The sequence below is a fragment of the Sphingomonas hankookensis genome (genome assembly GCF_028551275.1).
GTDB classification, from domain to species: Bacteria; Pseudomonadota; Alphaproteobacteria; order Sphingomonadales; family Sphingomonadaceae; genus Sphingomonas; species Sphingomonas hankookensis_A.
On the sequence record NZ_CP117025.1, the window covers coordinates 2,689,740 to 2,742,685 of the forward strand.

66 protein-coding genes and 2 tRNA genes (2 of these 68 cut by a window edge) are annotated in these 52,946 nt (G+C 67.1%); 28 read left to right on the plus strand and 40 right to left on the minus strand.

Annotated features, from left to right (window positions below):
* Nucleotides 1-324: the 3' portion of a MaoC family dehydratase gene (locus PPZ50_RS12720; RefSeq protein WP_066688614.1), read on the plus strand. The gene continues 132 nt to the left of window position 1, outside the view; only the last 324 of its 456 coding nucleotides appear in the window; the start codon falls outside the window, past its left edge; its stop codon occupies nucleotides 322-324.
* Between the two features lie 17 nt (nucleotides 325-341).
* Complete coding sequence (locus PPZ50_RS12725) at nucleotides 342-1,520, plus strand: acetyl-CoA C-acyltransferase (RefSeq protein ID WP_066688612.1); 1,179 nt, start codon at nucleotides 342-344, stop codon at nucleotides 1,518-1,520.
* Nucleotides 1,521-1,877: 357 nt separating this feature from the next.
* Here PPZ50_RS12725 and PPZ50_RS12730 read toward each other — a convergent pair whose 3' ends face one another.
* A complete protein-coding gene (locus PPZ50_RS12730) occupies nucleotides 1,878-2,966 on the minus strand; it encodes a branched-chain amino acid aminotransferase (protein ID WP_066694098.1) in 1,089 nt (362 codons plus the stop codon).
* 85 nt (nucleotides 2,967-3,051) lie between these two features.
* Between PPZ50_RS12730 and PPZ50_RS12735 the strand changes: the two genes are divergently transcribed.
* Nucleotides 3,052-3,528, plus strand: coding sequence for a MarR family winged helix-turn-helix transcriptional regulator (locus tag PPZ50_RS12735; RefSeq protein ID WP_232308064.1), 477 nt, complete (start codon nucleotides 3,052-3,054; stop codon nucleotides 3,526-3,528).
* Between the two features lie 109 nt (nucleotides 3,529-3,637).
* Here PPZ50_RS12735 and proC read toward each other — a convergent pair whose 3' ends face one another.
* From proC to PPZ50_RS12760, 5 genes are all read right to left on the minus strand, one after another.
* Nucleotides 3,638-4,444 (minus strand): pyrroline-5-carboxylate reductase, encoded by an 807-nt coding sequence (proC, locus tag PPZ50_RS12740; RefSeq protein ID WP_066694104.1) that lies wholly within the window; start codon nucleotides 4,442-4,444, stop codon nucleotides 3,638-3,640.
* Entirely contained in the window at nucleotides 4,441-4,941 is a 501-nt protein-coding gene (locus tag PPZ50_RS12745) for a YbjN domain-containing protein (RefSeq protein WP_066694106.1), read from the minus strand. Before PPZ50_RS12745 ends, proC begins: the two co-directional genes overlap by 4 nt.
* Nucleotides 4,942-5,007: 66 nt before the next feature.
* The gene (locus tag PPZ50_RS12750) at nucleotides 5,008-5,307 is read right to left on the minus strand and encodes an accessory factor UbiK family protein (protein WP_066694108.1); all 300 of its coding nucleotides are present in this window, start codon (nucleotides 5,305-5,307) and stop codon (nucleotides 5,008-5,010) included.
* A gap of 46 nt (nucleotides 5,308-5,353) precedes the next feature.
* Entirely contained in the window at nucleotides 5,354-5,908 is a 555-nt protein-coding gene (locus tag PPZ50_RS12755) for a TspO/MBR family protein (RefSeq protein ID WP_066694110.1), read from the minus strand.
* Between the two features lie 39 nt (nucleotides 5,909-5,947).
* Complete coding sequence (locus PPZ50_RS12760; RefSeq protein ID WP_198158625.1) at nucleotides 5,948-6,736, minus strand: TlyA family RNA methyltransferase; 789 nt, start codon at nucleotides 6,734-6,736, stop codon at nucleotides 5,948-5,950.
* A 180-nt stretch (nucleotides 6,737-6,916) separates the two neighbouring features.
* Between PPZ50_RS12760 and PPZ50_RS12765 the strand changes: the two genes are divergently transcribed.
* Nucleotides 6,917-7,585 carry an RBBP9/YdeN family alpha/beta hydrolase gene (locus tag PPZ50_RS12765; RefSeq protein WP_066694544.1) on the plus strand — a complete coding sequence of 223 codons (669 nt, stop codon included), beginning with the start codon at nucleotides 6,917-6,919 and terminating at the stop codon, nucleotides 7,583-7,585.
* On the opposite strand, the gene PPZ50_RS12770 is transcribed toward PPZ50_RS12765, so the two are convergent.
* The 9 genes from PPZ50_RS12770 to PPZ50_RS12810 all read right to left on the minus strand — a co-directional run bounded on the left by PPZ50_RS12770 (nucleotide 7,582) and on the right by PPZ50_RS12810 (nucleotide 12,786).
* Nucleotides 7,582-7,980, minus strand: a complete 399-nt coding sequence (locus PPZ50_RS12770) for a PIN domain-containing protein (RefSeq protein WP_066694113.1) — start codon at nucleotides 7,978-7,980, stop codon at nucleotides 7,582-7,584. The two genes, PPZ50_RS12765 and PPZ50_RS12770, sit on opposite strands and share 4 nt — an antisense overlap.
* Entirely contained in the window at nucleotides 7,977-8,192 is a 216-nt protein-coding gene (locus PPZ50_RS12775) for an AbrB/MazE/SpoVT family DNA-binding domain-containing protein (protein ID WP_066694115.1), read from the minus strand. Before PPZ50_RS12775 ends, PPZ50_RS12770 begins: the two co-directional genes overlap by 4 nt.
* 24 nt (nucleotides 8,193-8,216) lie before the next feature.
* Entirely contained in the window at nucleotides 8,217-8,636 is a 420-nt protein-coding gene (locus tag PPZ50_RS12780; RefSeq protein ID WP_066694117.1) for a hypothetical protein, read from the minus strand.
* Nucleotides 8,633-10,555, minus strand: coding sequence for a 1-deoxy-D-xylulose-5-phosphate synthase (gene dxs / locus PPZ50_RS12785; protein WP_066694118.1), 1,923 nt, complete (start codon nucleotides 10,553-10,555; stop codon nucleotides 8,633-8,635). Before dxs ends, PPZ50_RS12780 begins: the two co-directional genes overlap by 4 nt.
* 86 nt (nucleotides 10,556-10,641) lie before the next feature.
* The gene (locus tag PPZ50_RS12790) at nucleotides 10,642-11,103 is read right to left on the minus strand and encodes a Fur family transcriptional regulator (RefSeq protein ID WP_066694123.1); all 462 of its coding nucleotides are present in this window, start codon (nucleotides 11,101-11,103) and stop codon (nucleotides 10,642-10,644) included.
* 40 nt (nucleotides 11,104-11,143) lie between these two features.
* On the minus strand, nucleotides 11,144-11,524 hold the full coding sequence (locus PPZ50_RS12795; RefSeq protein WP_066694550.1) for a MerC domain-containing protein: 381 nt from the start codon (nucleotides 11,522-11,524) through the stop codon (nucleotides 11,144-11,146).
* A 107-nt stretch (nucleotides 11,525-11,631) separates the two neighbouring features.
* On the minus strand, nucleotides 11,632-11,898 hold the full coding sequence (locus PPZ50_RS12800; protein ID WP_066694125.1) for a UvrB/UvrC motif-containing protein: 267 nt from the start codon (nucleotides 11,896-11,898) through the stop codon (nucleotides 11,632-11,634).
* Nucleotides 11,899-11,929: 31 nt separating this feature from the next.
* A complete protein-coding gene (locus PPZ50_RS12805; RefSeq protein ID WP_066694128.1) occupies nucleotides 11,930-12,247 on the minus strand; it encodes a DUF2218 domain-containing protein in 318 nt (105 codons plus the stop codon).
* Entirely contained in the window at nucleotides 12,244-12,786 is a 543-nt protein-coding gene (locus PPZ50_RS12810) for a PadR family transcriptional regulator (RefSeq protein ID WP_066694552.1), read from the minus strand. Before PPZ50_RS12810 ends, PPZ50_RS12805 begins: the two co-directional genes overlap by 4 nt.
* 96 nt (nucleotides 12,787-12,882) lie before the next feature.
* Here PPZ50_RS12810 and PPZ50_RS12815 point away from each other — a divergent pair, with 96 nt between their 5' ends.
* The 4 genes from PPZ50_RS12815 (at nucleotide 12,883) to PPZ50_RS12830 (ending at nucleotide 15,510) form a co-directional block, all read left to right on the plus strand.
* On the plus strand, nucleotides 12,883-14,190 hold the full coding sequence (locus PPZ50_RS12815; protein ID WP_066694131.1) for a replication-associated recombination protein A: 1,308 nt from the start codon (nucleotides 12,883-12,885) through the stop codon (nucleotides 14,188-14,190).
* On the plus strand, nucleotides 14,160-14,531 hold the full coding sequence (locus PPZ50_RS12820; protein WP_126013665.1) for a hypothetical protein: 372 nt from the start codon (nucleotides 14,160-14,162) through the stop codon (nucleotides 14,529-14,531). The genes PPZ50_RS12815 and PPZ50_RS12820 overlap by 31 nt, the downstream gene beginning before the upstream one ends.
* The gene (locus PPZ50_RS12825; protein WP_066694137.1) at nucleotides 14,477-15,394 is read left to right on the plus strand and encodes a hypothetical protein; all 918 of its coding nucleotides are present in this window, start codon (nucleotides 14,477-14,479) and stop codon (nucleotides 15,392-15,394) included. Before PPZ50_RS12820 ends, PPZ50_RS12825 begins: the two co-directional genes overlap by 55 nt.
* 42 nt (nucleotides 15,395-15,436) lie before the next feature.
* Nucleotides 15,437-15,510, plus strand: a tRNA-Thr gene (locus tag PPZ50_RS12830).
* A gap of 16 nt (nucleotides 15,511-15,526) precedes the next feature.
* Here PPZ50_RS12830 and PPZ50_RS12835 read toward each other — a convergent pair.
* Genes PPZ50_RS12835 through PPZ50_RS12880 form a run of 10 tightly spaced genes read right to left on the minus strand, consistent with a single transcriptional unit; the run spans nucleotide 15,527 to nucleotide 24,062 of the window.
* Nucleotides 15,527-15,805: a hypothetical protein gene (locus PPZ50_RS12835; protein WP_066694140.1), complete on the minus strand. Its 279-nt coding sequence runs from the start codon at nucleotides 15,803-15,805 to the stop codon at nucleotides 15,527-15,529.
* Nucleotides 15,802-16,803, minus strand: a complete 1,002-nt coding sequence (locus PPZ50_RS12840; protein WP_232308065.1) for a chemotaxis protein CheB — start codon at nucleotides 16,801-16,803, stop codon at nucleotides 15,802-15,804. The genes PPZ50_RS12835 and PPZ50_RS12840 overlap by 4 nt, the downstream gene beginning before the upstream one ends.
* 33 nt (nucleotides 16,804-16,836) lie before the next feature.
* On the minus strand, nucleotides 16,837-17,274 hold the full coding sequence (locus tag PPZ50_RS12845; protein WP_066694144.1) for a chemotaxis protein CheW: 438 nt from the start codon (nucleotides 17,272-17,274) through the stop codon (nucleotides 16,837-16,839).
* A gap of 27 nt (nucleotides 17,275-17,301) precedes the next feature.
* On the minus strand, nucleotides 17,302-17,664 hold the full coding sequence (locus tag PPZ50_RS12850) for a response regulator (protein ID WP_066694146.1): 363 nt from the start codon (nucleotides 17,662-17,664) through the stop codon (nucleotides 17,302-17,304).
* 32 nt (nucleotides 17,665-17,696) lie between these two features.
* On the minus strand, nucleotides 17,697-18,245 hold the full coding sequence (locus PPZ50_RS12855) for a chemotaxis protein CheD (protein ID WP_066694148.1): 549 nt from the start codon (nucleotides 18,243-18,245) through the stop codon (nucleotides 17,697-17,699).
* Entirely contained in the window at nucleotides 18,242-19,279 is a 1,038-nt protein-coding gene (locus tag PPZ50_RS12860) for a protein-glutamate methylesterase/protein-glutamine glutaminase (protein ID WP_066694151.1), read from the minus strand. Before PPZ50_RS12860 ends, PPZ50_RS12855 begins: the two co-directional genes overlap by 4 nt.
* On the minus strand, nucleotides 19,276-20,139 hold the full coding sequence (locus tag PPZ50_RS12865) for a CheR family methyltransferase (RefSeq protein ID WP_066694154.1): 864 nt from the start codon (nucleotides 20,137-20,139) through the stop codon (nucleotides 19,276-19,278). Before PPZ50_RS12865 ends, PPZ50_RS12860 begins: the two co-directional genes overlap by 4 nt.
* Complete coding sequence (locus PPZ50_RS12870; RefSeq protein WP_066694157.1) at nucleotides 20,136-22,322, minus strand: chemotaxis protein CheA; 2,187 nt, start codon at nucleotides 22,320-22,322, stop codon at nucleotides 20,136-20,138. The genes PPZ50_RS12865 and PPZ50_RS12870 overlap by 4 nt, the downstream gene beginning before the upstream one ends.
* 16 nt (nucleotides 22,323-22,338) lie before the next feature.
* Complete coding sequence (locus PPZ50_RS12875; protein ID WP_232308066.1) at nucleotides 22,339-22,602, minus strand: STAS domain-containing protein; 264 nt, start codon at nucleotides 22,600-22,602, stop codon at nucleotides 22,339-22,341.
* Nucleotides 22,603-22,643: 41 nt separating this feature from the next.
* A complete protein-coding gene (locus PPZ50_RS12880; RefSeq protein WP_272815312.1) occupies nucleotides 22,644-24,062 on the minus strand; it encodes a methyl-accepting chemotaxis protein in 1,419 nt (472 codons plus the stop codon).
* Between the two features lie 352 nt (nucleotides 24,063-24,414).
* Here PPZ50_RS12880 and PPZ50_RS12885 point away from each other — a divergent pair, with 352 nt between their 5' ends.
* From PPZ50_RS12885 to PPZ50_RS12900, 4 genes are all read left to right on the plus strand, one after another.
* On the plus strand, nucleotides 24,415-27,558 hold the full coding sequence (locus PPZ50_RS12885; RefSeq protein ID WP_084401832.1) for a TonB-dependent receptor: 3,144 nt from the start codon (nucleotides 24,415-24,417) through the stop codon (nucleotides 27,556-27,558).
* A gap of 123 nt (nucleotides 27,559-27,681) precedes the next feature.
* Entirely contained in the window at nucleotides 27,682-28,380 is a 699-nt protein-coding gene (locus PPZ50_RS12890; protein WP_066694560.1) for a SapC family protein, read from the plus strand.
* A 2-nt stretch (nucleotides 28,381-28,382) separates the two neighbouring features.
* Nucleotides 28,383-29,405: a cupin-like domain-containing protein gene (locus PPZ50_RS12895; RefSeq protein ID WP_066694161.1), complete on the plus strand. Its 1,023-nt coding sequence runs from the start codon at nucleotides 28,383-28,385 to the stop codon at nucleotides 29,403-29,405.
* Nucleotides 29,402-30,877 (plus strand): tryptophan halogenase family protein, encoded by a 1,476-nt coding sequence (locus tag PPZ50_RS12900; protein ID WP_066694163.1) that lies wholly within the window; start codon nucleotides 29,402-29,404, stop codon nucleotides 30,875-30,877. The genes PPZ50_RS12895 and PPZ50_RS12900 overlap by 4 nt, the downstream gene beginning before the upstream one ends.
* Before the next feature lie 7 nt (nucleotides 30,878-30,884).
* Here the strand turns inward: PPZ50_RS12900 and PPZ50_RS12905 are convergent, their stop codons facing one another.
* The 4 genes from PPZ50_RS12905 to PPZ50_RS12920 form a co-directional block, all read right to left on the minus strand.
* The gene (locus tag PPZ50_RS12905) at nucleotides 30,885-31,256 is read right to left on the minus strand and encodes a PilZ domain-containing protein (RefSeq protein WP_066694164.1); all 372 of its coding nucleotides are present in this window, start codon (nucleotides 31,254-31,256) and stop codon (nucleotides 30,885-30,887) included.
* A gap of 62 nt (nucleotides 31,257-31,318) precedes the next feature.
* A tRNA-Leu gene (locus tag PPZ50_RS12910) sits at nucleotides 31,319-31,403 on the minus strand.
* 41 nt (nucleotides 31,404-31,444) lie between these two features.
* Nucleotides 31,445-31,837, minus strand: coding sequence for a DUF805 domain-containing protein (locus tag PPZ50_RS12915; protein WP_066694166.1), 393 nt, complete (start codon nucleotides 31,835-31,837; stop codon nucleotides 31,445-31,447).
* Nucleotides 31,838-31,902: 65 nt separating this feature from the next.
* Complete coding sequence (locus PPZ50_RS12920) at nucleotides 31,903-33,408, minus strand: YifB family Mg chelatase-like AAA ATPase (RefSeq protein WP_066694185.1); 1,506 nt, start codon at nucleotides 33,406-33,408, stop codon at nucleotides 31,903-31,905.
* Between the two features lie 114 nt (nucleotides 33,409-33,522).
* Here PPZ50_RS12920 and PPZ50_RS12925 point away from each other — a divergent pair, with 114 nt between their 5' ends.
* The 6 genes from PPZ50_RS12925 (at nucleotide 33,523) to yihA (ending at nucleotide 36,980) form a co-directional block, all read left to right on the plus strand.
* Nucleotides 33,523-33,768, plus strand: coding sequence for a hypothetical protein (locus tag PPZ50_RS12925; RefSeq protein WP_066694187.1), 246 nt, complete (start codon nucleotides 33,523-33,525; stop codon nucleotides 33,766-33,768).
* Between the two features lie 109 nt (nucleotides 33,769-33,877).
* A complete protein-coding gene (rpmH, locus tag PPZ50_RS12930) occupies nucleotides 33,878-34,012 on the plus strand; it encodes a 50S ribosomal protein L34 (protein ID WP_055760664.1) in 135 nt (44 codons plus the stop codon).
* Between the two features lie 56 nt (nucleotides 34,013-34,068).
* Nucleotides 34,069-34,353 (plus strand): ribonuclease P protein component, encoded by a 285-nt coding sequence (gene rnpA, locus PPZ50_RS12935; protein WP_232308068.1) that lies wholly within the window; start codon nucleotides 34,069-34,071, stop codon nucleotides 34,351-34,353.
* A 29-nt stretch (nucleotides 34,354-34,382) separates the two neighbouring features.
* Complete coding sequence (gene yidD, locus PPZ50_RS12940; RefSeq protein ID WP_055818097.1) at nucleotides 34,383-34,595, plus strand: membrane protein insertion efficiency factor YidD; 213 nt, start codon at nucleotides 34,383-34,385, stop codon at nucleotides 34,593-34,595.
* Nucleotides 34,596-34,617: 22 nt separating this feature from the next.
* Nucleotides 34,618-36,315, plus strand: a complete 1,698-nt coding sequence (gene yidC / locus PPZ50_RS12945; protein WP_066694561.1) for a membrane protein insertase YidC — start codon at nucleotides 34,618-34,620, stop codon at nucleotides 36,313-36,315.
* Nucleotides 36,312-36,980 carry a ribosome biogenesis GTP-binding protein YihA/YsxC gene (gene yihA, locus PPZ50_RS12950; protein WP_066694191.1) on the plus strand — a complete coding sequence of 223 codons (669 nt, stop codon included), beginning with the start codon at nucleotides 36,312-36,314 and terminating at the stop codon, nucleotides 36,978-36,980. Before yidC ends, yihA begins: the two co-directional genes overlap by 4 nt.
* A gap of 113 nt (nucleotides 36,981-37,093) precedes the next feature.
* Here yihA and PPZ50_RS12955 read toward each other — a convergent pair whose 3' ends face one another.
* Nucleotides 37,094-37,711, minus strand: a complete 618-nt coding sequence (locus PPZ50_RS12955; RefSeq protein ID WP_066694193.1) for an exopolysaccharide biosynthesis protein — start codon at nucleotides 37,709-37,711, stop codon at nucleotides 37,094-37,096.
* Between the two features lie 77 nt (nucleotides 37,712-37,788).
* Between PPZ50_RS12955 and PPZ50_RS12960 the strand changes: the two genes are divergently transcribed.
* A complete protein-coding gene (locus PPZ50_RS12960) occupies nucleotides 37,789-38,457 on the plus strand; it encodes a glutathione S-transferase family protein (RefSeq protein ID WP_066694195.1) in 669 nt (222 codons plus the stop codon).
* A 26-nt stretch (nucleotides 38,458-38,483) separates the two neighbouring features.
* Here PPZ50_RS12960 and PPZ50_RS12965 read toward each other — a convergent pair whose 3' ends face one another.
* Nucleotides 38,484-39,242, minus strand: a complete 759-nt coding sequence (locus PPZ50_RS12965) for an alpha/beta fold hydrolase (RefSeq protein ID WP_232308069.1) — start codon at nucleotides 39,240-39,242, stop codon at nucleotides 38,484-38,486.
* Between the two features lie 145 nt (nucleotides 39,243-39,387).
* On the opposite strand from PPZ50_RS12965, the gene PPZ50_RS12970 reads away from it, so the two are divergent.
* Nucleotides 39,388-40,032, plus strand: coding sequence for a YitT family protein (locus PPZ50_RS12970; RefSeq protein WP_126013677.1), 645 nt, complete (start codon nucleotides 39,388-39,390; stop codon nucleotides 40,030-40,032).
* Nucleotides 40,033-40,036: 4 nt separating this feature from the next.
* On the opposite strand, the gene PPZ50_RS12975 is transcribed toward PPZ50_RS12970, so the two are convergent.
* Nucleotides 40,037-40,738, minus strand: a complete 702-nt coding sequence (locus PPZ50_RS12975; protein ID WP_066694202.1) for a methyl-accepting chemotaxis protein — start codon at nucleotides 40,736-40,738, stop codon at nucleotides 40,037-40,039.
* 116 nt (nucleotides 40,739-40,854) lie between these two features.
* The gene (locus PPZ50_RS12980; RefSeq protein WP_066694562.1) at nucleotides 40,855-41,880 is read right to left on the minus strand and encodes an aspartate-semialdehyde dehydrogenase; all 1,026 of its coding nucleotides are present in this window, start codon (nucleotides 41,878-41,880) and stop codon (nucleotides 40,855-40,857) included.
* Nucleotides 41,881-42,076: 196 nt separating this feature from the next.
* Here PPZ50_RS12980 and PPZ50_RS12985 point away from each other — a divergent pair, with 196 nt between their 5' ends.
* Genes PPZ50_RS12985 through PPZ50_RS13000 form a run of 4 tightly spaced genes read left to right on the plus strand, consistent with a single transcriptional unit; the run spans nucleotide 42,077 to nucleotide 43,208 of the window.
* A complete protein-coding gene (locus PPZ50_RS12985; RefSeq protein WP_420038520.1) occupies nucleotides 42,077-42,388 on the plus strand; it encodes a DUF6402 family protein in 312 nt (103 codons plus the stop codon).
* Nucleotides 42,337-42,546 (plus strand): hypothetical protein, encoded by a 210-nt coding sequence (locus PPZ50_RS12990; RefSeq protein ID WP_066694204.1) that lies wholly within the window; start codon nucleotides 42,337-42,339, stop codon nucleotides 42,544-42,546. Before PPZ50_RS12985 ends, PPZ50_RS12990 begins: the two co-directional genes overlap by 52 nt.
* Nucleotides 42,547-42,549: 3 nt before the next feature.
* Nucleotides 42,550-42,849 (plus strand): DUF6402 family protein, encoded by a 300-nt coding sequence (locus tag PPZ50_RS12995; RefSeq protein WP_066694206.1) that lies wholly within the window; start codon nucleotides 42,550-42,552, stop codon nucleotides 42,847-42,849.
* Complete coding sequence (locus PPZ50_RS13000; protein ID WP_066694209.1) at nucleotides 42,846-43,208, plus strand: hypothetical protein; 363 nt, start codon at nucleotides 42,846-42,848, stop codon at nucleotides 43,206-43,208. Before PPZ50_RS12995 ends, PPZ50_RS13000 begins: the two co-directional genes overlap by 4 nt.
* Before the next feature lies 1 nt (nucleotide 43,209).
* On the opposite strand, the gene PPZ50_RS13005 is transcribed toward PPZ50_RS13000, so the two are convergent.
* Together PPZ50_RS13005 and PPZ50_RS13010 are read right to left on the minus strand one after the other, a co-directional pair.
* The gene (locus PPZ50_RS13005) at nucleotides 43,210-45,444 is read right to left on the minus strand and encodes a S9 family peptidase (protein WP_420038522.1); all 2,235 of its coding nucleotides are present in this window, start codon (nucleotides 45,442-45,444) and stop codon (nucleotides 43,210-43,212) included.
* A gap of 225 nt (nucleotides 45,445-45,669) precedes the next feature.
* On the minus strand, nucleotides 45,670-46,251 hold the full coding sequence (locus PPZ50_RS13010) for an SH3 domain-containing protein (RefSeq protein ID WP_272815313.1): 582 nt from the start codon (nucleotides 46,249-46,251) through the stop codon (nucleotides 45,670-45,672).
* On the opposite strand from PPZ50_RS13010, the gene PPZ50_RS13015 reads away from it, so the two are divergent.
* Nucleotides 46,245-47,249 (plus strand): 2-hydroxyacid dehydrogenase, encoded by a 1,005-nt coding sequence (locus tag PPZ50_RS13015; protein WP_420794414.1) that lies wholly within the window; start codon nucleotides 46,245-46,247, stop codon nucleotides 47,247-47,249. The genes PPZ50_RS13010 and PPZ50_RS13015 overlap by 7 nt on opposite strands.
* A gap of 18 nt (nucleotides 47,250-47,267) precedes the next feature.
* On the plus strand, nucleotides 47,268-47,792 hold the full coding sequence (locus PPZ50_RS13020; RefSeq protein ID WP_066694218.1) for an HIT family protein: 525 nt from the start codon (nucleotides 47,268-47,270) through the stop codon (nucleotides 47,790-47,792).
* A gap of 7 nt (nucleotides 47,793-47,799) precedes the next feature.
* On the opposite strand, the gene PPZ50_RS13025 is transcribed toward PPZ50_RS13020, so the two are convergent.
* Both PPZ50_RS13025 and PPZ50_RS13030 read right to left on the minus strand, forming a co-directional pair.
* Nucleotides 47,800-48,294: a hypothetical protein gene (locus PPZ50_RS13025; protein ID WP_066694221.1), complete on the minus strand. Its 495-nt coding sequence runs from the start codon at nucleotides 48,292-48,294 to the stop codon at nucleotides 47,800-47,802.
* A gap of 364 nt (nucleotides 48,295-48,658) precedes the next feature.
* The gene (locus tag PPZ50_RS13030; RefSeq protein ID WP_066694230.1) at nucleotides 48,659-49,339 is read right to left on the minus strand and encodes a glutamine amidotransferase-related protein; all 681 of its coding nucleotides are present in this window, start codon (nucleotides 49,337-49,339) and stop codon (nucleotides 48,659-48,661) included.
* 127 nt (nucleotides 49,340-49,466) lie between these two features.
* Between PPZ50_RS13030 and PPZ50_RS13035 the strand changes: the two genes are divergently transcribed.
* A complete protein-coding gene (locus PPZ50_RS13035; RefSeq protein ID WP_066694232.1) occupies nucleotides 49,467-49,661 on the plus strand; it encodes a hypothetical protein in 195 nt (64 codons plus the stop codon).
* A gap of 73 nt (nucleotides 49,662-49,734) precedes the next feature.
* Here the strand turns inward: PPZ50_RS13035 and PPZ50_RS13040 are convergent, their stop codons facing one another.
* Nucleotides 49,735-51,138, minus strand: coding sequence for an NAD(P)H-dependent flavin oxidoreductase (locus PPZ50_RS13040; protein WP_066694568.1), 1,404 nt, complete (start codon nucleotides 51,136-51,138; stop codon nucleotides 49,735-49,737).
* Between the two features lie 23 nt (nucleotides 51,139-51,161).
* On the opposite strand from PPZ50_RS13040, the gene PPZ50_RS13045 reads away from it, so the two are divergent.
* The gene (locus PPZ50_RS13045) at nucleotides 51,162-51,746 is read left to right on the plus strand and encodes a hypothetical protein (RefSeq protein ID WP_164523882.1); all 585 of its coding nucleotides are present in this window, start codon (nucleotides 51,162-51,164) and stop codon (nucleotides 51,744-51,746) included.
* 4 nt (nucleotides 51,747-51,750) lie between these two features.
* Here PPZ50_RS13045 and PPZ50_RS13050 read toward each other — a convergent pair whose 3' ends face one another.
* On the minus strand, nucleotides 51,751-52,887 hold the full coding sequence (locus PPZ50_RS13050; protein WP_066694236.1) for a glycosyltransferase family 4 protein: 1,137 nt from the start codon (nucleotides 52,885-52,887) through the stop codon (nucleotides 51,751-51,753).
* Nucleotides 52,884-52,946, minus strand: the 3' end of a protein-coding gene (locus PPZ50_RS13055; protein ID WP_066694241.1) for an alpha/beta fold hydrolase. Its footprint extends 828 nt past the window's final position; only the last 63 of its 891 coding nucleotides appear in the window; the start codon falls outside the window, past its right edge; the stop codon is at nucleotides 52,884-52,886. Before PPZ50_RS13055 ends, PPZ50_RS13050 begins: the two co-directional genes overlap by 4 nt.

Below are 52,946 nucleotides of genomic sequence, written 5' to 3' on the forward strand. Positions count from 1 at the left end.
GACCCGCAGGCCGCCGCCGCGACTCCGTTCGGCGGAACCATCGCCCATGGGTTCCTGCTGCTGTCGCTCATGCCGAGACTGGCGGAGGCGACCGATCTGCCCCGGATCGCCGGCGTGCGGATGGAAGTCAATTATGGCGGCAACCGCACCCGCTTTCTGGCGCCCGTCCGGTCCGGCTCCCGCATCCGCGGCCGTTTCACGCTGCTGGCGCTGGAGCAGAAACACCCCGGCCAATGGCAGCGGACCAGCGAATATGCCGTCGAGGTCGACGGCGCCGACTCCCCCGCGCTGATCGCCGAATGGATCAGCCAGTATTTCACCTGAACACCCGAGGAAATTCCATGCGCTCTGCCGTCATCGTATCGACCGCCCGCACGCCCATCGGCCGCGCCTATCGCGGGGCTTTCAACAACCTGCCCGCGCCGACGCTGGCCGCCCATTCGATCCGAGCTGCGGTCGAGCGCGCCGGGATCGACGGGGCGGAGGTCGACGACGTGCTGTTGGGCGCGGCGATGCAGCAGGGGCATCAGGCAAACAATATCGCCCGCAACGCCGCGCTGCGCGCCGGCCTGCCGATCAGCGTTTCGGGCATGTCGATCGACCGGCAATGCGCCAGCGGCCTGATGGCGATCGCCACCGCCGCCAAGCAGATCGTGCACGACCGGATGGATATCTGCGTCGCGGGCGGCGTCGAATCGATCAGCCTGGTGCAGACGCCGCAGATGCGCCTTGCACCCGACCCCGAACTGCTCGCGATGCATGGCGATATCTACATGCCGATGCTCCAGACCGCCGAGATCGTGGCTGCGCGTTACGGCATCTCGCGCGAGCGGCAGGACGCCTATGCGCTCCAATCGCAGCAGCGCACCGCCGCCGCGCAGACGGCGGGCCTGTTCGACGCCGAACTCATTCCCGTGACCGCCACGATGAACGTCGTCGACAAGGCGACGAAGGAAGTGTCGAGCCATGAAGTCACGCTGACCAAGGACGAGGGCAACCGCGCAGATACGACGATCGAGGGGCTGCAGGCGCTCAAGCCCGTGCTGGGCGAACAGGCGGTCATCACCGCCGGCAATGCCAGCCAGTTGTCGGACGGATCGTCGGCCTGCGTGGTGATGGAGGAATCGGTGGCGGCGGCCCGCGGGCTGCAGCCGCTCGGCCGCTATGTCGGGATGGCGGTGGCGGGCACCAAGCCGGACGAGATGGGGATCGGCCCGGTCTATGCGGTGCCGAAGCTGCTCGAACGCTTCGGGCTGAAAACGGACGATATCGGGCTGTGGGAGCTGAACGAGGCGTTCGCGGTGCAGGTGCTGCATTGCCAGGACGTGCTGGGCATTCCCAACGACCGGCTGAACGTCAATGGCGGCGCGATTGCGATTGGCCATCCGTATGGCATGTCGGGCGCGCGGATGACCGGCCATGCGCTGATCGAAGGCAAGCGGCGTGGCGTGAAATATGTCGTCATTACGATGTGCGTCGGCGGCGGCATGGGCGCCGCGGGGTTGTTCGAGGTGCTTTGAGAGGGCTCGCGGCATCCGACACGGTAGGGAGCCATTGTGTCGGGTGCTGGCGATGGAACCGCGACGGTGCCGCGTCCATGGATCCCGGCCTGCGCCGGGATGACGGTTTTGGTGAGACGGACGTCGTCTAAAACGTCGTAGAACGAACTACCCTCCCCCACCCCGTTCGGTTCGAGCAGCTTCGAGCTTGTCGAGAAGCGTCAGTCGAGAACTTGGTCGCTCGGGACACCCCCTTCTCGACTTCGGTTCTCGACAGGCTCTAACCTGCGCTCGAAGCAAACGGTGGGTTTGGATGGATAAGGTTGTGGCGATCGGGTAGCGCCCCCCCCCCCCCGCCGGGGAGAGGGCTTTTAGGCGTCACCCGATCCGCTGCATCCAGCCGTGCGGGTCGTTGCTCCGCCCCCGCTGGATGTCGGTCAGCTGCTTGAGCAGCGCCTGCGTCCGCTCGCCGGGCTGGCCGTCGCCGATCTGGAAGCTGAAATCCGCCGACGATACCTTGCCGATCGGCGTCACGACGGCCGCCGTGCCGCAAGCGAACGCCTCGACCAGGCGGCCGCTGGCGGCATCGGCCTGCCACTCCTCGATCGAATAGCGTTCCTCGCGCACCGTGATCTCCTGATCGCGGGCCAGCGTCAGGATCGAATCGCGGGTGATGCCGGGCAGGATCGTGCCGGTCAGCGGCGGGGTGAGCATCGTGCCGTCGTCGAACACGAAGAAGATGTTCATGCCGCCCAGTTCCTCGACCCAGCGGCGCTCGGTCGCGTCGAGGAACACGACCTGATCGCAGCCCTGCCGGATCGCTTCCGACTGGGCGAGCAGGCTGGCGGCATAGTTGCCGCCGCACTTGGCATCGCCGGTGCCGCCGGGCGCGGCGCGGGTAAATTCCTTCGACACCCAGAGCGACACGCTCTTGGCACCGCCCGGCCAGTAATTGCCGACCGCCGAGGCGATCACGCAATAGAGATATTCGGCCGAGGGCTTCACGCCGAGGAACGTCTCGGACGCGATCATGAACGGGCGGAGGTAGAGCGCGCTGCCCTCGCCGGCCGGAATCCACTCGCGCTCGGCCAGCGTCAGTTCGCGGCACGACGCGACGAACAGGTCCTCGGGCAGCTCGGCCATGGCGAGGCGCTTGGCCGACCGCCGGAACCGGGCGGCATTCTGTTCGGCGCGGAACAGCGCGACGCCGCCATCGGGCAGCGTGTAGGCCTTCAGTCCCTCGAAGATTTCCTGCGCATAGTGGAGCACGGCGGCGGCCGGGTCCATGACGATCGGCGCGCGCGCGGTGATCTTCGCGTCGTGCCAGCCCTTGTCCTCCGACCAGCGGATCGTCGCCATGTGATCGGTGAATACCCGGCCAAAGCCCGGATTGACGATCCGCGCCGCCCGCTCGCTCGCCTCGACCGGGGTCGCATGGGGTTCGAAGGCGAAGCTCGGCTGCGTCATGGCGTCCTCTTGGATGAATGCTTGCGGAGGGGTAGGCCGGATGGCACAAATGGTCAACATGACTGCCCCATCTTCCGCGCAACCGATGACCGCATCCGCCCTGTTCCTGCGCGAGGCCGAGGTGCGACGCGGGATCGAGCTACTCTATTTCGGCTACAGCCACCTGACGCGCAGCATCGACGAGGAACTGTCCGCGCAGAATCTGGGGCGGGCGCATCACCGCGCGCTCTATTTCATCGCACGGCGGCCTGATCTGTCGGTCAGCGAATTGTTGCGGTTGCTGGCGATCACCAAACAGTCGCTCGGGCGGGTGCTGAACGACCTGTCGGCACGCGAACTGGTCGAAAGCCGGGCGGGCGACCGCGATGCACGGCAGCGGTTGCTGAAGCTGACGCCCGAGGGGCAGGCGCTGGAGGCCCGGCTGTACGAGATGCTGAACGCGAAACTGTCGCGCGCCTATTCGGGGGCGGGACAGGATGCGGTCAGCGGTTTCTGGGCCGTGCTGGAGGGGCTGATCCCGGCAGGGGACAAGGCTGCGGTGGCGGCGTTGGGGCGACCATGACTGCTGCACCGTCACCCCGGACTTGATCCGGGGTCCCGCTTCCTTTGGCACGGTTAGAAGAAGAAGCGGGACCCCGGGTCAAGCCCGGGGTGACGGGATCGCAAGTGGCTTAGCCCCGCGCAGCTGCGGCTATTTCCGCGTTGCGACGTTCGGATGCGGCGAGCGTGGCGCTGAGCAGCTGCTTAAGCGCATCGCCTTCGTCGAGCACGTTCAAGCCTTGCCGCGTCGATCCGCCGGGGCTGGCGACACGGTCGGCGAGCGTCGCAGGCGATACGTCCGACCCGGCGGCCATGGTCGCCGATCCCTGTACCGTGGCAATGGCGAGGCGTTGCGCCTGATCGGCAGGCAGGCCGAGAGCGGCACCGGCTGCTGCCAACGCGTCGATGAAGCGGAACACGAAACCCGGCCCGCAGCCCGACAGCGCCGTAACCGCGTCGAACAGCGCGGCGTCGTCGATCCATTCGACCAGCCCGAGCGGGGCCATCAGCGCGGCGGCGGTATCGCGGGCAGCCCGATCCTCCCCGTGCGAATGCAACGCCACGACCCCCTCCCCAATCGCGACCGGCAGGTTCGGCATGGCGCGGACGACGGTGGCGGCGTCGAACCGCCGCGCCAGCGCCGCCTCCTCGACCCCGGCAAGGATCGAGATCAGCAGCGGCACGCCGGCGATATGCGGCGCAAGGTCGGGCGCGACCTGATCGAGTTGTTGCGGCTTGATCGCCAGCACGACGACCGCCGGCGGCCCGTCCTGCGGGATCGCCGTACCATGGGTCACGCCCGCCGGCACCTCGCGCGGCGAGCGGGTGACGACGGTGATCGCCCTCGGATCGACGCCATCGGCGATCCACCGCTCCAGCATCGCCCCGCCCATATTGCCGCAGCCGATCAGCCACAGCGGTCCGGGCAGCGCGGTCATGCCTCGCCCTGCGTCTCGATCATCGACGCGGCGATCGCTTCCTTCGGCGACTTGCCGCCCCACAGCACGAACTGGAACACCGGGTAGAAGCGCTCGCATTCGTCGATCGCGGCGTCGATCATCATTTCCGCCTGATCGATGGTCAGCACCGGCTCCTCCGGCAGCATCGCGGCGTGGCGATACAGCAGGATGCCGCTCGACGACCACAGCTCGAAATGGCCGATCCACAGCTGTTCGTTGATCAGGCCGATCGTTTCATAGATCGCCCCGCGCCGTTCGTCGGCGACGCGGATGTCGGGCAGCGCGAGGAACTGCAGCACGCCGTCCTCGCCCCGCCAGATGGCGCGCAGCTCGAACTCGGTCCAGCTGCCCTTCACATGCGCGACGATCTCGTCGCCGTCGCGCTCATGCTTCCAGCCGTGCGCCGCGAAATAGCGCTCCAGCGTATCGATCGGCACGGCGTCGTCGCCGTCCTCTTCCACTTCGTCCAACATCATCCCCAAATCTTTAGCCGCTCGCGTGCCCGGCGTCACGCGTTACGGCGTGGGACCCGGGACGGCGGATCAGAGCGCGCCTTCGCCCGCCCCCGGCGCGTCGGGCGTGATCGGCTGCGCGGCCGGCGCGGTCTTGCCCTCCAGCGCGTCGAGCCGGGCGCGCAGCGCGTCGGCCTCGTCGCGGGCGGCGACGGCCATCGCCTTCACCACTTCGAATTCGTCGCGGCTGACGAAATCCATGCCGCCCAGGAAGGTCTTGGCACGTTCGCGCGCCGCAGCCTCGCCCTCGCGGGCCATGCCGGCAAGGGTCCCGGCGGCGCCGTTCACGAACTTGGCGAAATCGTCGAACAGGCGATTGTCGGACTGCATGGAAAATCCTTCCGGTTGGTCGGGCGCGACACGGCCCGCCCTTTCTCTAGAGCTTGATTTGGGTGGAATGGGCCGGCGGCACAAGGGTTTCCGCATCCGGATTGCGCCGGTCGATCTGCCAATTGAGCGCCGATGCGATCACCAGCCAGACCAGATAGGGCACCAGCAGCCACGCCGCGATCGGCCGAATGCGGCCGAAGGCGAAGGTGGTGGCAAGCGCGGTCAGGAACAGGGCGACGATCAGGTATAGCGCCAGTGTCACCTGATGCGCGCCGAAGAACAGCGGCGACCATATGAGGTTCATCGCCAGCTGCAGGGTGAACAGCGCGATCGCGATGCCGCGCCCCCGCGCCCCGCGTGCGTTGAGAACGACCGCCAGCGCGAAGCCCATCAGCAGGTACAGGATCGTCCAGACGACCGGGAATGCCCATTGCGGCGGGCGGATCGCCGGCAGGTCCAGCATCCGGTACCAGCCATTCGCATCCCCCGCGACGACCAGCTGTCCCGACGTGAACCCCAGCAAAAGGATTAACGGCACGCACACCACCGCGCGCCGCAGAAATCCTGATCGCAACTGCCACTTCGACGCGATCTCGTTCATCCCGTACCCCAGCCCCCACTGCGCACGCTGCGCTGCCGTTCAGGGCGCATTGCTTGCTGTGTGCGGTGCATCATTGCAAGCCAAAGCGGTCGATTCGGGGGCGTACGCACCGATCAGGAACTCGATATTGCCCTCGGGACCGGTAATTGGGCTGGGATCGACGCCCGCAACGCGCCAGCCAAGGCCGGTCAGCCAGTCGGCGACCGCGTCGCAGACCCGCGCATGGATCGCGGGGTCGCGCACCACCCCACCCTTGCCGACCTCGTCGCGGCCCGCCTCGAACTGCGGCTTGATCAGCGCCAGCAGCCGCCCGCCGGGCTTCACGAAGCCGAGCGGCACCGCCAGCACCTTGGCCAGCGCGATGAAGCTGGCATCGCACACCACCAGGTCGATCGGCTCGGGGATATGGGCGGGCGTCAGCAAGCGTGCGCTGAGCTGTTCATGGACGATCACTCGCGGGTCCTGTCGCAGCTTCCACGCCAGCTGGTTGGTGCCGCTGTCGACCGCATAGACCCGCGCCGCGCCGCGCGACAGCAGCACATCGGTAAAGCCCCCGGTCGACGACCCGACATCGATCGCCACCGCACCACCCACGTCCCAGCCGAAATGGTCGAGGCCGTGCGCCAGCTTGATCCCGCCGCGCGACACCCAGGGATGATCGCGTCCGCGCACGTCGAGCGTCGCGTCGGGCGGCAGTTGCTGGCCGGGCTTGTCCACCTTGCGGTCGCCGACGAACACCAGCCCCGCCATGATGAGCGCCTGCGCCCGCGTCCGGCTTTCGGCCAGACCGCGATCGACGAGCATCTGGTCCGCACGTTGCTTTGCCATGGCCCCGCATGGCGCGGCTTTCCGCCCGTCGCAACCCTTGATCGACTGGTCGATTGGCCATTGCCTATCGTTTAAGTAGGAATACATTGGCTGCAGGAAGTCGCCCGGACCCGATCCCTGTCCCTAAGCGTGGCCGGCGGCTTCCACCCTGTTGGAACACCCAAGAGCAGGAGCGCGATGATGGCACAGCTTTCGACTCCCCAGACCGGCCTGCCGACGGTGTTGACCGTGCCGGGCCTCAACGGTTCCGGCCCGTCGCACTGGCAGACATTGTGGGAGCAATCGCGGCCCGATACCGCGCGGGTCGAACTGGGCCTGTGGTCGCGGCCCTTGCGCAATGCATGGGTGACGAAGCTGGACCAGGCGATCCGGCAGGCGCAGGCGCCGGTGGTCCTCGCCGCGCACTCGCTCGGCTGCCTCGCGGTCGCATGGTGGGCGCAGCTGTCGGGCCAGCCCTATGGCTGGCCTGTGGCGGGCGCGTTGCTCGTGGCGCCGGCGGATGTCGATCGCCCCGGCGCGCCGGTCGAGTTGCAGGGGTTCGCCCCGACGCCGCGCTTCGCCCTGCCCTTTCCGTCGCTGGTCGTCGCATCGACCGACGACCCGTGGGTGTCGATCGAGCGGGCGCATTCGATGGCGGTCGATTGGGGCAGCCATTTCGTCGATGCCGGCGCGCAGGGCCACCTCAACGCCGCCAGCGGCATCGGCTGGTGGGAGGAAGGACAGGAACTGCTCGACCGGGTCATCGCTGCGTCGGGAGATGGCCATGGCCATGTCCGGTTGCCCTCCGAAGCGCGCTCTGTGCTGGCGGTGAACGCCACCGACGCAGCGCAGGGGCAGTTCCTGCGCTAGAGGAACGGGTTGCGGACCTCCAGCCGAGCATCGATGACCAGCCCGTGATGGAGGTCCTCGCTCCATAGCCGATCGCAACCCGCGGACAGCGCGGCGGCGGAGATCATGCTGTCGTAGATCGACAGGCGATAGCGTTCGGCGATGCGCAGGCCATCGCGGTGGATGGCATCGGTCAGGGGAACAATGTGCGGACACAGGACGCGCAACGCGGCAAGGGCGTCGTGGATTGCCGGCCATTCGTAGCGCAGCTTGCGCCGGGTAACGGTCGCAAACTCGTTGAGCGACTGCACGCTGATGATACCGCCGTCCGCCAGAAGCGACTGCGCGCGTATCGCCCTGTCATCGACGCCCAGCGCATAGACGAGAATGTTCGTGTCGAAGAACGCGACGCTCAACGCGCGTTCGCCTCCTCTCGATCGAATTTGTATCCGGGCGGGAGTGGCCGTGCCAACGCGCGCATCGCGGCAATTGCTTCGTCACGAGTCATTGGCGCAGGATCGCTGCTCCGCCGCACTTCGACGCTATCCCCTTCATGCAGCCCCAGCGTTTCGGCCACATCCTGCGGAATGACGATAGCGAGCTGGTCACCGATCTTTTCGACCTTCACCGCGCTTCTCCTTCGTCGGGCAAATTACGTCGATGCGGGGCGGCTGACAACCGACTGAAGATAGACCGCAAGGTCGCGAACGTCCTTCATCGGCGGCAGTTCGACCGGATTGGCTGGCGTCGGCATCACCAGCCCCAATCGCCACCAACTCGCCTCGACCAGATCCGCAACCTCTTCGTCATCGATCATCAGGAAGCGGGCGAAATCGTCGTCGGGATGGGGCACGACGCCCTGCCCATAATAAGGCGCGACCAGTTCGCGGGTCAGCGCGGCGATGGCCGGCGACACGCCGTTATCGGCGACCATCGCGTCGAAATCCGCCTCGCTCCACCCGGCGCGATACGCCCTGGCCGCGCGAAACTGCCGCCACATCCGCCAGTTGAACCAGGCGAGCGCGACCACCGCCAGCGCGATGATCGCCGCCGCCTTCTGTCCGCCGGTCATGCGCGGGCTTCGGCGGCTCCGCTCTCGTTCCAGCGCAGCGCCTGCAACACGGTGTCGACGATCTGCGGCGCGTTCAGGCCGGCCTCGTCATACTGTTTCTGCGGGCTGTCCTGATCCTGGAACGTATCGGGCAGGCGCATCGTGCGCAGCTTCAACCCGGCGTCGATCAGGCCGGAATCGCTGGCGAAGGTCAGGACATGGGCGCCTAGTCCACCAACCGCGCCTTCCTCGACGGTCACCGCGACCTCGTGCGTCGTCAGCAGGCGACGGATCAGCGCCTCGTCGAGCGGCTTGGCGAAGCGCAGGTCGGCGACCGTAGTCGACAGCCCCTTCGCCTCCAGCGCATCGGCGGCCTTCAGCGCCTCTTCCAACCGGGTGCCGAGCGACAGGATCGCGATCTTGCTGCCTTCGCGGACCAGCCGGCCCTTGCCGATCTCCACCTTTTGCGGAACCTCCGGCAGCGCGACGCCGACGCCGTTGCCGCGCGGATAGCGCACCGCGATTGGCCCGGCATCATATTCGGCGGCGGTATAGGTCATGTGGACCAGTTCCGCCTCGTCCGCCGCGGCCATCACCACCATGTTAGGCAGGGTAGCGAGATAGGTCACGTCGAAGCTGCCGGCATGGGTAGCACCATCCGCCCCGACCAGCCCGGCGCGATCGATCGCGAAGCGGACCGGCAGGTTCTGGATACAGACATCGTGCACGACCTGGTCGTAGGCGCGCTGCAGGAAGGTCGAATAGATGGCGCAGAACGGCCGCATCCCCTGCGCGGCGAGGCCGGCGGCGAAGGTGACGGCATGTTGTTCGGCGATACCGACGTCGAAGAACCGGTCGGGATGTTCCTTGCTGAACCGGTCGAGCCCGGTGCCCGAGGGCATCGCGGCGGTAATCGCGCAGATGCGGGTGTCGCTGTCCGCCAGCTTGCTCAGCGTATGGCCGAACACATTCTGGTACTGCGGCGGGCCGGCCGGCGCCTTGACCTGCGTGCCGGTGATGACGTCGAACTTCTGGACGCCATGATATTTGTCGGCTGCCGCCTCGGCCGGGGCATAGCCCTTGCCCTTCTTGGTCACGACATGGACCAGGATCGGGCCTTCCGCCGCGTCGCGGACATTTTCGAGGACGGGGATCAGATGGTCGAGATTGTGACCGTCGATCGGACCGACATAATAGAAGCCCAGTTCCTCGAACAGGGTGCCGCCGGTCGCCATGCCGCGGGCGAATTCGTCGGTCTTGCGCGCGGCGGTGTGCAGCGGGCGGGGCAGCTTGCGCGCCAGTTTCTTCAACGCATCGCGGATGCCGAGGAATTCGCGGCTCGACACGATGCGCGACAGATAGGCGGACAGGCCACCGACCGGCGGCGCGATCGACATGTCATTGTCGTTGAGAATGACGACCAAACGGTTGCCCGCCTGTTCGGCGTTGTTCATCGCCTCATAGGCCATGCCCGCCGACATCGCGCCGTCGCCGATCACGGCGATGCCCTTGCCCGGCGTGCCGGCGATCTTGTTGGCAACCGCAAAGCCCAACGCCGCCGAGATCGAGGTCGAGCTGTGCGCCGCACCGAACGGGTCGTATTCGCTCTCCGACCGCTTGGTGAAGCCCGACAGCCCGCCGCCCTGGCGCAGCGTGCGGATGCGATCGCGGCGGCCGGTCAGGATCTTGTGCGGATAGCATTGGTGACCGACGTCCCACACCAGCCGGTCGGCGGGCGTGTCGAACACATAATGGATCGCGACGGTCAGTTCGACAACGCCGAGGCCCGATCCGAGATGCCCGCCGGTCGTACCGACCGCGCTGATCGTTTCCTGTCGCAGTTCGTCGGCGAGTTGCCGCAAATCTTCCGGAGCCAGCTTGCGAAGGTCGGCGGGCGTCTGAACGGTGTCGAGCAGCGGGGTGCTAAGTGGATCGGCCATCGGGCCTGCCTAGCGCAGGCGGAACCCACTGTCGATTGCCGGTACGCGCAAGGTCCGACAAACTCGGCACGTCCTTCAGTTCAGGTTCAATTCTGCGCGCAATCTGCACAGGTTCCGCGCACTTCGATGACCGGACGTACCGGCTTGAACCCGGCACCCGATGCGGCGGCGCGGACGGTCCCGGTGATCTTGTCGTCATCGATATGCGTCGTCTGTCCGCATTGGTCGCAGACCAGGAAGATGCAGTCGTGGACGCAGTCGGGATGGGTGTTCGCTAGATAGGCGTTGGCGCTTTCGACCCGGCGGGCAAGGTTGGCGTTCACGAACAGGTCGAGGATGCGGTAGACGCTGTTCGGCGCGACCCGGCGACCCTGCGCCTTCGACACCGCATCGGCGATGTCATAGGCCGAGGCGGGTTTGTCGAACGAGGCGAGCACATCGAAGATGCTGGCACGCATCGCCGTCCATTGTTCACCGGCGCGAATCAGCGCGGCTTCCGCCGCCTTGTTCCATGCGGTCCCGTGATGTTCGTGATGTTCGTGCGCCATGCCAGCGAGATAAGCGTGCGCGGGGCCAGCGGCAAGCCGGTCAGCAACCCGCCCGGCGGTTGAGGTGATGGCCGAGCGCCAGCAGGCCGACACCGCTCAGCGTCGCCAACGCCTCCGGCACGCCATGCGGCAGGGTCAGCGCCATCGCCATGATCGCCAGCCCCGCCCCGCCGATCAACGTCGGCAGCTTGTGGCCGTGGCGCCAATAGCCCGCGCCCAGCGCGACAGTGCCGAGCAGCACGGCGAGCAACAGCCCGACTTCATGGATCGCGGGATGCAGCAAGGTGCCGCCGACCGAGGCGAGCAGCGCCATGACCGCGATGGTCGTGACGCAATGCACCGCGCACAGCCCGGACAACAGGATGCCGAACCGATCGAGTCGGCCTTCGTGCAACCAGGAGCGGGCGGCGGTGCTGCGCATCGCCACCCTATGCCCCGGATTGCGCGAAGTTACAACATATCGTTTCATGGGACCGATAACGCGGTTCGGACGATCGGGTTCGATCGCCGGACGAAATCGCTGATATTTCAGCGTTTGCGCTTCACCATCAGGTCCGGCTTCGCAGGCGGCGTCCAGCCGGCCGGCGGCTCGACCCGCTGCCGGCTGGTGCCCAGCCCCATCGCGCCGGGCTGCTGCCGCGTCAGCCCGGCGGTGTCCGCCGCCTGCGCCGCATCCGGTTCGGCACCGCCGCGCAACAAGGTGATCCGGTCGCGCAGCCGCGACGCGGTTTCGAAGTCCATCGCCGCGGCGGCGGCTTCCATCTGCGCGCGCAGGGTTTCGATCGTGTCGGTCATCCGGCATCAACGCACGACGCCGGTCGACGGATCATTGCCAGTCGAACGCCAGCGGCGCTTCACGAAAGGCGAAGCGGTCGAGATGCCGGGCGACGGCCCCCTTCAACCCATCCAGCTGTTCGGCGGACGTCGCGTCGATCCGGACGTTCAGCGCGTCGGCCCGGGCATCGAACGTCACCAGCGCGTCACCGGGATGGCTGGCGCCGCGCGCATCCTTCGGAAAGACGACGGTGCCATGATCGGCGTCGAACTCGACCGTCAGATTATGTTGCCAGTGCTTGCACAGCTGCTGGAGGTAGCGGCTGGCATGCGCGGTCGGCACCGCCGCCTGGGTCGTGCAATCATTCATAGACGTTCTACCTTCTGGGCCGCCTCGTCGAGGATCGCGGCGATGGCGTGGAGCGTGTCGGTGTCAACTTCCGGCCCGGCGAGGCGATGATGCAGCGCGGCGCGCAGATTGGCCCGGGCGCGGTGGATCGGCCCGGCGTCGGTCCGGGCGCGATGTTCGCCCAGCGCCGTCAGCCGCGCGAACAGGTCACCGACCTGCTCGGCATCCTGCGCCAGTTGCGTGGTGCCGGCCTCGGTCACCGCGAACAGCTTGCGCGTACCCTCGCTCGCCTGTTCCTCGATCAGCCCCATGTCGGTCAGCAGCGTCAGCGTCGGATAGACGACACCGGGGCTGGGCGCATAGGCACCGCCGGTACGCGCTTCGACCGCACGGATCAGGTCATAGCCGTGGCGCGGCGCCTCGGCGATCAGCGCCAGCAGCACCAGCTTCAGCTCGTCCCCGCCCAGCACCCGTCCGCGCGGTCCGCCGCCATGGCGACCGCCGCGACCGCCATGCCCCGGTCCGCCGGTCCATGACGCATATCCCATTCCAAATCGCATATTCATTCTCCGATATATCTTGTCCTTTAAGATATATCTCGAAATAGCTTTTGCAAGGGCGTTTCGCGTAACTTTCGCAACCCCTATATTCCGCTCATGTCCGACCTGTTCGCCGACTTCGCTCCCCCTACGCCCCAGGCCCCGGTCGACGGACCGCTTGCCGACCGACTGCGCCCGACCACCCTGGCCGAAGTCGTCGGACAGGATCACCTGACCGGCCCCGAAGGCGCGATCGGGCGGATGGTCGCGGCGGGCAAATTGTCGTCGATGATCCTGTGGGGACCGCCCGGCACCGGCAAGACGACCATCGCCCGCCTGCTCGCCGACGCGGTCGGCCTGCGCTATGCCCAGATTTCCGCCGTCTTTTCCGGCGTCGCAGACCTGAAAAAGGTCTTCGCCGAAGCGCGCGAACATGGCCGGCTGGGCCGCAAGACACTGCTGTTCGTGGACGAAATCCACCGCTTCAACCGCGCGCAGCAGGACGGTTTCCTCCCCTATGTCGAGGACGGCACGGTCACGCTGGTCGGCGCCACGACCGAAAATCCGTCCTTCGAACTGAACGCGGCATTGCTCAGTCGGTCGCAGGTGCTGATCCTGCACCGGTTGGGCGCCGATGCGCTGAACGAATTGCTGGCGCGCGGCGAGGCACTCGAAGGGCGCCCCCTCCCCCTCGACGACGCGGCCCGCGCGGCGCTGGTGGCGAGCGCCGATGGCGACGGGCGCTTCCTGCTCAACCAGGCGGAGACGCTGTTCTCGATCGAACTGCCCGAACCGCTCGATCCCGCCGGGCTGTCGGCGCTGCTGCAACGCCGCGTCGCGGTGTACGACAAGGACCGCGAGGGGCATTACAACCTGATCTCCGCGCTCCACAAATCGCTGCGCGGATCGGACCCTCAGGCGGCGCTCTATTACATGGCGCGGATGCTGACCGCGGGCGAGGAACCGCTCTACGTCCTGCGCCGGCTGACCCGCTTTGCCAGCGAAGACATTGGTCTCGCCGACCCGCAGGCGCTGGTGCAATGCCTCGCCGCCAAGGACGCGTACGAGTTTCTCGGCAGCCCCGAAGGCGAACTGGCGATCGTGCAGGCGTGCCTCTACCTCGCCACCGCGCCCAAATCGAACGCCGCGTACAAGGCGCAGAAGGCCGCGTTCAAATCGGCGCGCGAGACGGGATCGCTGATGCCGCCGCCCTCGATCCTGAACGCACCGACGCGGCTGATGAAGGATATCGGCTATGGCAAGGGCTATGCCTATGACCACGACCATCAGGACGGCTTTTCCGGTGCAAATTACTGGCCCGAGGAGATGACGCCGGCGCGCTTCTACGAACCGACCGGGCGCGGGTTCGAACAGCGGATCGCCGAGCGGATGGCATGGTGGGACGAACGGCGGCAGACGTCGTGAAGGACTGGGCGGAGGTCGTCGCCGCCGGGCTGGCGCTGCCCGGCGTGGAACTGGGCACCAGCTATGGCCAGCCGGCGCTGCGCTTCCGGAACGGCACGCTCGCCGGCACCACCGCGCCCGATCCGGGCAGTTTCGTGCTGCATGTCGCGCTGGCGGAAAAGGACGTGCTGCTCGATACCGATCCGGCGATCTTCTGGCAGACCGATCATTATCGCGACTGGCCGGCGATCCTCGTGCGTTACGGCACCGATGCGCGCGACCGTATCGCACTGCTGCTGGAACGGGCATGGTGGGACCGGGCGACGCTGCGCCAGCGGCGCGACCGGGGCGAGCGACCCTGACGCGGCGCTTTACCTGGTTCGCCGCGATCGACTGGTCGGGACAGGCGGTCGCGCGCCCGGCGGGGCTGGCGGTGGCGGAGGTGGGCGACGGCGGCCCGGCGCTCGTCGCACGCGACGGAGGATGGTCGCGGGAAGGAATCCTCGACTGGCTGACCATGCTCGCCGACACCCAAGCGGACATGCTGATCGGGCTGGACCTGTCGCCCGCCCTGCCCTTTGTCGATGCCGACAGCTATTTCCCCGGCTGGACGGAATCGCCGACCGATGCACGCGCCTTGTGGGCGATGGTCGAGCGACGCGCGGCGGACGATCCGCATCTGGCGGCGACGTCGGCGGTCAACGATGCCGAGCTGTCGCGCCATTTCCGCCGCCATCGCGCCTGCGGCGACCTGTTCGGGCAGGGCCGCGGACGATTGCGGCTGTGCGAGGAACGGCAACGCGCCGCCGGCTTTTCGCCGACCAGCTGCTTCAACCTGGTCGGCGCGGCGCAGGTCGGCAAATCGAGCCTGACGGGCATGCGGGTGCTGCACCGATTGGACGGGCGGATACCGGTCTGGCCGTTCGATCCGGTGCCGGAGACCGGACCGGTCCTCGTCGAAATCTACACGACCATCGCCGCACGGGCCGCCGGGGTGCGTGCCGGGCGGAGCAAGCTGCGCGATGCGGAACAGCTGGATGCAGCGCTGGCGGTACTGGGCAGTCCGCCGCATGTACCCTCGCCACGCTATGACGATCATGCCACCGATGCGCTGCTCGGCGCCGCATGGCTGCGGGCGGTGGCGCACGATCCGGCGCTCTGGTCGCCACCGGCATTGTCGGCGCAGGTCGCGCGGACCGAAGGCTGGACCTTCGGTGTGGTTTGAGATTGTGGTTCGACCCGCCGCTTGGTAGACGGCACGCGGCGTGCCCCGTTACGTTAATGGTAAACGGCTTCCTTTGTAACGAAGAGACGCGGGTTCGATTCCTGCACGGGGCACCAGCCGCCGCTTCGCTGCCTAGTTCAGACTCGCGCGCAGCCTTCCCGCCACATCCTCCAGCGTGACGCCGGCCAGCTGGTCCTGTCCCTCGCCTGCGCGCAGGACGGTCGCGATGTTCAGCATGATCTGCGTCACATGGTCGATCGACTGCAGCCCGGTCAGGTGCCGGCGTAGCGTGGCTTCGTCGCTGCCCAGTTCGAACGCCAGCTCGCCGAGCAGGCGCGAGGCCCGCTCCAGCTCGCCGGCCAGCGCCTCGCCCAGCGCGGGCGAGGCCGGGGGAAAGGCGACCCCGCTCATTTCGAACACAGCTTCAGCACGCCGGCGGCCAGCCCATCGGCCGGAACCGGCTGGGTCACCATGCCTCGCGACAGGGTATGGCCGCCGCCGCTTTCCGCCGGGGCAAAGGCATAGCCGCCCGCGCCCAGCATCGCCTTCAGCCCGCCGCCGCCATCTTCGCTGCTGTCGAGGAACAGGACGCCGGCCGCGTTCGACCCGGCAGCCTTGGCGGCGGCGGCGAACAGCAGCGAGATCGACGGACGCTCGCCCGCCACCGGATCGCGCGCCAGCAGGCGCAGCTTGCCCGAGGGCCAGGCATCGACGACGAGGTGATGGTCGCCCTGCGGCGCGAAATAGATCGTGCCCTGTTCGATCGCCATGCCGTCCTGCGCGACCACGACCTTGGGCGCGACCTGCGATCCGAGCTTCTCGACCATCCCCTCGACCAGCCCCGGCCCCAAATGCTGCACGACGATCGTCGGCGGGCAGTTGGGCGGGAATTGCCCGAACAGGTTGAACAGCGACGCCGTGCTCGACGCATCGCCGCCCACCACCAGCAGGCGACCGTTCCAGTCGATCGGCCGCGCGGCCGATGCGACCTTGGGCACCTTGACCGGCGCGTTGCGCGCCGACTTGATGCGCTTGCCCAGCTTCGCGATGATCGCGTTCAGTTCGGCCGGCGCCGCGACGCGCGGCTTGGGCAGGCAGTCGATCGCGCCCAGGCGCAGCGCCTCGATCGTCTCGCCCGCGCCATCGGTGGTGCGGGTGGAGAACATGATGACCGGCATGGGCTTCGATTCCATGATCTCGGCCAGATATTCGATGCCGCTCATCCCCGGCATTTCGACGTCGAGCGTCATCACGTGCGGCTTGAGCGACGCGACCATCGAGCGCGCCTCCTCGGCGCCATCGGCCAGTCCGACGACCTCCACGCCCGGAATCCGTTCGAGCGCCCCGGAAATGAGCGCGCGCATGGTCAGGGAGTCGTCGACGACAAGGACCTTCGTGCTAGCAGCCATGATGTGATTGTCCCAAAAAGATTACGCGGTACGTCAGGCGGCTTCGGCGACCGGCTGGTCGACCAGTCGGTCGAGCGCCAGCACCAGGATCATGCGATTGTCGATCGTCGCCAGCCCTTCGAGGAAGCGCGACGCTTCGGTATCGCCCATGTCGGGCACCGGCTGCATCGCATCGGGGTGGATCGACACGATGTCGTTCACCGCATCGACGATGATGCCCTGCAGCTGTTCGCCGATCCGCACGACGATGATGACGTGGCGGGCCGACGGATCGGTCACGCCCCAGTTCAGCCGGTGGCGCAGGTCGAACACCGGCAGCACGACGCCGCGCAGGTTCACGACGCCGCGGACATAGGGCGGCACGTTGGGCAGCGGCGTGGCCGGCGACCATGCGCGGATCTCGCGGATCGCCATGATGTCGACGCCCAGGATCTGGTCGCCCAGCTGAAAGGTGATGAGTTGGCGGGACATGGGTGGTTCCTTGATCGCGCTATAGGGTCAGTGCATGACGCGCCGGATCGCGGCGGCCAGCTTTTCGGGGTGGAACGGCTTCACGATCCAACCGGTAGCACCGGCATCGCGCGCGCGCTGCTTCTTTTCGTCCGAACTCTCGGTCGTCAGCACCAGGATCGGCAGGCTGCGACGCCCCTGCCCGCGGACTTCGGCGATCAGGCCGAACCCGTCCATGCGCGGCATGTTGATGTCGGTAATCAGCAGGTCGGGCTGGAACCCGTCCAGCTTTTCCAGCGCATGGACGCCGTCCTCGGCCTCCACGACGCTGTATCCCAGATCGGTCAGCGCGACCCGCAGCAACATCCGCATGCTGGGCGAATCGTCGACGGTCATGATCGTCTTGGCCACGGTAAGAGGCTCCCTCGGTGCAAATTCGGTCATCAGAAAAACTCCACGTCGCCGACGGCGGCGGGCGGCGGCGGGGATGCCCGCACGATAATGGGCGGGGCGGCGGAATCGACGACCGAGCGGCATCGTGCCAACCCGACCGCCGCCCGGAATTCGACCCGGCGCGCCTGCGTGCCGCCCACATCCTCACCCACCAGCGCGATGCGTTCGTCGCGCAGGAAGCTGCGGGCAAAGGCGATGTTGGCGCCGCCGATATCGCGAAAGCCGGCCCGCATCGTCGCTCCGCCAAAGATCCGCGCGCGCATCCGCGACCGCGCGGCGCCACGCGCCAGCATCGCGTTGATCAGGACTTCCATCGCATAGACGCCATAGCGCTGCATCGACGCTTCGTCGGACGCATTGCCCTCGGCCAGCAGGTAATGGTTGATCCCGCCGATCTGCGCGATCGGATCGAAGAAACAGGCCGCGACGCAGCTGCCGAGGACGGTGGTCAGCACGACGTCGCGTTCGTCGCTGACCTTCGTCTCGCCCTGCGCGACGGTCACCCGGCGCAGCCCGTCGCGGGTCGCCAGCGCACTCATGCGGCACATTCCGCAAGCAGGCGCGCGGCGATCCGGCGCAGCGGCAGCTGCTCGGCGACCGCACCGATCTGGTGCGCGATCGCGGGCATGCCATAGACGACGCTCGTCGCCTTGTCCTGGCCGAAGGTCATCGACCCGCAGCCACGCATCGCCTTCATCCCCTCCGCGCCGTCGCAGCCCATGCCGGTCAGGATCGCGGCGGTCGCATCGCGGCCGGCGAGCCGCGCGACCGAATGGAACAGCCGGTCGACCGACGGGCGATGACCGTTGACCTTGTCACCCTCGACCAGCCGGCAATGGCGCCGGTCGCCCGACCCGCCGATCTCCATGTGCCGTTCACCGCCCGGCGCCAGATAGACCTTGCCCACCGCCAGCGGCGCGCCGGCGCGGGCTTCCTCGACGGTCGGCGCGCACAGGCGGTTGAGCCGTGCGGCGAAGCTGGGGGTGAAGGTCGCCGGCATGTGCTGGACGATGACAGTCGGCGGGCAGTTCGCCGGAAAGCCCGACAGCAGTTCGATCAATGCCTCGACGCCGCCGGTCGACGCACCGATCGCGATCATCGCACCGGGTCGCGGCGTGTAGCTCGCGCGTTCCTGCACCGGCGGCGCGGTGCGGACCGCGGCAGGACGCGCCGCCGGCCGCGACGATGCCGCCGCGCGGACCAGTTCGGTCAGCTCCGACGTGCACGCCGGATCGGTTCCGGCCATCAGCCGCGTCTTGTCGAAACAGTCGAACGCGCCGCGTTCCAGCGCGGTCAGGCTGGCCTCCGCCCCTTGCGCGGTCAAGGTCGACAGCATCACCACCGGCGTCGGGCGCAGGCGCATTAGCCGTTCGAGGAAGTCGAGCCCGCTCATGCCCGGCATCTCGACGTCCAGCGTCACGACATCGGGGTCGAGCGCCTTGATCTGGGCGCGCGCCTCGTCGGCGCTGGCGGCGGTGCCGACGACCTCGATCGCCGGATCGGCCAGCAGCCGACGCCGGATGATCGCCTGCATCGCCATCGAATCATCGACGATGAGGGTGCGGACGCTCATGCGGCGATCTTCTGATAGGCGGTGCGGCCGATGCAGCGGAACTTGTCCTGTACCGCGCCGATCAACCGCTCCGAATGACCGATATAGAGCATCCCCCCAACCTCCAACCGCTCGCCGAGCCGCGCCAGCAGGCGTTCCTTGGTCGGCTCGTCGAAATAGATCATGACATTGCGACAGAAGATCGTGTCGAACCGCCCCTTCATCGGCCAGTCGCCGAGCAGGTTGAGCGGGCGAAACGCGATCGCGTCGCGAAGGACCGGATCGACGACCAGCTGGTCGCCGTCCCCCCCGGTCCACACGGAACGCAGCGACGCGGGTACGGTCCGCATCGTATCCTTCGAATAGCGACCCGCGCGTGCGGTGTTGAGCACGCTGGGCGACACGTCGGTCGCCAGCATGCGCAGATCGGTCTTCAGAAGTCGTTGGGCGGCGGCGCGGTCGTTGCCGAACATCGCCATCAGCCACGAATAGGGCTCTTCCCCGCTCGAACACGCCGCCGACCACAGCCGGACCCGGCCGCCCTTGGCCAGGCGGTCGGCGAGCGGCGGCCAGATCCGCTCCACGAAATCCTCGAAATGATGGTTTTCGCGAAAGAAGCTGGTGTGGTTCGTCGTCAGTGCGTCGATCGCCCGGCCGCGCTCTTCGGCATCGCGCCCGATATGCGCGACATAGTCGGCAAAGCTCGTCAGCCCGCACGCGCGGACGCGCGGCGCGATACGGCCATAGACCAGCTGCGCCTTGCCGTCGGGCAGCAGGATGCCGACCTCGTCATACACCAGTGCCGCGATGGCACGGTGGTCGCTCGCCTGGAATTCGAATTCCCGCGCGCGGCTGTCGGCAAGGGCGGCGGCCCGGGTCATGCGGCCAGCGCCGCCGACGGACGGTTGGCGAAACGGCCGCGCGTGGTAAGCGCATCGACATCGGCGATCAGCGCGACGCGCCCGTCGCCCAGGATCGTCGCCCCGGCCACGCCGTCGATCGCCTGATAATTGGCTTCCAGGCTCTTCACGACGACCTGCCGCTGATCCTGGATCGTGTCGACCAGCAGCGCGGCCTGGCCATGGTCGCCCTCGACCACGATCAGCACGGCGTCGGTCGGATTGCGCTCCGCGCCCTCGATGCCGAGATAGTCGGCGATGCGCAGTACGGGCACATAGGAGCCGCGCACGTCGAGCACCGTCCCGTCCGGCCCCAGCCGGCTGAGAGTCGTTTCGTCGGGCCGCAGGCTTTCGACAATATGGCCGAGCGGAATGACGAAAGTCTGCGCCCCCACCGTCACGATCATGCCGTCGAGCACCGCCAGCGTCAGCGGCAGGCTGAGCGAGAAGCTCGACCCGAAGCCTTCGCGCGACTGGATGCCGATGCGGCCGCCCAGCGCCTGGATGTTCTTGCGCACCACGTCCATGCCGACGCCGCGCCCCGACACGTTGGTGATCGCCGCCGCGGTCGAGAAACCGGGCGCGAAGATCAGGTTATCGATCTCTTCGTCGCTCAACACCGCGTCGGGCAGGATGATGCCCTTCTCGATCGCCTTGCCCTTGACCCGCGCCCGGTTGATCCCCTGCCCGTCATCGGCGACGGTGATGACGATGCGGCCCGACTGATGCGCGGCCGACAGGCGCACGACCCCTTCGGCCGGCTTGCCCGCCGCGACGCGGACGTCGGGCATTTCGAGGCCATGGTCGACCGCGTTACGGATCAGGTGGGTCAGCGGCTCGCCGATCCGCTCGACCACGGTCTTGTCGACCTCGGTCATCTCGCCATCGACCTCCAGGCGGACGCGCTTGCCGGTCTCGCCCTCCAGTTCGCGGACGATACGCGGGACGCGGCTGAACACCGTCTTCATCGGCTGCGCACGGATCGCCATCGTCGACTCCTGCAACTCGCGCGTCAGGTGCTCGAGGTCGCTCAGCTCCGAAATGCCGCCCATCTGGTTTTCCGCCAGACGCTGCGCCAGCATCGCCTGGGTAATCACCAGCTCGCCGACCAGGTTGACCAGCCGGTCGAGCTTGTCGAGATCGACGCGGATCGTCTGTGCCGCCGGCGCGGCGGGTGCGGACGGCGGGGCGGCGCGTGCCGCGGCCTTCGCCTCGACCGGCTCCTCCGCCACCGGCACAGGGGCCGGTGCGGGAGCCGGCGCAGGTGCGGGCGGCGGCGGTGCGGCGACCACCACTTCCTCGACCACCGCGACCGGTGCCGGCGTGGGTGCCGATTCAACCGAATCGAGCAGGTCGAACAGCGCATCGACGCTGTCCTCGGCCATCGCCGGTTCGGCATCGCCGCGGGTCAGCGCGATCGCGGTCGGATCGCCGAATTCGAACACCGCGCGGATATCGTCCTCGGCGACGCTGGCGGGCAGCGCCACGTCCCACGCCAGATAGGCGCATTCGGTATCCATCGTGTCGAGCGGGGGCAGCGCGGAACGGTCGCAGGCGGTGACCTTTCCGCCCAGCATCGTCAGTTCGCGCAGCAGCAGCAGCGGTTCGGCGCCATGTTCGAACCCCTTGGGCCCCGGCGTGTAGCGCAGGCGCCAGCCATTGGCCGCATCCGCCCCGTCCTCCGACTGGGCGACATCGCCCAGCATCGACATCAGGTCGTCGAAATCGTCGGAAATCTCGACCGCCGGGACCGCTTCGGCAACGGGTGCGGCCGCCTTGGGGGCGGCGCCGCCGCCCGCCGCCGCTTCCAGCCGTTCGAGCATCGCCGCGTCGGCCGGCGGCGTGTCGCCGTCGCGCGCCGCCGCGACATGGTCGGCCAGCATGTCGAACGCGCCGACCACCACGTCGAGCAGCGCGGGCGTCAATTCCAGCGTGCCGTTCCGGATCAGGTCGAGCAGCGTTTCATACTGGTGGGTATAGGCCTGCAACCGCTCGTGACCGAACGCCCCCGCCCCGCCCTTGATCGAATGGACGCAGCGGAAGACGCCGTTGATCGTCTCCGAATCGCGGTCGCCGTCGCGCAGCGCCGCGAAGTTGCTCTCCATCGCGGCGAGGCCTTCCTCGCACTCCTGGAAGAAGATTTGCTGGATTGCGTCGAGGTCCATGGGGTTCGCTCCCGATTCAGGCGGCGATGAGGGTGTCGAGGGCCGCCAGCGTCGCCATGTCGGCGAACACCGGGCTCGCGCCGACGATGCGGAAATCCTGGCCGGCTTCCTCGGCCGCGGCCTCGGCGGCGGCGAGGACCTGCAGACAGGCCTGCCCGATCCGCTCCACGGCCGATGCGTCGATCTGGATCGGCTGGCCGGTGCCGACCGCGTCGCGCAGCGTCTGGCGCAGCGGGGCGGCGGCGGGGGTGTCGAGCACGGCTGGAAGGGCGATGGTCATGGGATTTCCCGGGATAAGATGGTCGCTGGCGGTGGCGCGGATCAGAATTCGGTCCAGTCGTCATCGCTGACGACGGTCGCGACGGCGGCGCCACCGCCGGCCGCGGCGACCTTGCGACGGGGCGGCGGAGCGGTCATTTCGCGGCTGACCTGCGCCACGCGTGCCTGGAGGCGGTGGACGGCGCTCTGGGTCGGTGCAGACCGGACCGAAGCCGCCATCGACGCCGCACGGCCATGGGCGGCCAGCGTGAAGCGGTCGACCTGACGCGCCAGTTCCTGCGCCTCTTCGGCGAGGCTGCGGGCGGCGGCGGTGGCCTGTTCGACCATCGCTGCGTTCTGCTGCGTCACGCCGTCCATTTCATTGACCGCCGTGTTCACCTGCTGAAGGCCGGTGGCCTGCTGATCGGCGGAGGTCGCGATGGTGCCGACCAGCGTGCTGATCTCGCCGATGCGACCGATGATGCGTTGCAATGCCTTGCCGGTCTCGCTCACCAGCTCGACGCCGGTCGCGACCTGTTCGGACGATGCGTTGATCTTCGCCTTCACGTCCTTGGCGGCATCCGCCGAACGCTGGGCCAGTGCACGCACTTCGGACGCGACGACGGCAAAGCCCTTGCCAGCATCGCCCGCGCGGGCCGCTTCGACACCGGCGTTCAGCGCCAGCAGGTTGGTCTGGAATGCGATGCCGTCGATGACGGTGATGATGTCGCCGATCTCGGCCGAGGCGCGTTCGATGCCGTTCATCGCATCGACCGCGCGGCGCACGACGTCGCCCGATTGTTCGGCCTCGTCGCGGGTCTCGCTGACGACGGTATGGGCGCGGGTCGCCCCGGCGGCCGTCTCGCGCACCGTACCGGTGATCTGGTCCATCGCCGCGGCGGTCTGCTCCAGGCTCGCGGCCTGCTGCTCGGTCCGCTGCGACAGGTCGTCCGATGCCTGGCGAATGTCGTTGGCGCCGTTGTTGATGCCGTCGGTCGCCTGGCGCACCGCCGCCAGCACTTCCGACACCGCGTCCATCGCCGCGTTGAAATCGATGCGCAGGCGTTCGTAGTCGGCGGGGAAAGTATCGTGGATGCGATAGCTGACATCGCTGGCCGCCAGCCGCGACAGCCCCTCACCCAGCTGCGTGACGAGCAGTTGCTGGGCGAGCGTCGCATCCTTCACGACCTGGCCATTGGCGCGGAACACTTCCATCGCACGCGCCATCCGGCCGATGCAGTCGCGATAGTCGGTATGTTCGATCGGGCTGGTCAGGTCGCCCGCGGCAATCCCTTCCATCCGAACAACCGAATCGACATAGGGATCGCAGACCGCGCTACGGAACACCACCGACATCACGACGGTCAGAACGAGCGCCGCACCCGCCAGTCCGAGCAGGAGGGGCGTCGGCGCCATATCGGACAGTGCGGCCGCTGTCGTCGCGACCGGCACGGCCGCCAGCAGCGCGTAGACGCTGCCCATGATAAGAAACTTTTGCCGGATCGGGGCGTGCTTGCGGAACGAGGGCGTCATTCAATTGCTCCAAACGACCAGTGCGACGTCCCCCCCGGGCGGCATGTTCGCTTGCCTGCCGGTGTAGGGCAGCTCGTATAATTTCTGGTTAACGACGCTTTCGGGCGGTTTCCGCCGGCAAATCCGATCATGCCCGACAATCCTGCCAAATATCGGATACTGGATATTATCCAGCTATTCCATGATGTTATCCGATTTCCCGAATTGACAACGCTGGACAGATTGGTAGCGTTACCACGACCGGACATTCCGGCGACATGATGGGCGGGCCGAACCGCACCACGTTCAGGGGAGTTTTCGCATGAGAGGCCATCTTCTCGGCAATCTGGCGCGCAGCGCTTCGGGCATCGCGATCGCCGCGCTGCTCATCACGCCCGGCATCGCCGCCGCGCAGACCGACGATACCGCCGCCAATGCCCAGCCGGGTGCCACCGAAGGCGCCACCGGCAGCACCGTCCAGCAGACCGGACAGCACCCGGCGCAGGAAGGTGACGAAATCGTCGTCACCGGCATCCGCGCCTCGCTCAACCGCGCCATCGATATCAAGCGCAACTCGGCCGGCGTCGTCGACGCGATCAGCGCAGAGGATATCGGCAAGTTCCCCGACACCAACCTCGCCGAGTCGCTGCAGCGCATCACCGGCGTGTCGATCAATCGCGTGAACGGCGAAGGATCGCAGGTTTCGGTCCGCGGCTTCTCCGGCGGCTTCAACCTCGTCACGCTGAACGGACGCCAGTTGCCCGCGTCCAACGTCGACACCAGCGGTGCGGGCGATTTCGCCCGCGGCACCGGCCGCTCGTTCGACTTCCAGAACCTGGCCTCGGAAGGCGTATCGGCGCTGGAGGTGTACAAGACCGGCCGCGCGTCGATCCCTTCGGGTGGTATCGGCGCGGCGATCAACGTCGTCACCCGCAAGCCGCTGGAATCGCGCGAGGACGGCGTGACCGGATCGTTCGGCGCAAAGGCGCTGCACGACGTGAGCACGATGCAGGGCGAAGGCGCCCGCGTCCTTCCCGAAGTGTCGGGCCTGATGAGCTGGCGCAACGACGCCCGCACCTTCGGCCTGTCCGTGTTCGGCAGCTATCAGCGCCGCGACAGCACCTCGGCCCAGAGCGCACCCAATTATTTCACCGTGGTCCCGACCGCCGATGTGCTCAATCCCGCTGGCCCGTATGTCAACGGCCAGACCCAGATCGAGAACCGGCCGACCACGCCGTTCACGCTGATCCCCAACGACAGCCGCTACCAGTTCTCCGAAAACAAGCGCGAGCGTATCAACGGCCAGGCCGTGTTGCAGTTCGCGCCGACCGAAGGGCTGACCTTCACCGCCGACGCGCTGTTCGCGCAGAACCGGCTGGAGGAGCAGCGCAGCGAGCAGACCAACTGGTTCAACCGCCCGTTCGGCCGCATCGTCTTCAACGGCAACGACGTGATCGCCACGCCCGATTTCATCTCGGAATCGATCAACGGCGTGAAGGACCAGGGCTTCGAACAGCAGTTCCGCGCCACCAAGACGCAGCTTCAGTCCTATGGCCTGAACGGCAAGTGGCAGATGACCGACACGCTGTCGCTGAACCTCGATGGCTATCACGCCGTCTCGCGTTCCACCCCCGATGCGCCCAACGGCACCTCGGCCACATTGGTGTCGCTCGGCGCACCGGTGATCGACAGCCAGGCGATCGACTATAGCAGCGGCTTCCCCCGCGTGACGCAGACGATCAACGACCGCATCAACGGCAACGGCAACGGCGTGCTCGACATCGGCGATCTCGGCACGCAGATCGCCCGCACCAACGCCGCGACGCAGCGGCAGCGGATCAACGGCGGTCGCGCCGATCTCGGCTGGGATCTGGGCGGCGGCAGCCGCTTCGATTTCGGCGGTACGTACACCGATTCGGTCATGACCAGCGCGCGGGTGCAGACGCAGCAGCAGCTGGGCGACTGGGGCATCACCGATCCGGGCATCGTGCAGCGCCTCGCGTCGAACGTGGTCAAGACCTTCTGCCTCGACTGCAAGTTCGACCGCTTCAACACCGCCGACGTCAAGCGCACCGCCTTCCGCGGCAACGCCGTCGTGCTGAACGACATCTTCTCGAACTTCTACGCCGCCAACCCGATCAACACGACCGCCAATGATTACGACCGCGTCGGCGAAACCGTGTGGGGCGTGTACGGCCAGATCACGTGGAAGGGCGAGATTGCCAGCCGCACCGCCAACCTGCTGTTCGGCACGCGCTACGAAGAGACGAAGGTCCGCTCGACCGCGTTGCAGGCAACCCCGTCGGCGATCAAATGGGATGCCGACAACGACTTCTCGTCGGTGATCTCCAACTCGGTGTCGACCGTGTCGCAGCGGGGCAATTACCAGAATTTGCTGCCCGCGATCGACTTCAACATCGAGGTGTTCGACAATTTCGTCGCCCGCGCCTCGGCCAGCCGCACGCTCGCCCGGCCGGATTACGGCAACCTGTTCGCGTCGACCACCGCTGGTGCGCCGACCCGTCCAACGGCACTGGGTGGCCGTCCGACCGGCAACTCGGGCAATGCCGGGCTGCTGCCGCTGGTTTCCGACAATTTCGACCTGTCGGTGGAATGGTATTACAAGCCGTCGAGCTATGTCTCGGTCGGCTTCTTCGACAAGCGGGTGCGCAACTTCATCGGCACGGGCGTGTTCAACCGCACCCTGTTCGACCTGCGCGATCCGTCGTCGGGCGCCGCCGGCACCCGTTCGGGCATTGCCGCCGACCGGCTGCGCGCGCTCGCCGCCGACCTCAGCGACGTCAACCTGTTCACCTATACCGCGCTGCTCCAGCAAAATGGCGGCAACACGGCGCAGGCGGATGCGACGTTCCAGGCGAACCGCAACGCCGGCGGTGCGCTGAACCAGGGGTTCGTCGACTCGATCCTGCAGGCGGTCGACATTTACGGCAACACGCAGGACCCGCTCTACAATTTCGCGGTGTCGCAGCCGGTCAACAACCGCGACGGCCATATCTATGGCTTCGAGCTGGCCGGACAGCATTTCTTCGGCAATACCGGCTTCGGCGTGCAGGCGTCGTATACCAAGGTGTATGGCGACGTGAATGCCGACATCGCCGCCGACCCCAGCGTCAACGTGTTCGCGCTGACCGGTCTGGGCGACAGCGCCAACGGGTCGATCATCTACGACAAGAGCGGCCTGTCGGCGCGCGTGACGTACAACTGGCGCGACAAGTTCCTCGCCGCGACCAATCAGGGCGACAGCCGCAACCCGCTGTTCGTCGCGCCGTTCGGTACGCTCGACTTCAACATCAGCTACGACCTGAACGACCGCATGGCGCTGTCGATCGAGGGCGTGAACCTGACCAGCGAGCCGCTGGTGCAATATGGGCGCGATCGCAACGCGCTGGTGTTCGCACAGGAACTGAAGCCGCGCTTCCTGCTGGGCGCGCGCTACCGGTTCTGATGCCGGCCAAATGACTGGAAAGGCCAAATGATTGAAAAGGGGCGTCCTTTGCGAAGGATGCCCCTTTTCATCATGCCGCATTGCCCTACCCTGCCGCACGCTTAACGAAAGGTCCGCGTGTCGATGCCCCCCGTGCCCCTTAACAACGTCGATCATCACGACTTGACCGTCCTCGTCGCGCACGGCCAGGCGCATGGCGATGCGGTCAATCAGGCGCTGCTGTTCCCGAATGAATTCGAAGCGGCACAGCGCGATTATCCGATCCTGTTCCGCCGCGACGATCGCGGCGGCATCTATGCCGTGGCGCTGCTCGGCCTCGATCCCGACGACAATCTGTTCCTAGGCAGCGATGGCGGCTGGCACGCCAGCTACGTCCCCGCCGTCCGCCAGCGCGGGCCGTTCCTGCGCGACCGGGAAAGCGGCGCGGTGACGCTCGATCTCGACGATCCGCGCGTTTCGCGCGGCGGCGACGGCAATCCGCTCTATCTGCCGCAGGGCGGCACCGCCCCCTATCTCGCCCATGTCGAAACCGTGCTCGACGTGATCCACGAAGGGCAGCAGATCAATGCCCCGTTGTTCGCGGCATGGCAGGCGGCGGATCTGTTGCGCCCCACCACCATCGAACTCGATCTCGGCGACGGGCAGAGCTGTGCCATCACCGACATCCTCGTCGTCGCCGACGATGCGCTCGACGCGCTGACCGCCGAACAGGTCGCCACCCTCCACGCCAGCGGCGCGCTGCGCGCGGCGTTCATGGCCAGCGCCTCGCTCGACAATATTCCCCGGCTGATCGACCGGCGGCACCAGCGCCACGGCAACTGACCATGGTGCGCGCTGTCCGCAGCATCGATACCGCGCGCCCGGGCAACCTGTCGCTGCCGGAGCTGCTGGAAGCGAACGAGCCGGTCGTCCTGCGCGGCATTGCCTCGCACTGGCCGCTGGTCGCGGCGGGTCGGGCGGGTCCGGCGGCGACCATCGCCTATCTCAAGCAGTTCGACGGCGGGCGCCCCATCGTCGGCTATACCGGCGATCCGGCGATCGGCGGGCGCTTTTTCTACCGCGACGACGGGTCGGGGCTGAACTTCGACGCGGCGCGGGTCGGCTTGTCCGACTATCTCGACCGGATCGCCGCCCATCTCGACGATGCCGAACCGCCGGCCTTCTATATCGGGTCGACCGATCTCGACACCTATCTCCCCGGCCTGCGCCGCGACAACGATCTGGCCGTGCCGCCCCCGCCCCCCGGCCATGCCGCGCCGCTGGCGAGCATCTGGATCGGCAACCGCACCATCGCCGCGACCCATTACGACCTGTCGAACAACCTCGCCGTCTGCCTCGTCGGGCAACGCCGCTTCACCCTGTTCCCGCCCGATCAGGTCGCGAACCTCTATCCCGGCCCGCTGGAGCCGACGCCCGGCGGACAGGTGGTGAGCATGGTCGACCTGCGCACGCCCGACCTCGACCGCTACCCGCGCTTCGCCAAAGCGCTCGCCAATGCGCAGGTGGCCGAGCTCGAGCCGGGCGACGTCCTCTTCTACCCCGCCTTGTGGTGGCACAATGTCGAGGCGCTGGGACGCTTCAACGTCATGATAAACTATTGGTGGAACGACGCTCCCGCCTTCGCCGACAGCCCGATGACGACCTTGCTCCACGCGATGCTGTCCTTGCGGGAACGCCCGGCGGCCGAGCGGGCGGCGTGGGCTGCGATGTTCGACCATTACATCTGGAGCGGCGGCGACGATGCCCGCGACCACCTGCCCCCTGAAATGCAGGGCGACCTCGCCCCGCTCGACCCGACCGCCGCCCGACGGCTGCGCGCGAAACTGTTGCAAAGGCTGAACCGATGACGCGCAAACGGATCGTGATCGCTGGCGGCGGCACTGCCGGCTGGCTGGCGGCGGCGCTGCTGACGCGGCAGCTGGCCGGGCTGGTCGACGTCACGCTGGTCGAATCCGAAGCGATCGGCACGGTCGGCGTCGGCGAGGCGACCATCCCCACCATCCGCAGCTTCCATGCGCTATTGGGCCTCGACGAACGCGATTTCATGGCGGCGACCGGGGCGAACTTCAAACTGGGCATCGCCTTTGAAGGCTGGGCGCGCGCCGGCGACCGCTACATCCATTCGTTCGGCGAGGTCGGTCGGTCGACCTGGATGGGCGATTTCCAGCATTTCTGGCTGGAGGCGCGCGAACAGGGCGGGGCGGCGGACATCGGCGCCTATTGCCTCGAACACGAAGCCGCCGATGCCGGGCGCTTCCTCGGTGGTCCCGACACCCCGCTCAACTATGCCTATCATTTCGACGCCGGCCGTTACGCCGCCTATCTGCGCGAACGCAGCGAGGCGCAGGGCCTGACGCGGATCGAGGGCAGGATCGCCCGCGTCGAACGCGACAGCGACAGCGGCGACATCGCCGCGCTGGTGCTGGACGACGGGCAACATATTGCCGGAGACATGTTCCTCGACTGCACCGGCTTCCACGCCCTCCTGATCGAACAGACGCTGGGCGTGGGGTTCGAGGATTGGGGTCATTGGCTGCCCACCGACCGTGCGCTGGCGGTGCAGACCAGGGCAACCGGCCCGGCCGTTCCCTATACCCGCGCCATCGCCCATGACGCCGGCTGGCGCTGGCAGATCCCGCTGCAGCACCGTATCGGCAACGGCCTCGTCTACAGTTCGCGTCACCTTGGCGACGATGCCGCACGCGACCGGCTGATGGCCTCGGTCGAGGGGCAGGCGCTGATCGAACCGCGCCTGATCCGCTTCCGCACCGGGCGGCGGCTGGCGATGTGGGAACGCAATTGCGTCGCACTCAGCCTGTCGAGCGGGTTCGTCGAACCGCTCGAATCGACCAGCCTGCATCTGGTTATGATCGCGCTCACCCGGCTGGTACAGCTGCTGCCTTTCGGCCATCTAGGTGCCGCCGCCCGCAACCGCTTCAACGACCAAGCTCGGCGCGAGATCGAAGCGGTACGCGACTTCGTTCTGCTCCATTACCACCTCAACGAGCGCCCCGAACCCTTCTGGCGCGAACGGAAAGAAATTCCCCCACCCGATAGCCTCGCCGAGCGTATCGCGCTGTTCGCCGAAGGCGCGCATACCTATCAGTCGTCCGACGACCTGTTCCGCACCGGTTCGTGGACGCAGGTGATGCTGGGCCAGCGCCTGACGCCTGCCGCATGGCATCCGCTTGCCCGGGCGATGCCACCGGGCGAGCTGGGCACGGTGCTGCGCGGGCTACAGTCGAATATCGCCGCCACCGTCGCACGGCTGCCGACGCATCAGCAGTTTCTCGACAGCTATTGCCTCAGCCGGGAGTAGGCGCGGTTCAGTCGCCGGCGCGCCGATACGGATTGTAGATATGGGACAGCCAACCGGCCAGATGCTGCGGGACCGGTGCCACCGTACCGCGCGGGCGCCGGGCGGCGGCGATGTCGATCCGCCCCTTGTCGAACAGCAGGCCGGCGCGGCCGTCCCGCGTCCAGCGAACCCGCCCTTCGAGATGATGGAGCTGTCCCATCGTCACCAGCACCCGCCCGTCCGGCGGCAGCTGTACCGGATCGTCGATGCAGGCGCCGGCCTCCGACAGGTTGCGCACCCGGCATTCGACCACCTGATCGCGCAATTCGACACGCGCGGTCAGCAGCACGCTGTCCCGGCGCGGGCGCGGGGGGAACGGACCGGTCGACGAATCGCTCATGGGAGCGATGCTATCCGGCAGGCCGCTAATATCCGGTTAAATCGCGACACATTCGCGGAAATTGGTGCCCCTGGCCGGGCTCGAACCAGCACTCCTTTCGGAATCCGATTTTGAGTCGGACGCGTCTACCAATTTCACCACAGGGGCACGAAGGGCGCGTTAGCCGAAGCGACACGCCCTCGCAACCGTCATGAAAACACTTGGTCGATGTCCGCGCTGCCATAGGGGTCCTTGGGATCGGGCCCGAACCGGTTGGGACCGCGCGTGCCTTCGGTCACATAGAGCACGAACAGCCAGATCCACCCGATGATCGGCAGGAACACCAGCAGCATCCACCATGCCGACCGGTCGGTATCGTGCAACCGGCGAAAGGTGACGGTGAAGCTCGGGATCAGCAGCGCGAGGCTGGTAAGGCCGTTGATCGGACCGGTGCTGTCCCAATCGAAGCCCAGCACCCGGTCGACGATCGTCGTCGCGATGCCGACCAGGATCGAGAACAGCGTGAACATCCAATATTCCTGCCGACGCGAACGGCCACGCACTTCGAAATACCGCTTCAGCGGCAGGATCATCCACTCCATCGCAACGCTCCCTCATCGTTACAGCTACGCAATGTGTTGCAAGCGCGCCCGGACAACGCAATGGCTCAGTTCGTCGGTGCCCGCCGGCGATAGCTCAGCGCCTCCGCGACCTGCCCCCGACCGATCGTATCGGTCCCGGCCAGATCGGCGATCGTCCGGCTGACCCGCAGCACCCGGTGGAACCCCCGCGCCGACAGCCGCATCGCCTCCGCTGCCTGTGCCAGCAGCGCGCGTGCGGGAGCGTCCAGCGCGGCAGCACGCTCCAGCACCGCGCCGTCCGCTTCGGCGTTGGTACGAATGCCATCGGCGGCATAGCGTTCGCGCTGCACGCCACGCGCCGCCGCGACCCGCGCGGCGACCTCGGCCGATCCTTCGGCGGGTGGCGGCAGGACGAGGTCGGCGGCACTCACCGCCGCCATTTCGATGGCAAGGTCGATGCGATCCAGCAGCGGGCCGGACACCTTCGCCTGATAATCGGCGGCACAGCGCGGCGCCCGCGCACAGGCGAGCGCCGGATCGCCCAGATGGCCGCAGCGGCACGGGTTCATCGCCGCGATCAGCTGCACCCGCGCCGGAAAGGTGACATGCGCATTGGCCCGCGCCACGCTGACCTCGCCGGTCTCGAGCGGTTGCCTGAGCGAATCGAGCACCGCGCGCTGGAACTCGGGCAGCTCGTCGAGGAACAGCACGCCCAGATGCGCCATGCTGATCTCGCCCGGCTTCACGCGCAGCCCGCCACCGGTCAGCGCCGCCATCGATGCGGAATGATGCGGATGGCGAAAGGGGCGCACCCGCGTCATCCGCCCACCGGTCAGCGTGCCGGCGACCGACTGGACCATCGACACTTCCAGCGCCTCGGCGGCGTCGAGCGGCGGCAATATGCCGGGCAGGCAGGAGGCGAGCAGCGACTTGCCCGCTCCTGGCGGCCCGACCATCAGCAGGTTGTGATTCCCCGCCGCCGCGATCTCCAGCGCGCGCTTGGCCGTCTCCTGACCCTTCACCTGTTGCAGGTCGGTGCCGCTCCACCCGTCCTCGGCACCGCCCGGTTGCGGAGCCGACAGCATCTGCTCGCCCTTCAGATGGTTGAGCAGCGACAACAGGTCGGGCGCGGCGACCACCGACGTTCCGGCCCATGCCGCCTCCGCACCCTGCACCGCCGGACAGATCAGCGCCCGCCCCTCGCCGCTCGCGAGCATCGCCGCGAGCAGCACGCCCGGCGACCCGGCGATTCGCCCGTCGAGGCTCAGTTCGCCGACGATCAGATAGTCGGACAGCGTCTCGGCATCGACCACGCCCATCGCCGCCAGCAGCCCGAGCGCGATGGGAAGGTCGTAATGCGATCCTTCTTTGGGCAGGTCGGCGGGCGACAGGTTCACCGTGATCCGCTTGGGCGGCAGCGAGAGGCCGATCGCAGCGATCGCGGCGCGCACCCGTTCCCGGCTCTCGCCCACCGCCTTGTCGGCCAATCCGACGACGACGAAAGCCGGAACGCCGCTGGCCAGTTGCACCTGCACCTCGACCCGGCGCGCCTCCAGCCCGAGATATGCCGCCGTCGATACGATCGCGACCATGCTGCCCCTGTCCCCATTTCCCCTTGGGTCGTCCATAGCCGCTTTGCCGCCGTAAGGAACGGCCCGTCGTGACCGTCTTGCCAGCGCAACACACGGCTGGCATGGCGAGCTACGATGCAGATTGCGCTGGTGACCCTCGGTGTATTGCTGGTCCTGGTGACGCCGCTGGTCGCGGTGCTGCCGGGTCCGGCCGGCATCTTCACCTTTGCCGCCGGCACCGCGTTGATCTTGCGCAATTCGCGCTGGGCAAGGCACCGTTTCGCCCGCCGGTTGCGGCGGCATCCGCGGCTGCGGGCGCTCACCGACCGCGCGCTGCGCCGCGCCAGCGCCAAACGGCGCCGGATGCGGGCGGGTACGTAACGCTCGGCGTTGACTTGCGCGGCCTCCATGGCTAAGGGACCACCCACGCGGCCGCCGTCACTGGCGGCTTTTTACGTTCTGGCAGTTTTGAATACCCGGGGAATGAGTGATGAAGCGGACTTTTCAGCCGAGCAACCTGGTACGGGCCCGTCGTCACGGCTTCCGCTCGCGCATGGCGACGCCGGGCGGCCGCAATGTGATCCGCGCGCGTCGTGCCCGCGGCCGCAAGAAGCTGTCGGCCTAACCAAAATGCTTCGCCGCCGGGATTATCTGGCGGCGAATGCGGGACGCCGGGCCCCCATGCCCGGCTTCGTTCTGCTGGTGCGTAACCGCAAGGCGGACGAACTGGCCGATACGCCGCCTGGCGCGATGCGAATCGGCATTACCGTATCGAAGAAGGTCGGAAACGCCGTCGTCCGTAACCGGATGAAGCGGCGTTTTCGCGCGCTTGCCGCAGAGCTGCTGCCCGAGCACGGCATTGCCGGTGCCGATCACGTGCTGATCGGCCGGGCGAGCGGGATCGAACGCCCGTTCGACGATCTGAAAGCCGACCTTTCCAAGGCGTTGCGCAAGGTTCGCCGGTGACCGACGCAGGCGACCCCGACCGTCCGGGCATCGCCGCCCGCGCGCTGATGCTGGTCGCGCGCGCGTGGCAACTGGGTCCGTCGCTGATCCTGCCGCCGTCGTGTCGCTATCAACCCTCCTGTTCGGCCTATGCAATCACCGCCCTTGCCCGCTATGGCGCGATCAAGGGGGCGTGGCTGGCCGCCAAACGGATCGCGCGCTGTCACCCCTGGGGCGGGCACGGCCATGATCCGGTGCCCTGAGTCTGCGCCGTAAGGATTGTACGTGAAGAACGACCAGAAGAATTTCCTGCTGTTCGCGGTACTGGCTGCGCTGGTGCTGTTCGGCTGGCCGTACATCGCCAACCATTTCTTCCCGGCCGCCAATCCGCCGGTGACGAAGCTGGAGGACGGCAGAAGCAAGCCCGTCGCCAATCCCGCGACCGATCCTGCCGCCGATACCGCGAACGCGATTCGTGACCGGGCGGTGGTGCTTCGCGAAACCCCGCGCGTGCTGATCGAAACCCCGTCGGTGCGCGGATCGATCAACCTGCGCGGCGGGCGGATCGACGATCTGGTGCTCGTGCGGCACAAGGAAACCATCGCCAAGGATTCGCCCCCCGTCCGGCTGCTGTCGCCATCGGGTACCGCCGATGCCTATTTCGCGCAGTTCGGCTGGAGCGGCACCGGCATCACTCCGCCGCCGGCCGACGCGCTGTGGACCGCGTCGGGCGCGAAGCTCACCCCGACCACCCCCGTCACGCTCACGACGCAGGCGGGCAGCCAGCGCTATTTGATGCAGATTTCGGTCGACAACGACTATATGTTCACCGTGCGCCAGAGCATCGTGAACACCGGCGCGCAGCCGGTGCAGGTCGCGACCTATGGCCTGCTCAGCCGTCGCGGCTCGCCGGTCGACAAGGACACGATGACGATCCAGGTCGGCCCGATCTACGAAGCGGGCAACGGCGTGAAGTTCGACGTCGATTACAAGGATATCGACGCCGCCCCCACGACCTTCAACGCGAAGGGCGGCTGGCTGGGCTTCACCGACCATTACTGGATGACCGCGCTGATCCCGGATCAGAACGCGCAGCACGGCCTGTCGCTCAAGGGCGCCGACCAGCGCCATCAGGCCGACTATCGCTCGCCGACCCTCGCTACGCTCAACCCGGGCCAGGCGATGACGCAGAGTGCGCGCTTCTTTGCAGGGGCAAAGGAGAACAAGGTCCTCAACGCCTATGAGGAACAGGGCGTGCCCTATTTCTCGCGGTCGATCGACTGGGGCTGGTTCCGCGTCGTCGAGGAACCGATCTTCGTCTATCTCGACTGGCTGTTCCGCATGGTCGGCAATTTCGGCGTGGCGATCATCCTGCTGACGCTCACCATCCGCGGCCTGATGTTCCCGATCGCCCAGCGCCAGTTCGCGTCGATGGCGGCGATGCGCGCGATCCAGCCCAAGCTGAAGGTGCTGCAGGAACGCTACAAGGACGACAAGCCACGCCTCCAGCAGGAGATGATGGCGTTGTACAAGACGGAAAAGGTGAACCCGGTCGCCGGCTGCCTGCCGACGCTGATCCAGATTCCGATCTTCTACGCGCTGTACAAGGTGCTGTTGCTGACCATCGAAATGCGGCACCAGCCGTTTGTCGGCTGGATCAAGGATCTGTCGGCACCCGATCCGGCGACGATCCTGAACCTGTTCGGCTATCTCGACTTCACCCCGCCGCACTTCCTGGCGATCGGCATCGTGCCGGTGCTGCTCGGCATCTCGATGTACTTCCAGTTCAAGCTGAACCCGGCACCGATGGACGACATGCAGAAGCAGGTCTTCGGGCTGATGCCGTGGGTGCTGATGTTCATCATGGCGCCGTTCGCGGTCGGCCTGCAGGTCTACTGGATCACGTCGAACCTGCTGACCATCGCACAGCAGCAACTGCTCTATTCGCGGCATCCGGCGCTCAAGCAGGCGCCGGCCAAGTGAACGACCTGCCACCCCCGCCGCCGGGCGACGACCGCTTCGATCCAGACCAGATCGAAGCGGCGCGCAAGATCTTTGCGGGCCCGATCCAGTTCCTGAAATCGGCACCGTCGCTCGACCATCTGCCGTCGCCAGACGTGCCGGAGATCGCGTTCGCCGGCCGATCGAACGTCGGCAAGTCGTCGCTGCTCAACGCGCTGACCGGCCGCACTTCGCTCGCGCGCACCTCGGTTACGCCGGGGCGGACGCAGGAGCTGAACTTCTTCGACATCGGGCAGCCGCTGAAACTGCGGCTGGTCGACATGCCCGGATACGGGTTCGCCAAGGCGCCCAAGGACATGGTCCGCAAGTGGCGCTATCTGGTGAACGACTATCTGCGCGGGCGGCAGGTATTGAAGCGCACACTGGTCCTGATCGATTCGCGCCACGGCATCAAGGATGTCGATCGCGAAGTGTTCGAGATGCTGGACAAGGCGGCGACCAGCTACCGCATCGTCCTGACCAAGACCGACAAGATCAAGGCGACCGAGTTGGACGCCGTGTACGCGGCGGTGGGCGACGAGGTCCGCAAGCGTCCGGCCGCGCATCCCGACGTCATCTCGACGTCGAGTGAAAAAGGCATGGGCATCGCCGAACTGCGCGCGGCGGTGATCGAATCGATCGGGTGACCTACCGTCATTCCGGCGCAGGCCGGAATCCATGGATGGGGTAAGGTCGCGATAAACCGCGAACACCCGACACAATGGATCCCGGCCTGCGCCGGGATGACGGCAGAAATCATTTACCCCGACTTCGACACAAACAACCCCGCCCCCAGCGCCACCGCCCCGACCGACAACGCGCACGCCACGATCATCAGCAACCCGTCGCGCACCAGCAGCGCGATGCCGAACGCCATGATCGCCGCCATCGGCGCGGTGCTGGCGAAGGGCAGCAGTTCCAGCGGCGGCACGGTCAGGCACAGCAGCACTACCGCCACCCCGGCGACCTTGACCATCGGCCCCTTGGTCAGCGCCGGTAGCCGCCCGTGAAACCATTTGTCCATCCGCTTGGCGATCGGCCGCGTCTTGTCGGCGACCTTGACCAGCTTTTCGCCCTTCAGCCCACGATTGGCGAGGAAGCCCGGCAACCACAGATGCTTGCGGCCGAGGATCAACTGAACGGCAAGCAGGATCATCACCACCGCCATTGCCGTCGGCAAGCCGGGAATGCCGCCGACCGGCGAAATGTCGATCAGCGGAAAGATGATGAAGAACGGGCCATAGGCACGCTGGCCCAGCGCCTCCAGCATGTCGCCCAGCTTCGCTTTCTCGGCACCGGCCTGCTCGCCCAGTTCCTTCAACCGGTCAAGCACCTCGCCCACGCTATGCGGATCGCCGCCTTTTTCGTTTTCCGCCATGGATTTGCCAACGGATCGTTCCGCCCCCGGTTCCAATCGCTCGACACGGGCGCCGTCGCATGGCACCACCCGCGCCCATGCTGAAGCTCATCATCGGGAACAAGGCCTATTCCTCCTGGTCGCTGCGCGGCTGGCTGGCGGCCAAGCTGTCAGGCCTGCCGTTCGAGGAGGTCGTCGTGCCGCTCTACGACGCCGACTGGGACAAACGCCGCGAAGGCGACGAATTCGCGCCGTCGTCGGGCAAGGTGCCGATCCTGTGGGACGGCGACGACATCGTCGTGTGGGACAGCCTGGCGATCGTCGAATATCTCAACGAGAAATCGGGCGGCGACAAATTCTGGCCGGCCGACCCGGCGGCGCGCGCCATGGCCCGGTCGATGGCCGCCGAAATGCATTCGGGCTTCGCGCCGCTACGCCGCAAGCACAGCATGAACGTCCGCCAGGTCTATGATCCGACCCAACCCGACGACGACGTCGCCGCCGACCTTTCGCGCATCTACGAGCTATGGGCACAGGCCCGCGCCCGCTTCGGCCAGGGTGGCGACTATCTGTTCGGCGAATTCGGCGCGGCCGACATCATGTTCGCGCCGGTCGCGACGCGGATCGTCACCTATTCGCTGCCCTGCCCGCGCTTCGCGATGGGCTATATCATCACCCTGTTGCAGCACCCATGGATGCAGGACTGGATCGCCAGCGCCCAGGAAGAAGACTGGGTCCTCGAACAGTACGAACAGCCGGTGAAATAAGCTCCTCCCCGGCACGGGGAGGATTTTCAGGCCAGAAACCCCGCGATCGCGTCGCCCAGTTCCTTCTTCACCACCGCGCTCATGTGGTTGCCGGGTGTCTCGATCAGCCGCGCATCGGGCAACAAGTTGGCCAGCGCGGCGTGGCTGCCATTATCGTCGTCCTCCTCGCCCGCCAGCACCAGCACCGGCTGCCGAATACCGGCCAGTTCCTCGCGCGAGGTGTCGACGAACGTTTCGAGGATGCCGAGCAGCGCCACCGGATCGCCTCCGGTGGTCTTCAGGAACGCCTCCGCCATCCATTCCGGCGACCCGCGCTCGAAGCTGCCGAGATTGGTCAGGATGCGCCGGAAATGCGCCGCGCGCCGCCCGGTGTCGAGCAACCCTTCCAGCCCCATGCCGCTCAGCACCAGCCTGCCCGGCGTCGCGCCCATCGTTACCATCCGCACCGCCGTCCGCGCGCCGAGCGAATAGCCGCCCAGGTCATAGTCGGTCAGCCCGAGATGCGCGATCAGCGCCATGCCGTCCTTCGCCAGCGCATCGGGCGGATAGGCGGCGGCGTCGTGCGGCCGGGCGCTCGCCCCATGCGCGCGCAGATCGGGCATGATGACCCGTCGACCGAGCGCCGCGACCTTCGCCGCATGGCCGTACTTGATCCAGTTGGTCTGCGCGTCGCTGAAATAGCCGTGGATCAGCACGACCGGCCGCCCCTCACCTATTTCGGCCCAGGCGATCTCGACCCCGTCGAAGCTCGCGAAACGATGGGTGGTGACAGGGGGCTGGGTCACGATCATGCAGTCCTTGGCCGGAATTTCGCGAAGGGCTATGCGCGGACCGATCCCGCCTGTCGAGCCGGGCGTCGCGCATTTGCCGCTTCACCAGCGCGTGAAACCAAGTTAGTATCCCAAGCAACAAAAGAACAAGCGGAAGAGGATGCCGGCCAGCCCGGAGACCACCGCCATCAATCCCGCCCTGCCCCATAACGGCGTACCGCACAGCCGATCCGAAGATGTCTATGCGATCATCGTCGGCTGCGTGATGATCGCGCTGGGCCTCGCCATGCTGCGCGCCGCCGGACTGGTGACCGGCGGCATCGCCGGGGTGGCGTTGCTGGTGTCCTATCTCGTGCCGCTGCCGACCGGCGTGCTGTTCACGCTGATCAACATTCCCTTCTTCCTGTTCGCGCGCGCGGCGATGGGGTCGCGCTTCATGTGGCGCACCATCGCGGTCAATGGCGGCATCGCGCTGTTTTCGACGATGGCGCGCTACGGCTTTCGCATCGTCGAGGTGCATCCGGCCTTCGCCGCGGTCGCGGGCGGTACGGTGATCGGCATGGGCATCCTCGCGCTGGCGCGGCACGATGCCGGCGTCGGCGGGACCGGCGTGGTGACGCTGTGGCTGCAACGCACGCGCGGGTGGAATGCGGGGCGGACGCAGATCGCGATCGACCTCGCCATCCTTGCCGCGTCCTTCGCGGTCGTCGCCCCGGTACAGGTCGCCTGGTCGGCGCTCAGCGCGGCGGCGATCAGCGGCATCCTGATCGCGTGGCACCGGCCGGGACGCTACACCGGCTATTGACGGGTCAGGCGGCGATGGCCGTCAGCTGATCGTTCTCACGCAACATGGCCGATGCGCGTTCGGTGGCGTGGCGGATATCCTCGGCCAGCGACTTCACCTCGCGCGCGACCACGGCAAAGCCGCTCCCCGCCTCACCCGCGCGCGCCGCCTCGATCGCGGCGTTCAACGCGACCAGCCGCGTCTGCGCGGTGATATCGCCGATCGAGGTGACGATCGCCGCCAGTTGCGTCATCAGCAGCCGCAGCGCCTCCGCCTGCTGCTCCAGCCGCGCCTGAAACCGCTGCCCCTCGTCGAAGCGTGCCTGCACTTCGCGTTCCAGCAGCACCTGCCGCGTCAGGTCGGTCGCGATCTTGACGATCGAGGTCGGTTGGCCGCGACCGTCGAGGATCGGGTTGTAGGTCGCCTGCAACCACACATCATGGCCCTGCCGGTCGATCCGCCGGTACAATCCGCTGTCGAACGCGCCCTCGCCCAGCTTGTGCCAGAATTGCGCATAATGCGCGGAAACGCCATCTTCCGTCCGACAGAAAATCCGGTGATGCCGGCCGCGTATCTCCGGCAGGCCATATCCCATGACGTCGAGGAACAGATCGTTGGCCCACAGGACGGTGCCGTCCAGCCCGAAATGGACCACCGCCTGCGACCGGCAGATCGCCTCCCACGCACCGTGATACAGCGCGCTATCCTGGATGAACTGCGTGTCCATGCACACATCATGCGCGCATAGCGTTAAGGACGACTTAGGAAATCGGAACGGCTTCCGAAAAACAACGGTACGTCAGGTACGTAGCGCGCCGCGGCCGCCGCGGAAGCCGCGCCCGGTCAATCCTTCTTCAGGTGCCGGCGACCCAGCAGCTCCGCGATCTGCACCGCGTTCAGCGCGGCGCCCTTGCGCAGATTGTCGCTGACGCACCACAGGGCCAGGCCGTTCTCGACGGTCGAATCCTCGCGCACGCGGCTGACATAGGTCGCGAAGTCGCCGACGCATTCGATCGGAGTTGCGTATCCGCCGTCCTCACGCTTGTCGACCAGCATGATGCCGGGCGCCTCGCGCAGGATCTTCTGCGCATCCTCGGCCGACAGCTCGTTTTCCAGCTCGATATTGATCGCTTCCGAATGGCCGACGAACACGGGAACGCGAACGCAGGTCGCGGTCACCTTGATCTTGGGATCGAGGATCTTCTTGGTCTCGACCACCATCTTCCACTCTTCCTTGGTCGACCCGTCGTCGAGGAAGCTGTCGATGTGCGGGATCACGTTGAACGCGATCTGCTTGGTGAACTTCTTGGGCTCTGCCGAGTCACCGACGAAGATGTTGCGGCTCTGTTCGAACAGCTCGTCCATCCCCGCCTTGCCCGCGCCCGACACCGACTGGTAGGTCGCGACGACGACGCGCTTGATCGTGGCGGCATCGTGCAGCGGCTTCAATGCCACGACCATCTGCGCGGTCGAGCAATTGGGGTTGGCGATGATGTTGCGCGTCTTGTACCCGTCGATCGCCTCCGGGTTCACTTCCGGCACGATCAGCGGAACGTCGGGGTCCATGCGGTACAGCGACGAATTGTCGATCACCGTGCAGCCGGCGGCGGCGAACTTGGGCGCATAGACCTTGGTCGCCTCGCTGCCGATCGCGAACAGCGCCATGTCCCATCCGGTCGGATCGAAATGCTCGATATTCTGGATCTTGTACTGCTTACCGGTCTCGCCGAAATCGGCCATGTCGCCGGCCGAGCGCGACGATGCCAGCACCGCCAGATCGTCGATCGGAAACTCGCGCTCCGCCAGGATGTTTAGCATTTCGCGCCCGACATTGCCGGTCGCGCCCGCGACGACTACCCGATACCCCACTTGCATACTCCGCGTTCTTAACTTGCGCGAACGCATAGTCGCCTTGCAAGAAAAGTCCAGCGGTTCGCGGATCACGGTCAGCTCCTGCGCCGCTCTTGCCTGGGGATCGGTGGCGCGTGCATGATCCCGGCCGGAGCGGAGGACAAGGCTGAATGCAACACCCAAGGCGTTTTATCTCAGCGACATTCCGGCGGTCATGCGGCGCGAGCAATGGCCGATTGGCGCAGCATTGATGGATCGCTGGTTCGCAGCGAAGGCCTGGGCCATGCCGACAGCCGTCAAGCGCGGCCAGCAACCAGCGCCGCCGCGTGCCGTCGATACCACCACCGTCACGATGGCATGGGCAATGGCGGTGCCGCGCTTCGCCGCTGCCCAACGCCGGCTGCTGGCAACATGGTCGCGTGGTGAGCGGCTCGGTCCCAGTCCGGGCGAAGTCGTGCGCAGGTCCTGCGGTGGATGCGCATCTACCGTGTCGCCGGTGATCGCTCGTTCCGCTTCGGCGACCTGAGACGGCGGGTCCCGGTCATCGACATGGACTGCGCGATCAACCGCGAGGTGGTCGACAGCGCCTGGTATGGCGCCGCCGACGATTTCTACGCCGCGTTCGGCAGCGCGCTGGTACGGCTGGCAGTCAGCGGCATGGTCGAACCCGTATCCGGCGGCTAGCGGGTGAGCATCGATCAGGTCGGTACCTACCTGCGTGACTCTTACGATTTCAACGGCAACCAGCCGCTGGGCAGCTGGGGTCCGGGCGGCCTTTTGCGCGTCGCGCTACTCGCACCGGCCATCGAAGTAGAGGTCCGCAAGCAACCCTCCTCTTTCCGACAGGGGTTTGCCTGTTTCCCGGTCAGCAACGACCCGTTCCGGCAATATCGTGGCGTTACGGACATGGGCGGGGACTTCATGATCTATTCGGACATACGCGGGCAGCGACTGGCCCAGCCCGTCACCGTCATGGTGCCACGATGAGCCGGCGGCCGTGGCGTGCGCCGGTAGTCGCGATCGCCTTCGTTGCGGGCACCGCAGTCGGCGCGACTGCCGGACTGCATTGGGCGACGCCGGGTGCCCTGATCGACATCGAAACCTCACCCGACCAGAAAGAACGGGTCGAGCTCTATCGCCCGGATCGCTGGCAGCAGCTGACGGGCCACAATGCAAACGACTATGCCATCGCCCGCCTGTCCTCGACCGCCGACGGCACGATCCTCGCCACCAGTCCGCCCTTCTACCTCGACGGATCGGGCGCGACGCGGTGGTCGCCCCGCGCGGTCGAGATCGGCGTCGCCGCCCGGTACGACCGGGCGACGGGCCGATGGTCGGTGCAATAGCTTACGGCTTGTCCTTCACCTGCCGGTTCAGGAAGTTCAGGATCGTCTTCCACAGATGCTCGCTCACCCCCGGTCCGCCGACGCGGTGGGTCTGCCCCGGATAGAGCATCAGTTCGAACGGTGTCGCCGATTTCTGCATCGCCGCCATCATCGCGGTCGAATGTTCCAGCACGACGTTATCGTCGGCCATGCCGTGGATCAGCAGCATCGGATCGCTGATCTTCGCCGCGTCCGCCACCGTCGCCGACGTGGCATAGGCTTCGGGCACCGTGCGGGGATCGCCCATATAGCGCTCGGTATAATGGGTGTCGTACAGTTCCCAGCGCGACACCGGCGCGCCCGCCACGCCCGCCGCGAACACGCCCGGCGCCTTTTCCAGCATCTTGAGCGTCATATAGCCGCCATAGGACCAGCCATAGGTCGCGATCTTGTCCGGCGCGACGAAGGGCAAGGTCTTGAGATAATTCGCGCCGGCAATCTGGTCGTCGACCTCGACCGATCCCATCGCGCGATAAATCTGGTTCTCGAACGCCTTGCCGCGTTCGGGCGATCCGCGATTATCGATCTCGAACCAGATCCACCCCTGATCGACCAGATATTGGCGCAGCGCCCCGCCCCATGCGCGGCGCACGACCTGGCTGCCCGGCCCGCCATAATGCGAGAAGAACACCGGATAGCGCTTGCCCGGCTCCAGCTTGGGCGTGATCATGTTCCAGTGCAGCACCGACCCGTCGGCCGCCTTGATCTCCCCGAACTGCGTCGGGCGATGGCTGGCGACATAGGGCGCGTAGGGGTGATCGCCGCTCAGCGCATTCTCGTTGATCCACGCGATCCGCTTGGCCGACGTATCCGCCAGATAGGTCTGCGCCGGCTGGTCGGGGTTGGAGCGGGTGACGATCAGCCGCGCCGCCTTCCCGTCCATCGACGCGCCGTAGGACCAGCCCGCCTCGGTCATCCGCGTGACCGCGCCGGGCTTGGACAGGTCGACGCGGTATAGCTGCCGCTCCAGCACATCGTCCTTGTTGGCGAGGAAATAGACGCGCCCCTTCGCCTCGTCGACGCCCGCCAGATCTGCGACCATCCATTTGCCGCTGGTCAGCTGCGTCCACTTGCCTGCCTGCCAGCGGTACAGATGGCCGTACCCGTCGCGCTCCGACCACCAGATGAGACTCCCGTCCTTCATCATGTGATAGGCATCGGACAGGTTGATCCAGCTCTTCGGTCCCGATTCTTCGGTGAACAGCACGGTCGAGCGACCGGTTGTCGGATCGACCTTCAGCATGTCGAGCCTGGTCTGCGCCCGGTCCTGCCGCTGGACCAGCAGCGCCTTGCCATCCGGCGTCCAGTCGACCCGCGCCAGATAGATGTCGGGATCGGGGCCCAGGTCAACCTTCACCCGGCCCGACCCGTCCGGCTTCATCACATACAGGTCGACCAGCACGTTGGGCGTGCCCGCCTTCGGGTAACGCTGCTGATAGATGCTCGTCCCCTCGGCACCGATCGCCGAGCGGGTGACGATGCCGACCGGCGCCTCGTCGAAGCGCTGCACCGCGACCAGCCGGTCGCCCGGCGACCACCAATAGCCGGTACGCCGTCCCATTTCTTCCTGCGCGACGAACTCCGCCTCGCCGAAATGGACATTATCCTTGCCTTCGGTGGTGAGCGCGGTTTCCTTGCCGGTCTTCAGGTCCAGCGCCACCAGGTTCTGGTCGCGTACGAAGCTGACATAGTTGCCCTCCGGGCTGACCACCGGGTTCAGCTCGCCGCTCTCGCTGTTGGTCAGCCGGCGGACCTGGCCGTCGATCGTCGCGAGATAGAGGTCGCCGTCCAGCGGCACGAGGATCGACTTGCCATCGGGCGCCCAGTCATAGGCCAGGATGCCGCGCTTGCCGGTCAGCGAGCGGTCGCGCTCGCGCTGCATCTTTTCCGCTTCGGACAGCGCCGCACCGGTGCCGACCTTCTTGGAATCGACCAGCATCCGCCATTCGCGGGTGGTCGTGTCCATCGCCCACAGATCGAACCGCTCGCGCTCGTCCGCCCGATTGCGCAGCAGCGTGACGTACTTGCCGTCCGGCGACAGCTTCAAATTCTGCGGCTGGCTGCCGTTCAGGTCGGGGCTGGCGAACACCCGCTCCAGAGTCAGCTCGCCGGCCCTTGCCGGATTGCCGGCGGCCGCTGGCTGGGCCGGTTCACTCGCCATCCCGGCCGTTCCCATTGCCAGCAACGCTGCGCCCATCAACCATTTTACCATAGTGCCCCGTATCCTTGCCCGGCACGTCCGCGCCGGTCGTATCGGTTGTTATCGCTTGGGGGACGGCGGAGGTAAATGGCTGAATTAGGCGGGTCGCGGACCGGTCCTACCAATGCCGTACCCCCGCGCAGGCGGGGGTCCAGGGTCACAGGCGCGGGCCGTGGTCAGCTTGGCTCCGGATTCCCGCCTGCGCGGGAATGACGGAACGCCCTACATCGTCTCGCCGGGATCGACGCCCCACAGCCGCGACTGTTCGACATAGCCCCCGCGCCCCTTCACATCGAAGAAGCACCATGCGCCATTGCATCGCGACAACCGCCCGACGACCCCCGGCGCGGCGCGCCACACCACCGCCGCCCCCGCCTGCGGCGACGCGCGCAGTTCGACCACCTCGCGCCCGACAAAGCCGGTGCGCCGGTCGCTCAGCAGCCCGACCTGCAACCATCCACGCGTGCCGTCCGGGTCCTCGACCCGGCGCCAGTCCTGATAGATGTCGAGCACCTTGATCGGCATGTCGGCGCGGCGATAGACCCACTGGGTCGGATAATTCTTGCCCGGCCCGCTGCGCATCCGCGCCTCGCCCGCGGCGATCGACGCATAATAGGGCGTCTTGCGGCGCTGCGCATCGGCCGCTCCCGTCGCAACCACCGTCAGCACCGCCGCCACCGCGATCGATCGCCCGCCCAAGCGCATGATATTGTCCCCGAATGTCTGTCGCTTGCCTGTATCGGCAAGCAGCCCCCGCGGCAAGCCGTTGACGCCGCCCGCCCCCTTCGCCAATCCGTATGACATGGCCGCAGCATCCCCCCGCCCCGCACCCCCGAGTCCAGGTGACGCGGCGGTTGCCGGCGGCGACGGAGGGGCGGATGGCGACGCTGTTCGACACGGTGTTCAGCCCCGACGACCATGCCCTTTCCCGCGACGAACTGGCCGCCGCGATGGCGGACTGCGACGTGCTGGTCCCCGCCGTCACCGACGTCATCGACGCCGAGCTGATCGCCGCCGCGCCCGATCGCCTGCGCCTGATCGCCAATTACGGCGCGGGCGTGAACCATATCGACCTGAAGGCGGCCCACGCCCGCCGCATCCTAGTCACCAACACCCCCGGCGTCCTGACCGAGGATACCGCCGACATGGTGATGGCGCTCATCCTCGCCGTGCCGCGCCGGCTGGCCGAAGGGGAAAAGCTGGTCCGCTCGGGCGAATGGAAGGGCTGGAGCCCCAGCGGCATGCTCGGCCACCGCATCGGCGGCAAGGCGCTGGGCATCGTCGGCATGGGCCGCATCGGCCAGGCCGTCGCACGCCGCGCCCGTGCCTTCGGCCTGTCGATCCATTACCACAACCGCCACCGCCTGCCCGAAACGGTCGAGGCCGAACTCGGCGCCACCTGGCATGCCGACCTCGACGAGATGCTGGGCGTCATCGACCTGCTGACGATCCACACCCCGCGCAATGCAGACAGCGAAAACCTGCTCAACGAGAACCGCATCGCCCGGCTGCGCCGCCACGTCTATCTGATCAACGCCTCGCGCGGCGGCATCGTCGACGAAGAGGCGCTGGTCGATGCCCTCGAACGCGGACGCCTCGCCGGCGCGGGCCTCGACGTCTGGGCGCACGAACCCGCCATCGACCCCCGTCTGCTGGCGCTGCCCAATGTCGTGATGACCCCGCACATGGGATCGGCCACGCTGGAGGGCCGCGTGGCGATGGGGGAAAAGGTGATCACCAACATCCGCGTCTGGGCGGACGGCCACCGCCCGCCGGATCAGGTGCTGGACGGGTTGCGGTAGGATCATTGGGGACAGGCGATGCGGTGGAGATCGATTGCCTCAGGACTGATCCCGATCGTCGCGCCGACCGGCGGAACCGTCGCCATGCCGGCCGCGCAACAAGCCGAAGCGGACAAGCCGATCGTCTGCCCACTATCCGCGCCCTATCGCACCGACAATGCCTTCGCCCGCATCCTGCGCCACGAAATCCCCGCCTCGATCATCGCCGAAAACGCGCGCGTGATGGCGATCGTCCCGATCGACTGGAAACGTCCGGGCCATGCGCTGGTGATCCCCAAGGCGCCGGTCCGCAACCTCTACGAGCTGAGCGACCGCGACATGCTGGCCGTCATGCGGATGGCCAAACGCGTGGCGACCGCGCAGCAGCGTGCGCTGGGCAGCACCGGGTTCGCGGTGCAGCAGAACAATGCCGTCAGCCAGCATGTCTGCCACTTTCACCTGCACGTCATCCCGAACACAGCCCCGGACCCCAGAAGCAACCCGACCCGCGCCGAAATGGACGCCATCGCCCGGCGTTTGAAGGCTGCCCTTCCGCCCGGATGACCGGCCGCTACTCGTCCTCCACGAACCGGCGCTTCGGAAAGGCGGCGCTCCCGTCGTCCACGACCTGCCGAAAGCGCATTGCCAGCCGTCTTTCCGCAACGGGAAGGTCGCGAAAATCGATCGGGATGCGCGCGACTTGCTGCAACCGCCCGTCATACAGATCGATATGCGCCACCGGAAACACGCCCAGGACGAACACCGTCCGGCCAAAGCCTTCGACGTTCCGCAGGTCGATCGTCCGCTCTCGGTACAGCCGGTTCATGCGGATGACGTCGCCATCCAGCGTCCAGCTGAAATCCTGGATCGCGAACCCACCGATTACGAAGCCGAGAATGACCAGTCCGATCGCCAGCCCGGACCAGATTTCAGCCGCGGGCAATGTCGCCCAGTGCCGCACCATCGCCTCTACCAGCGCGATCAGTGCCGCCGATCCGGCCAGAATGATGAACCAGCTCAGCAGGCGCTTGGGCCATCCGGTTCGGAACACGAGCTTCTCTGCCATCGCACCTCGTCCGGCATCTCAGCGGGAAAGCCGACGATAGGACGGCCGTCCTGCGCGATCCAGTCGGTGCAGCCACCCAAAAGCCCGATTCATCCTCCTGGGAGCAGGCGTCCCGCCAATGAGCGCCGGGACTTCTTTGCGGTAGCACAGCAAGAGTAGCTTCAGACCCCAGCCTCCGAGAGGGTGACACGTCGCTGCCGGGAAACCGGACCATCCTCCGGACGGAGCGAGCGCTTTCCTACAGCGACCTTCGCTGCCAATCTGCCCGATGGCCCGGTTGCGGGACGTGCTCTTCGACGGCACCGCTCCATACGCCACGCAAACAGCGCACGAGTGTGAACTTAGTGAACTTGGGAAAAAATATTCAGCCCTTCAAGCTACTCAGCCATTCGGCAATCATCGCCTGCCCCGCGCGCACCGCCGCCGGTCCCAGCGTGCGATATTCTTCGGTCAGGACGCCGCGATGCGTCGGGCAGTCGAGATAGTCGAGCCACGCTTCGAACCGCGCATCCTCGCCCATCTCAGCATGGAATTGGAGTGCCAGCAGGTTGCGCCCCCGCCGGAACCCCTGCCGATAACGCGGCGTCGTCGCCAGCAATTCGGTCCCTTCCGGCAGGTCGAACGTATCGCCATGCCAGTGCAGCACCGGCACCCCGGCGACATGGGCCAGCGGCGACTCCACCCCCGGCGCCAGGTCGATGGGCGCAAAGCCGATCTCGCACCCGGTCCCCCGGGAAACGGGCGATCCCAGCGCCGCCGCCATCATCTGCGCGCCGAGACAGATGCCCAGCGTCGGCCGGTCCGCCGCCAGCCGCCGTGACAATGCGGCGATCTCGCCCGGTATCCACGGGTGCTCGGCGACGTCATACACCCCCATCGGCCCGCCCATCACGATCAGCAGGTCGGGCCGGGTCAGGTCGGCGGTGGCGAAGCTCGGGTCGGTGACGTCGATCCGGTCGATGACATATCCCGCCGCCTCCACCGGCGCGCGGTATCCGGCGCAGCCTTCATAGGGGACGTGGCGGACGATCAGCGCGGACTTCATGGGCACAATCTATCCTGCGCAAGCTGAATGGCACCTGCAATGTTTCTTTGTGTTGCAGTGGTGACGCTTGGGAACCCCGGCCGCCCGAAAATCATTGCCCGGGCATCGCGTAAACAGGAGTAACCCGATGAAGAAGCTCGCAACCATCGCCCTCGCCCTCGCCGCCGGCAGTTCGCTGGCCGCCTGCTCGACCCTGCGCGGCGGCGCGATCGGCGCAGCGGGCGGCGCCGGCATCGCCGCAGCGACCGGCGGCAATGTCGAGAAGGGCGCGGCGGTCGGTGGCGTCGGCGGTGCGGTGGTCGGCACCGTCGCCGACGACTGATATGGAAAGGCCGGGGTAGCGCCTTCGCTACCCCGGCCCGTTACCTTTGCGCCATGCCGGCAGGGATCGCCGATCAATCCCCGGTCAGGATACGGTCGACCAGCTGCTTCACGCTCGGCACGAACCCGTTCGAATAGAAGGGATCGCGCTTGAAATTGTATGCGGCGTGTCCCGCGAACATCAGATTCTGGTCGGTCGGGCCGCCATGGGCGATGTCCTGCAACGTCTTCTGGATGCAGAAGCTGCGCGGATCGGCCAGCCGCCCGGTCGAGTTCGTCTCGCTATCGGCCCAGCTCGAAAAGCTGCACTGCGACAGGCAGCCCATGCAGTCCGCCTGATCCTTCCGGATGATGCCCTTTTCTTCGGGCGTCACGAACACCAAAGTATTGTCCGGCGTCTTCAGCGCGTCGGTGAAGCCCATGCCGAACCATTCGCGCGCGCGCAGCAGGTCGCCCTGCGTCACCCAGAAATTCTTGCCCTTCACCCCGACGTCGAGCTGGAAGACATGGTCGCCCGCCTCCTGCGTCGAGAAAGCGATCTGCCGCTCGGACCGGGCCTCGAGGTTGCGCAGGAACGGGTTGCGCACCGCCGACGAATAGAAACCGGTCGGGCTGAACCGGTGCAGCAGCACCTCGCCCTCCTCGATCTCCATCAGCTTCGCCTTCCATTCGGGCGGGATCGGGCTTTCCTGCGTCAACAGCGGCCGGGTGCCGAACTGGAACGCGATCTTGCCGAGCTCGGGATTGTCGATCCAGTCGTTCCAGTCGCGCAGATACCACACGCCGCCGGCCATCACGATCGGCACGTCGTCCGAGATGCCGCCCTCGCGCATCGTCGCGCGCAGGTCGCGGACGCGGGGGTACGGGTCCTGCGGCTCCAGCGGGTTCTCGGCATTCGACAGGCCGTTATGCCCGCCGGCCAGCCACGGATCCTCATAGACGACCGCCGCCAGCCATTCCGACGCCTTGGAATAGGCGCGCTTCCACAGCGCGCGGAACGCCCGGCCCGACGACACGATCGGCAGATAGCTGACGCCGTAGGACGCGGTGATCTCCGACAGCTTGTACGGCATGCCCGCGCCGCAGGTCACGCCCGACACCAGCCCACGCGTCCGCTCCAGCACGCCATGCAGGATGCGCTGGGCACCGCCCATTTCCCACAGCACGTTGATGTTGATCGCGCCCTTGCCGCCGGCGATCTCCCACGCGCGCCGCACCTGCTGCACCGCGCCCTCGATCGCATATTCGATCAGTTCCTCATGGCGTTCGCGGCGGGTCAGCGCCTTGTACACCTGGGGCACGATCTTGCCCTCGGCGTCATAGCTGTCGGCATTGACCGCCGAGACGGTGCCGATGCCGCCCGCCGCCGCCCAGGCGCCAGCCGATGCGTGATTGGTCGCGGCAACGCCCTTGCCCCCTTCGATCAGCGGCCAGACTTCGCGGCCGTTATAGACGATGGGCGACAGACCTTTGAACAACGCGACCTCCAACGGGAACTTCGTTGCGGCACGCATCGCGCCACCGCATCCGGCCGTCATTACTGCCAGCAGCGCCCGATGGCGAGCAAATTGCGTGGCGTCGATCGGCCGGCACGTTATCGTGCGATATGCGCGCCCGTCTCCTGCTCCTGGCCTTTGCCTTCCCCGCCGCCAGTTGCGCCGCTCCGCCGGGCCGTGAGCAGGTGCTGATGGAGGAGATCGAGCGAACGATCAGCCTGCCGGACGACGCCTATCCCATGCGAACCTATGCTCGCCACTACGCGTTCCGCAGCCCGACCGCGGTGGAGGCAGTTTACGTCATTCCGATCGAACCGACCGACTGGCAGGAGGACGTGGCGGCATTCACCAGAGGCAATCGGCGTGCACCCACCGCGCGCGAGATCGAGGACATCAAGGCGATGAATGCCTTGTCTCGCGAACAATGGGGCGGAGCGGGCAGAAGATACTGGCATGCCACGCCCGACATGCTCCCGATGATAAGTGACGGTGGCTGTGCCCAGCTAACCATCCGGTACGACCCCGCGATCAAGCGCTTCTCGATGGTGGGGTGCAACGGCGAGGTACCATCGGCAAGCGGGTCCCGATAATCGCCTACCCCAACGCCCCCAGCCGCCCCAGCGCCCGCTCGTACAGCGCCTTGTACGCGGCGATCATCTTCGCCTCGTCGAACTCCGCCCGTGCCTTGGCGAGGTTCGCCTCCCCCACCCGTCGGCGCGCGTCGGCGTCGACCGCAAGCGTCTGCAACCGGTCGCGCAGATGCACCTCGTGCCGGTCGATGCCCATGAACGGATGGTTCTCGTCCGCCACCATCGCCATGATATCGCCGACCGGCGGCGCGACCACCGGCAGGCCGGTCGCCATCGCCTCCATCACCGAAATCGGCTGCTGCTCGCTGCGCGACGACAGGGCGAAGATGTCGAACAGCCCCATATAGCGATAGGGTTCGGGCAGGAAGCCGGGCAGCACGACCCGGTCGTCGATCCCCATCGCCTCCGCCGCGTCGAGGATCGCCTGCCGCTCCGGCCCCTCGCCGACGATGACCAGCCGCACCTTGACCGCGATCCCGCCGACCGCGCGGACCAGCAGCGGCAGGTCCTTCACCTCGCGCAGGCCAGCGACGGTGCCGATCACCACCTCGCCCGGCTTGCGCTTCAGCCCCGGAATGGCATCCGCCGCGACCGGTTCGGCATAGCGCTCGACCGGGATGCCGTTGCCGATCAGGTGCAGCCGGTGGTCGGGCTGTTTCCACGGCCCCCCCGCGACCTGCATCAACCGCTGCGACGGCACGACCAGCGCCTCCGCTGCGCCAAGCGCGAACCGGCGATACAGGTTGCGCACCGGGTTCAGTCGGGTCGCCTCGTCCTCGTTGAAGCCGTCCTCGTGATGGACCACCGGCGGCGTGCCCCTGGCGAAGACCCGCTTCGCCATCACCCCGTCGATCGCCCCCCAATTATAGGTCAGCACCAGATCGAAGCGGCGCATATATTTCGCGATCGCCTCGTACCGCGCGACCGACGGCTTGCCGGTCAGCGGCGGCGGATTCTGCGCGATTTCGTAGCGGATATAGTCCGCGATGGCCGAGCGCGCCTCGGTACGCTCCGGCACGCCCGACACGATCGTATGCACCGCGCGGTCGCCCCAGGCATGCATCAGCCGGATCGCCCGCGCTTCCTTGCCGCCATAGGCGAAGGACGAATGCAGGTGGAGGATGCGGACCGGCACGCTCACTGGCCGGCGACCCGCGCCAGCAGCCGGTCGATCGCCGCGACCGACTCCGGCTCGGTCAG

Bases quoted from the DNA above. Each gene is read 5' to 3' on its own strand.
- PPZ50_RS12905 (WP_066694164.1), bottom strand. From the start codon at position 31,256: ATGAGCGATTCGTCGACCGGTCCGTTCCCCCCGCGCCCGCGCCGGGAC.
- PPZ50_RS12840 (WP_232308065.1), bottom strand. From the start codon at position 16,803: ATGGCTGCTAGCACGAAGGTCCTTGTCGTCGACGACTCCCTGACCATG.
- PPZ50_RS12760 (WP_198158625.1), bottom strand. From the start codon at position 6,736: ATGGCAAAGCAACGTGCGGACCAGATGCTCGTCGATCGCGGTCTGGCC.
- PPZ50_RS12765 (WP_066694544.1), top strand. From the start codon at position 6,917: ATGGCACAGCTTTCGACTCCCCAGACCGGCCTGCCGACGGTGTTGACC.
- PPZ50_RS12835 (WP_066694140.1), bottom strand. From the start codon at position 15,805: ATGAGCGGGGTCGCCTTTCCCCCGGCCTCGCCCGCGCTGGGCGAGGCG.
- PPZ50_RS12970 (WP_126013677.1), top strand. From the start codon at position 39,388: ATGCCGGCCAGCCCGGAGACCACCGCCATCAATCCCGCCCTGCCCCAT.
- PPZ50_RS12855 (WP_066694148.1), bottom strand. From the start codon at position 18,245: ATGAGTGCGCTGGCGACCCGCGACGGGCTGCGCCGGGTGACCGTCGCG.
- PPZ50_RS13005 (WP_420038522.1), bottom strand. From the start codon at position 45,444: ATGGGCGCAGCGTTGCTGGCAATGGGAACGGCCGGGATGGCGAGTGAA.
- PPZ50_RS12925 (WP_066694187.1), top strand. From the start codon at position 33,523: ATGCAGATTGCGCTGGTGACCCTCGGTGTATTGCTGGTCCTGGTGACG.
- PPZ50_RS12955 (WP_066694193.1), bottom strand. From the start codon at position 37,711: ATGGCGGAAAACGAAAAAGGCGGCGATCCGCATAGCGTGGGCGAGGTG.
- PPZ50_RS12990 (WP_066694204.1), top strand. From the start codon at position 42,337: ATGCGCATCTACCGTGTCGCCGGTGATCGCTCGTTCCGCTTCGGCGAC.
- PPZ50_RS12735 (WP_232308064.1), top strand. From the start codon at position 3,052: ATGACCGCATCCGCCCTGTTCCTGCGCGAGGCCGAGGTGCGACGCGGG.
- PPZ50_RS13020 (WP_066694218.1), top strand. From the start codon at position 47,268: ATGCGGTGGAGATCGATTGCCTCAGGACTGATCCCGATCGTCGCGCCG.
- PPZ50_RS12805 (WP_066694128.1), bottom strand. From the start codon at position 12,247: ATGAATGATTGCACGACCCAGGCGGCGGTGCCGACCGCGCATGCCAGC.
- PPZ50_RS12815 (WP_066694131.1), top strand. From the start codon at position 12,883: ATGTCCGACCTGTTCGCCGACTTCGCTCCCCCTACGCCCCAGGCCCCG.
- PPZ50_RS12860 (WP_066694151.1), bottom strand. From the start codon at position 19,279: ATGAGCGTCCGCACCCTCATCGTCGATGATTCGATGGCGATGCAGGCG.
- dxs (WP_066694118.1), bottom strand. From the start codon at position 10,555: ATGGCCGATCCACTTAGCACCCCGCTGCTCGACACCGTTCAGACGCCC.
- PPZ50_RS12750 (WP_066694108.1), bottom strand. From the start codon at position 5,307: ATGCAGTCCGACAATCGCCTGTTCGACGATTTCGCCAAGTTCGTGAAC.
- PPZ50_RS12900 (WP_066694163.1), top strand. From the start codon at position 29,402: ATGACGCGCAAACGGATCGTGATCGCTGGCGGCGGCACTGCCGGCTGG.
- PPZ50_RS13025 (WP_066694221.1), bottom strand. From the start codon at position 48,294: ATGGCAGAGAAGCTCGTGTTCCGAACCGGATGGCCCAAGCGCCTGCTG.
- PPZ50_RS12780 (WP_066694117.1), bottom strand. From the start codon at position 8,636: ATGACCGGCGGACAGAAGGCGGCGGCGATCATCGCGCTGGCGGTGGTC.
- PPZ50_RS12875 (WP_232308066.1), bottom strand. From the start codon at position 22,602: ATGACCATCGCCCTTCCAGCCGTGCTCGACACCCCCGCCGCCGCCCCG.
- proC (WP_066694104.1), bottom strand. From the start codon at position 4,444: ATGACCGCGCTGCCCGGACCGCTGTGGCTGATCGGCTGCGGCAATATG.
- PPZ50_RS12800 (WP_066694125.1), bottom strand. From the start codon at position 11,898: ATGACCGACACGATCGAAACCCTGCGCGCGCAGATGGAAGCCGCCGCC.
- PPZ50_RS13010 (WP_272815313.1), bottom strand. From the start codon at position 46,251: ATGTCATACGGATTGGCGAAGGGGGCGGGCGGCGTCAACGGCTTGCCG.
- PPZ50_RS12725 (WP_066688612.1), top strand. From the start codon at position 342: ATGCGCTCTGCCGTCATCGTATCGACCGCCCGCACGCCCATCGGCCGC.
- PPZ50_RS12960 (WP_066694195.1), top strand. From the start codon at position 37,789: ATGCTGAAGCTCATCATCGGGAACAAGGCCTATTCCTCCTGGTCGCTG.
- PPZ50_RS13000 (WP_066694209.1), top strand. From the start codon at position 42,846: ATGAGCCGGCGGCCGTGGCGTGCGCCGGTAGTCGCGATCGCCTTCGTT.
- PPZ50_RS12915 (WP_066694166.1), bottom strand. From the start codon at position 31,837: ATGGAGTGGATGATCCTGCCGCTGAAGCGGTATTTCGAAGTGCGTGGC.
- PPZ50_RS12920 (WP_066694185.1), bottom strand. From the start codon at position 33,408: ATGGTCGCGATCGTATCGACGGCGGCATATCTCGGGCTGGAGGCGCGC.
- PPZ50_RS13015 (WP_420794414.1), top strand. From the start codon at position 46,245: ATGACATGGCCGCAGCATCCCCCCGCCCCGCACCCCCGAGTCCAGGTG.
- PPZ50_RS12795 (WP_066694550.1), bottom strand. From the start codon at position 11,524: ATGCGCAGCACCGCCGCCCGCTCCTGGTTGCACGAAGGCCGACTCGAT.
- PPZ50_RS12820 (WP_126013665.1), top strand. From the start codon at position 14,160: ATGGTGGGACGAACGGCGGCAGACGTCGTGAAGGACTGGGCGGAGGTC.
- PPZ50_RS12790 (WP_066694123.1), bottom strand. From the start codon at position 11,103: ATGGCGCACGAACATCACGAACATCACGGGACCGCATGGAACAAGGCG.
- PPZ50_RS12870 (WP_066694157.1), bottom strand. From the start codon at position 22,322: ATGGACCTCGACGCAATCCAGCAAATCTTCTTCCAGGAGTGCGAGGAA.
- PPZ50_RS12825 (WP_066694137.1), top strand. From the start codon at position 14,477: ATGGTGGGACCGGGCGACGCTGCGCCAGCGGCGCGACCGGGGCGAGCG.
- PPZ50_RS12845 (WP_066694144.1), bottom strand. From the start codon at position 17,274: ATGTCCCGCCAACTCATCACCTTTCAGCTGGGCGACCAGATCCTGGGC.
- PPZ50_RS13030 (WP_066694230.1), bottom strand. From the start codon at position 49,339: ATGAAGTCCGCGCTGATCGTCCGCCACGTCCCCTATGAAGGCTGCGCC.
- PPZ50_RS12885 (WP_084401832.1), top strand. From the start codon at position 24,415: ATGAGAGGCCATCTTCTCGGCAATCTGGCGCGCAGCGCTTCGGGCATC.
- PPZ50_RS12890 (WP_066694560.1), top strand. From the start codon at position 27,682: ATGCCCCCCGTGCCCCTTAACAACGTCGATCATCACGACTTGACCGTC.
- PPZ50_RS12880 (WP_272815312.1), bottom strand. From the start codon at position 24,062: ATGGGCAGCGTCTACGCGCTGCTGGCGGCCGTGCCGGTCGCGACGACA.
- rpmH (WP_055760664.1), top strand. From the start codon at position 33,878: ATGAAGCGGACTTTTCAGCCGAGCAACCTGGTACGGGCCCGTCGTCAC.
- PPZ50_RS12985 (WP_420038520.1), top strand. From the start codon at position 42,077: ATGCGGCGCGAGCAATGGCCGATTGGCGCAGCATTGATGGATCGCTGG.
- PPZ50_RS12975 (WP_066694202.1), bottom strand. From the start codon at position 40,738: ATGGACACGCAGTTCATCCAGGATAGCGCGCTGTATCACGGTGCGTGG.
- PPZ50_RS13035 (WP_066694232.1), top strand. From the start codon at position 49,467: ATGAAGAAGCTCGCAACCATCGCCCTCGCCCTCGCCGCCGGCAGTTCG.
- PPZ50_RS12730 (WP_066694098.1), bottom strand. From the start codon at position 2,966: ATGACGCAGCCGAGCTTCGCCTTCGAACCCCATGCGACCCCGGTCGAG.
- PPZ50_RS12745 (WP_066694106.1), bottom strand. From the start codon at position 4,941: ATGATGTTGGACGAAGTGGAAGAGGACGGCGACGACGCCGTGCCGATC.
- PPZ50_RS12810 (WP_066694552.1), bottom strand. From the start codon at position 12,786: ATGCGATTTGGAATGGGATATGCGTCATGGACCGGCGGACCGGGGCAT.
- rnpA (WP_232308068.1), top strand. From the start codon at position 34,069: ATGCCCGGCTTCGTTCTGCTGGTGCGTAACCGCAAGGCGGACGAACTG.
- PPZ50_RS12755 (WP_066694110.1), bottom strand. From the start codon at position 5,908: ATGAACGAGATCGCGTCGAAGTGGCAGTTGCGATCAGGATTTCTGCGG.
- PPZ50_RS12865 (WP_066694154.1), bottom strand. From the start codon at position 20,139: ATGACCCGGGCCGCCGCCCTTGCCGACAGCCGCGCGCGGGAATTCGAA.
- PPZ50_RS12895 (WP_066694161.1), top strand. From the start codon at position 28,383: ATGGTGCGCGCTGTCCGCAGCATCGATACCGCGCGCCCGGGCAACCTG.